Source organism: Enterococcus hailinensis, assembly GCF_045862035.1.
GTDB classification, from domain to species: domain Bacteria; phylum Bacillota; class Bacilli; order Lactobacillales; family Enterococcaceae; genus Enterococcus_A; species Enterococcus_A hailinensis.
The window spans coordinates 346,028-387,574 of sequence record NZ_BAAFRV010000001.1 but is presented as its reverse complement, the minus strand read 5'-3'; the positions used below and the strand labels follow the sequence as shown (position 1 = coordinate 387,574).

Annotated in this window: 35 protein-coding genes (1 of these 35 running past the window's edge); 3 read left to right on the top strand and 32 right to left on the bottom strand. The window is 33.4% G+C overall.

Annotated features, from left to right (window positions below):
• Positions 1 to 118: 118 nt before the first annotated feature.
• The 4 genes from ACKTSC_RS01815 to recX all read right to left on the bottom strand — a co-directional run bounded on the left by ACKTSC_RS01815 (position 119) and on the right by recX (position 4,598).
• Positions 119 to 1,843 (bottom strand): DUF6056 family protein, encoded by a 1,725-nt coding sequence (locus ACKTSC_RS01815; RefSeq protein ID WP_407856679.1) that lies wholly within the window; start codon positions 1,841 to 1,843, stop codon positions 119 to 121.
• Between the two features lie 183 nt (positions 1,844 to 2,026).
• On the bottom strand, positions 2,027 to 2,560 hold the full coding sequence (ntdP, locus tag ACKTSC_RS01810) for a nucleoside tri-diphosphate phosphatase (protein WP_071858244.1): 534 nt from the start codon (positions 2,558 to 2,560) through the stop codon (positions 2,027 to 2,029).
• Between the two features lie 96 nt (positions 2,561 to 2,656).
• A complete protein-coding gene (mutY, locus tag ACKTSC_RS01805) occupies positions 2,657 to 3,808 on the bottom strand; it encodes an A/G-specific adenine glycosylase (protein WP_407856678.1) in 1,152 nt (383 codons plus the stop codon).
• On the bottom strand, positions 3,801 to 4,598 hold the full coding sequence (recX, locus tag ACKTSC_RS01800; RefSeq protein WP_332580395.1) for a recombination regulator RecX: 798 nt from the start codon (positions 4,596 to 4,598) through the stop codon (positions 3,801 to 3,803). The genes mutY and recX overlap by 8 nt, the downstream gene beginning before the upstream one ends.
• 271 nt (positions 4,599 to 4,869) lie before the next feature.
• On the opposite strand from recX, the gene rlmD reads away from it, so the two are divergent.
• On the top strand, positions 4,870 to 6,243 hold the full coding sequence (gene rlmD, locus ACKTSC_RS01795) for a 23S rRNA (uracil(1939)-C(5))-methyltransferase RlmD (RefSeq protein ID WP_407856677.1): 1,374 nt from the start codon (positions 4,870 to 4,872) through the stop codon (positions 6,241 to 6,243).
• Positions 6,244 to 6,288: 45 nt separating this feature from the next.
• On the opposite strand, the gene ACKTSC_RS01790 is transcribed toward rlmD, so the two are convergent.
• From ACKTSC_RS01790 to ACKTSC_RS01780, 3 genes are all read right to left on the bottom strand, one after another.
• A complete protein-coding gene (locus ACKTSC_RS01790; protein ID WP_407856676.1) occupies positions 6,289 to 7,536 on the bottom strand; it encodes an LCP family glycopolymer transferase in 1,248 nt (415 codons plus the stop codon).
• Positions 7,537 to 7,763: 227 nt separating this feature from the next.
• On the bottom strand, positions 7,764 to 8,372 hold the full coding sequence (locus tag ACKTSC_RS01785; RefSeq protein WP_407856675.1) for a superoxide dismutase: 609 nt from the start codon (positions 8,370 to 8,372) through the stop codon (positions 7,764 to 7,766).
• Positions 8,373 to 8,443: 71 nt separating this feature from the next.
• Positions 8,444 to 8,911 carry a GtrA family protein gene (locus ACKTSC_RS01780; protein WP_332654498.1) on the bottom strand — a complete coding sequence of 156 codons (468 nt, stop codon included), beginning with the start codon at positions 8,909 to 8,911 and terminating at the stop codon, positions 8,444 to 8,446.
• A 161-nt stretch (positions 8,912 to 9,072) separates the two neighbouring features.
• On the opposite strand from ACKTSC_RS01780, the gene ACKTSC_RS01775 reads away from it, so the two are divergent.
• On the top strand, positions 9,073 to 9,888 hold the full coding sequence (locus ACKTSC_RS01775) for a DUF1189 domain-containing protein (protein WP_332581701.1): 816 nt from the start codon (positions 9,073 to 9,075) through the stop codon (positions 9,886 to 9,888).
• 83 nt (positions 9,889 to 9,971) lie between these two features.
• The gene (locus tag ACKTSC_RS01770) at positions 9,972 to 10,919 is read left to right on the top strand and encodes a phosphoglycerate dehydrogenase (RefSeq protein WP_407856674.1); all 948 of its coding nucleotides are present in this window, start codon (positions 9,972 to 9,974) and stop codon (positions 10,917 to 10,919) included.
• A gap of 11 nt (positions 10,920 to 10,930) precedes the next feature.
• Here the strand turns inward: ACKTSC_RS01770 and ACKTSC_RS01765 are convergent, their stop codons facing one another.
• The 25 genes from ACKTSC_RS01765 to ACKTSC_RS01645 form a co-directional block, all read right to left on the bottom strand.
• Complete coding sequence (locus tag ACKTSC_RS01765) at positions 10,931 to 11,863, bottom strand: glycosyltransferase family 2 protein (protein WP_407856673.1); 933 nt, start codon at positions 11,861 to 11,863, stop codon at positions 10,931 to 10,933.
• 13 nt (positions 11,864 to 11,876) lie between these two features.
• On the bottom strand, positions 11,877 to 12,164 hold the full coding sequence (locus ACKTSC_RS01760; RefSeq protein ID WP_407856672.1) for a HesB/YadR/YfhF family protein: 288 nt from the start codon (positions 12,162 to 12,164) through the stop codon (positions 11,877 to 11,879).
• 10 nt (positions 12,165 to 12,174) lie between these two features.
• Positions 12,175 to 12,840 carry a potassium channel family protein gene (locus tag ACKTSC_RS01755; RefSeq protein ID WP_407856671.1) on the bottom strand — a complete coding sequence of 222 codons (666 nt, stop codon included), beginning with the start codon at positions 12,838 to 12,840 and terminating at the stop codon, positions 12,175 to 12,177.
• 109 nt (positions 12,841 to 12,949) lie between these two features.
• A complete protein-coding gene (locus tag ACKTSC_RS01750) occupies positions 12,950 to 13,582 on the bottom strand; it encodes a response regulator transcription factor (protein WP_407856670.1) in 633 nt (210 codons plus the stop codon).
• 75 nt (positions 13,583 to 13,657) lie between these two features.
• Positions 13,658 to 14,719 (bottom strand): sensor histidine kinase, encoded by a 1,062-nt coding sequence (locus ACKTSC_RS01745; RefSeq protein ID WP_407856669.1) that lies wholly within the window; start codon positions 14,717 to 14,719, stop codon positions 13,658 to 13,660.
• Complete coding sequence (gene liaF, locus ACKTSC_RS01740) at positions 14,716 to 15,438, bottom strand: cell wall-active antibiotics response protein LiaF (RefSeq protein ID WP_407856668.1); 723 nt, start codon at positions 15,436 to 15,438, stop codon at positions 14,716 to 14,718. The genes ACKTSC_RS01745 and liaF overlap by 4 nt, the downstream gene beginning before the upstream one ends.
• Positions 15,439 to 15,568: 130 nt before the next feature.
• Positions 15,569 to 16,048 carry a transcription elongation factor GreA gene (gene greA / locus ACKTSC_RS01735; protein WP_407856667.1) on the bottom strand — a complete coding sequence of 160 codons (480 nt, stop codon included), beginning with the start codon at positions 16,046 to 16,048 and terminating at the stop codon, positions 15,569 to 15,571.
• A 96-nt stretch (positions 16,049 to 16,144) separates the two neighbouring features.
• Positions 16,145 to 17,491, bottom strand: a complete 1,347-nt coding sequence (gene mltG / locus ACKTSC_RS01730) for an endolytic transglycosylase MltG (protein ID WP_407856685.1) — start codon at positions 17,489 to 17,491, stop codon at positions 16,145 to 16,147.
• Positions 17,492 to 17,967: 476 nt separating this feature from the next.
• Positions 17,968 to 18,918, bottom strand: coding sequence for a glycosyltransferase family 2 protein (locus tag ACKTSC_RS01725; protein WP_407855928.1), 951 nt, complete (start codon positions 18,916 to 18,918; stop codon positions 17,968 to 17,970).
• A gap of 68 nt (positions 18,919 to 18,986) precedes the next feature.
• Positions 18,987 to 19,937 carry an NAD-dependent epimerase/dehydratase family protein gene (locus tag ACKTSC_RS01720; RefSeq protein ID WP_407856666.1) on the bottom strand — a complete coding sequence of 317 codons (951 nt, stop codon included), beginning with the start codon at positions 19,935 to 19,937 and terminating at the stop codon, positions 18,987 to 18,989.
• Between the two features lie 26 nt (positions 19,938 to 19,963).
• Entirely contained in the window at positions 19,964 to 21,385 is a 1,422-nt protein-coding gene (locus ACKTSC_RS01715) for an O-antigen ligase family protein (protein WP_407856665.1), read from the bottom strand.
• A 1-nt stretch (position 21,386) separates the two neighbouring features.
• Positions 21,387 to 22,526 carry a glycosyltransferase gene (locus ACKTSC_RS01710; protein WP_407856664.1) on the bottom strand — a complete coding sequence of 380 codons (1,140 nt, stop codon included), beginning with the start codon at positions 22,524 to 22,526 and terminating at the stop codon, positions 21,387 to 21,389.
• A gap of 5 nt (positions 22,527 to 22,531) precedes the next feature.
• Positions 22,532 to 24,070 carry a lipopolysaccharide biosynthesis protein gene (locus ACKTSC_RS01705; RefSeq protein WP_407856663.1) on the bottom strand — a complete coding sequence of 513 codons (1,539 nt, stop codon included), beginning with the start codon at positions 24,068 to 24,070 and terminating at the stop codon, positions 22,532 to 22,534.
• Between the two features lie 23 nt (positions 24,071 to 24,093).
• Positions 24,094 to 25,068, bottom strand: a complete 975-nt coding sequence (locus ACKTSC_RS01700) for a glycosyltransferase family 2 protein (RefSeq protein ID WP_407856662.1) — start codon at positions 25,066 to 25,068, stop codon at positions 24,094 to 24,096.
• Between the two features lie 18 nt (positions 25,069 to 25,086).
• On the bottom strand, positions 25,087 to 26,067 hold the full coding sequence (locus ACKTSC_RS01695; protein ID WP_407856661.1) for a glycosyltransferase family 2 protein: 981 nt from the start codon (positions 26,065 to 26,067) through the stop codon (positions 25,087 to 25,089).
• Positions 26,067 to 27,128: an NAD-dependent epimerase/dehydratase family protein gene (locus ACKTSC_RS01690; RefSeq protein ID WP_407856660.1), complete on the bottom strand. Its 1,062-nt coding sequence runs from the start codon at positions 27,126 to 27,128 to the stop codon at positions 26,067 to 26,069. The genes ACKTSC_RS01695 and ACKTSC_RS01690 overlap by 1 nt, the downstream gene beginning before the upstream one ends.
• Before the next feature lie 10 nt (positions 27,129 to 27,138).
• A complete protein-coding gene (locus ACKTSC_RS01685) occupies positions 27,139 to 27,840 on the bottom strand; it encodes an IspD/TarI family cytidylyltransferase (protein WP_407856659.1) in 702 nt (233 codons plus the stop codon).
• Complete coding sequence (locus ACKTSC_RS01680) at positions 27,841 to 28,713, bottom strand: LicD family protein (protein WP_407855919.1); 873 nt, start codon at positions 28,711 to 28,713, stop codon at positions 27,841 to 27,843. It lies immediately after the preceding gene.
• 15 nt (positions 28,714 to 28,728) lie between these two features.
• Entirely contained in the window at positions 28,729 to 29,769 is a 1,041-nt protein-coding gene (locus tag ACKTSC_RS01675) for a glycosyltransferase family 2 protein (RefSeq protein WP_407856658.1), read from the bottom strand.
• A gap of 14 nt (positions 29,770 to 29,783) precedes the next feature.
• Entirely contained in the window at positions 29,784 to 31,175 is a 1,392-nt protein-coding gene (locus ACKTSC_RS01670) for a sugar transferase (protein WP_407856657.1), read from the bottom strand.
• A gap of 201 nt (positions 31,176 to 31,376) precedes the next feature.
• The gene (locus ACKTSC_RS01665) at positions 31,377 to 34,085 is read right to left on the bottom strand and encodes a hypothetical protein (protein ID WP_407856656.1); all 2,709 of its coding nucleotides are present in this window, start codon (positions 34,083 to 34,085) and stop codon (positions 31,377 to 31,379) included.
• A gap of 190 nt (positions 34,086 to 34,275) precedes the next feature.
• A complete protein-coding gene (locus tag ACKTSC_RS01660; RefSeq protein ID WP_407856655.1) occupies positions 34,276 to 36,423 on the bottom strand; it encodes a glycosyltransferase family 2 protein in 2,148 nt (715 codons plus the stop codon).
• A 4-nt stretch (positions 36,424 to 36,427) separates the two neighbouring features.
• The gene (locus ACKTSC_RS01655; RefSeq protein ID WP_407856654.1) at positions 36,428 to 39,589 is read right to left on the bottom strand and encodes a glycosyltransferase; all 3,162 of its coding nucleotides are present in this window, start codon (positions 39,587 to 39,589) and stop codon (positions 36,428 to 36,430) included.
• 2 nt (positions 39,590 to 39,591) lie between these two features.
• On the bottom strand, positions 39,592 to 40,797 hold the full coding sequence (locus ACKTSC_RS01650; RefSeq protein WP_332580545.1) for an ABC transporter ATP-binding protein: 1,206 nt from the start codon (positions 40,795 to 40,797) through the stop codon (positions 39,592 to 39,594).
• A gap of 14 nt (positions 40,798 to 40,811) precedes the next feature.
• Positions 40,812 to 41,547: the 3' portion of an ABC transporter permease gene (locus tag ACKTSC_RS01645; RefSeq protein ID WP_332580546.1), read on the bottom strand. 77 nt of this gene lie beyond the right edge of the window; the window shows 736 of its 813 coding nt (coding positions 78–813); its start codon lies beyond the right edge, outside the window; its stop codon occupies positions 40,812 to 40,814.

Here is a 41,547-nt window from a genome sequence, read left to right as displayed (position 1 = left end):
TTATAATCGTAATCGAATCCATAGTTCGATTCATTACTTAACTCCACAGGAGTTTGAAGATTTAGAAACAGAGAAAATGTCTTAGCAGTCTCTACTAAAATATGTCCAAGATATTGACTCAAATCCAATAATTTGTTTTTTCTGCAGTATTATATAGACCTACACTAATATTTTTAATATCTTTAGGACGAATATTCCCTATTGGGGATGAATATATATATTTACCATCTACATTTAATTGATTATTTAATGATGTATCAGCATTGAACATCACAGTGGAAGATTGTGCTTCTCTCTTCCAATTTATATGAATAAACAATACAAAGTCATTCGGAGAATATTGATTTAAAAGACTATTATCAAACGTCAAGTTAATACTATAATTATTTAAATTACGTCCATCAGGAAATATATTTAAAGCTTTTAAATTTACTCTATCTCCAAAAGACCTATTTAATGGAACTTGCTTAGAATCAATAAGCCTTTTATCACTATAATCAAAACTAAAATCTTTAGTATATTGAACTATGCTTACAGAATCCTCAACTTTATAATACGATTTAAGATCCCCTTGGTACATATCAATGCTATCTGAAGGATTATAAAGTTTACCAACATAATAATTAGGTATATATATTTTTTCAAGATTATTTTTTTTTCCTTCACTAATTATAGCTTCTCTTACTTGAAATTGCTTGCTTAAAGACATAACACTTTTTGTAGCATAATAATAACTGATAGTAAAAGGTATACATAGAATAATAATGATATAAATAATACCCTTTTCAAATAATTTTTCTTCAAAATAAGAGATGTCAGCAGATAAAAAGGAAAGTGACACTAAAAATAATATTAACGCTCCATTTAATGATCTTAATGCTACTGGAAAAGCATATGATCCTCCGAAAGCGGCATTTGCTATAATCGCTGAAAAAAAGAATATTATACAATAAATCATATTGTTTCTCTTGGGAATTTGATGCTTCATAAAATAAACGAAGCCGATTAGAATGAACCCCACAAAAACCCATGAAAAACTTTGAAATGTCTCAATAAACCAAGGCGATGAAAAATAATGCCATAACCTCTGAATTACAGATTGTTCTCTTGAAATCTGAAATGCAGCATTCTGAAGCCTTTCGTGCTGACCTGGTGATAAAAGTAATAATGATGTACCGATAATATTGAACGGTAACCCGACCAAAAAAATTTTCTTATTTTTCTCAATTATAGAAAAAGTAATTGTTAATAACACGACAACTATAGAAGTGTTTTCATTCGAATTACCTGCTAATAAACCTAAGATAGCAATAATGAAATAATATCTAAAGCTAATTTTTTTATCTTTTATAAAAAATATTATTGAAAAATAAGCAACAATAAAAAAATTTGTTAATAGATAGTTTGTATACCCTACTGTCCAAAAGGAGGTTTGACCTAGATTAGGATTAGCAATCCAGTAAAGTAAAAATATAATTATAAAGCTGTAGGCACTAAATTTATATTTTTCCTTTGATAGATGAGGTAATTGAGAAATTAATAAGATTAACATGATCCAAACAACTGACTTAATAATCTTGTAAATTGTTGTTGGCATTTGTAATAATATTAATGAAGCCGAATCCGCAACAATCCGTCCAGACCAATGCATATAACGCCATATCAAATTGGACCAATTTGAAGTTTTAGCTACGTAAATAAAATCATCACTTGATACTGGTGTAAAAAATATTGGAATTGCCACTAATATTAATGAAATAGTTACAACTAAAAGTAATATAATATGGTTCTTTCTTATTTCTCTTTTTATTTTTTTTACATTACCCTTTTTTAAATGATCCACTTTTAATTCTCCTTATTTAAAATCCATAATGTATTAATTTTAACAAAAAAATTTTTTTTATCAATGAGATAGTTCGGCTAAGCAATTGTATCGCCAAACAATTACATGCATCATTCAATTGTTTGGTAAAATAACCACTAAAAAGACTATGTCAATTCACTTTGACATAGTCTTTTCTTTTGTTCACTTACGCGACAATTGCTTGTAACGATCATACCAAATATCGACATAGCCTTGAGAAAAAGGCCCCTTTTCATTGTTGATCCAGTCCACTAAGATCTTGACGTTTTCTTTAAGGATATAATCAATCTCTTTTGAGTAATGCATTTGCTGACTATGGGCTTCATATTCATCTACGTCCAATAACCGTTTTTCGCCATCTGGGAAAACTTTGACATCCAAATCATAATCAATATACTTTAACGCTTCGTCATCTAATACATAAGGTGATGCTAGATTACAATAATAAGAAACTCCCTTCTCTCGAATCATTGCTATTATGTTGAACCAGTATTTTTGATGAAAATAAACGATTGCTGGTTCACGAGTGACCCATCTTCGACCATCGGATTCAGTGACTAATGTATGGTCATTCAATCCGATCAATGAACACTCGCTTGTTTTCAATACCATGGTATCACGCCACGTTCGATGCAAACTGCCGTCGTGTTTGTAACTTTTAATCGTCACAAACTCTCCTTCTTTTGGAACCTTCATAGCTACCCTTCCCTCAGCGAAATTCATTCCGCATTTGTTTGGGTGTTATCACACCGACATCAGAATTATTATAGCAATAAAATGAAAGATTGCCTACTAATCTTTGTCGTCAGCTTGATTATTTTCGAAAACTTCGACTATTTTTTGTTGTGGTTTAGGAAAAACGTAAGTCGAAAAATCCCGCTGTTTGACCCAATCGCCTACGAGCGAGACTTGGTCGGTACTGCGGCCATAAAAAACTAAAATATGCCATCGTAAATGACTGAAAACATGTTTTACTTCTCCTAAAACTTTCTTCTGCCAAATGATTTCTTGGTCGATAAAAAAATCAGGATTTTCTTCTGCGACCTGGCTACTAGAAAAAAGATCCCAGCTGCTTGGATCATATTGTTCTTTCAATGAATTGAAGTGTGCTTCAGTGATTTCTTCCATCGGAAATAACCACATATTCGCTAACAAGCCTTTTTCTGCTCTTTTTTGTAATAAGAAAGCCTGGTCTTGATTCTCAATAACTCCGGCCACATAGTAAACATCTTTGGGTTTTTGCTTTTTTGATTTAACTGGAAAGTCAGTTTGACGATCTTCTTGATACGCCTGACAATATTTTTGCAGCGGACAGCTTTCACATTCAGGGCTGGTCGGTGTACAAATACTTGATCCAAGATCCATCATCGCTTGATTAAAATCTCCTGGATGTTCTTGACTGATTATTTTACGCATCGCTTCATCAAAAACTTTTCGACTACTCGCTTTTGCAATATCATCTTCAATACAAAATAAGCGACTAACGACTCGCATGACATTTCCATCGATAGCTGGCTCAGGGAGCTCAAAAGCAATACTGCTGATAGCGCCTGCTGTATAGGGGCCGATTCCTTTTAATGAACGGATGTCTTCGACTGTTGTCGGAAATTCTCCGCCGTATTCTTCCATGATTTGTTTTGCAGCTGTTTGCAGATTACGCGCACGTGAATAATAGCCTAAGCCTTCCCATACTTTCAATAATTTATCTTCATCAGCTTCAGCTAAATCTTTGATGGTGGGAAAGATTTCCATAAAACGATAAAAGTAATCGATCACCGTATCAACCCGTGTTTGCTGCAACATAATTTCGGAGATCCAAATACGATACGGGTCTTGGTTATAACGCCAAGGCAGATTTCTTTTTTCGTGTTGATACCAAGTTAAAAAGTCTGTTTGAAAGGCGGTGACCATGTCTTCTGACCAGTCTTGCCATGGCTTATTCATTTTGTTCCTCTTTTCCTCGGATAAATATATCAATTTGATCTAGTTGAAAGCCTTTTTGGTAAAGGCTTTGTTTTACTTTTTGACGTCTTTTAGCTGGTTCAAACCGCTGATTTTTACGCCATAATTTCTCTCCTTGGATCTCTAAAGCATCGGTTTCCTGTTCTTCAATTTCAGAAAAATCGATTTCAGCCAAGACATTTTTACTGATATCATTGCTAAATCCTTTAGTCATCAACAGCTGTTGGATTTTTTGTTTTGCTTCACGAGGACTTTTGCGATGAAATTTCTTTAATGCCTTTTGACCAGTGTGTAACGCTACTTCAAACTGGCTTTCAGTTTCGTAAAGGTACAGCGCTTGCTGGATCACGTCATCTTTTAGCCCTTTTTGTTTTAATTTTTGTTGTAAAACACGTGGCCCTTTGTCACCTAGACGAATCTGAGTGCGTACATAGCTCTCGCCATAAACCAAATCATTGATCAAATCGAGTTCTTTCAATCGGATAATAATTTTTTGGCGGTCAGCTTGTTCAATCTCATGATCTTTTAAATAGATCCGAATTTCTTGTTCTGTTCGTAGTTGGTAACTTAAATAATTCAATGCTAACTGAAAGCCTAAATCTTCTTTTCCTTCTTGTTTGATCTCAGTCAATAAGTCTTCTTCTAGTTCCTGTCCTTTCAATAAACGATGGCGAACGACTGTGTCTTCTGAAAGTCTTAGTTGTTCACCATTAGAAAATTCAACTTTATAAAAAGGTCCTCGACCTTGACTAATTTTTGTCACTGTTACCATGTCATTTACTCCTTATATAAGACGATAAAATCGTCTGTTGCTACTATGTATAATAGTTTCAGCACCACTTGATTCATAGATACTCTAATAAAGATTAATTCTATCATAGAAAGCTAAATGTCCGCTAAAAATATGCTAAAATAGTCCCAGTTTAGCTTTTCATTGATCATTCAACGAAGTACTGAGTTTTTAGCGATAAGGATTTTACGGACTTCGTTTATAATAAAAGTAAAGAAACTAAAAAGGTTTCACACTAAGAAAGGAGCGGCTTATGGCTGTTCAATTACAAACCAATCAAACATTAACGTTAAAAATCAAACGTCTCGGAATCAACGGTGAAGGTATCGCCTATTATAAGCGTTTGATCATTTTCGTCACTGGTGCACTGCCAAATGAGACCGTTGTGGCTAAAATCACGAAAGCAACCCCGCGTTTCGCTGAAGCATCACTAGTCAAAATCATGAAAAAAAGTCCTGACCGGATCACGCCTCCATGTCCTGTCTACGAAGAATGCGGCGGATGCCAACTGCAGCATCTAATTTACAGCAAACAATTGGACTTTAAAAAAGATCTTTTAAAACAGGCGTTGGAAAAATATAAACCCGAAGGTTATCAAAGCTTTGACTTACGTGATACTTTAGGCATGGATGAACCTTGGCATTATCGGAATAAAGCACAGTTCCAATTACGTAAAAACAAACAAACACAGCAAGTCGAAGCAGGCCTTTATCAAGCTGACTCACATCAATTAGTACCGATCAAAGACTGCCTTGTCCAAGAACCGACAACTCAAAAAGTCATTAATACTGTTACTAATTTATTAACTAAATACGATGTTCCAATTTATGATGAGCGTAACAACTCTGGGATCCTGCGTACATTGATGGTTCGGATCGGTATCCATACTGGCGAAGTTCAATTAGTCCTGATCACTAAAACAAAAAAATTGCCTAAAAGTAATGCTTTGATTCGTGAGATCACTACTCGCTTACCGGAAATAGTATCCATTATGCAAAATATCCAAGACAAGAAGACGTCGGTCATCATGGGTGATGAAACCATTCATTTGTGGGGCAAAGAAGTCATCAATGAGCAAATCAACGAGGTCAGTTTTGAACTTTCGCCCCGAGCATTTTTCCAGTTAAATCCTCAACAGACCAATGTCTTGTATCAAGAAGCGATCCAAGCTTTAGATTTAGAAACGCCCAAGACAGTCGTCGATGCCTATTGCGGTGTTGGGACGATCGGTTTATCATTAGCCAAACAAGCAAAAGAAGTTCGCGGCATGGATATCATTCCTCAAGCCATTGAAGATGCGAAAAAGAATGCGGCGGCCATGGACCTGACCAACATCCATTATGAAGTCGGAACAGCCGAAAGTTTATTGCCCAAATGGTTAAAAGCAGGTTTTGCTCCAGATGCGATCGTAGTCGATCCGCCAAGAACCGGCTTAGACAATCAATTATTGACAGCTATTCAAGCAGCTCCAAGTCCACAGATGGTATATATCTCTTGCAATGTCTCTACATTAGCCCGTGATCTTGTTAGCCTAACTAAAATTTACCATGTAGACTATTTACAATCAGTCGATATGTTTCCACAAACCGCTCGCTGTGAAGTCGTGGTCAAACTAACTAGAAAATAAAATACAAAAAAAGACGTGTCCAAATCAGACACGTCTTTTTTTGTATTAGTAACCTGCAGCTGGTTGTCCATAAGCGTCATACGTATTATTTTGCTGATTAGTAGTATCAGCATTTTGGTCTGTCGCGCCGCCATAGCCTTGATCATTCGTATAGCCCTGGTCATTTTGCGTCGTCGGATCATTGTAATCTTGATAGCCATTATCCGTTGTCCCTGAGTTATCATACGTATTACCGCTAGTACTATAATTATTTGCATTATCGTAACCTGGTGCATATTGACTGGTATCGTCGCTAGCTTTCCCATCTGAATCATCATAGAATAGGGTATCAGCATCAGTTTCTGATAAATTCGGTAAAGTCGTAGCTGTTGCTAATCCTAGTTGTTTTTTCAAGGTATTTTGAATATCTAACAATTCATTGGTTCCTAAAATTTGATAATAGATATCGTCAATCATTTCATTTTTACCAACTAATTGTTTTTGCTTGATCGTATCAAAAGCTGGTAGATAATTTGTACCGATATCTAACATGTCATCCCAAGATAAATCGGTCGTCATATTTTTTTCGACAGCTTTTAAAATTTTTCTGTAATTCCCAACACCGTTGATCGACATCGCCTTTTTCAATATTTTCGTCACGACTTCACGTTGACGTTTTTGCCGCCCAACATCGCCTTCAGGGTCTTCATGACGCATCCGAGCATAGGCCAGTCCCGTCTCACCATCTAAAGTTTGTTTGCCCTTTTTAACATGCACACCATCTAATGTAAAATCGATTTTATTATTGACTTCGATCCCGCCAACAGCATCGATCAGGTCCTTTAAACCTTTCATGTTGATCGACACATAATGATCCAACGGAATATCTAAAAGATTTTCGATCGTATCCATCGACATATCAACACCACCAAAAGCATAGGCATGATTTAATTTATCATTCGTTCCATAACCAACAATCTTAGTTAAAATATCACGATCGAGACTGACGATCGTTGATGTTTTTTTCTTAGGATTGATCGTTACCACCATCATACTGTCAGAACGACCTTGTTCTGTTCGTCCTAAGTCACCAGTATCGACACCCGCTAATAAAATTGAAAACGGCTCTGTATTGTCTATATTGGGTTTTGTTGTATTGCTTCGCTTAGTACTTTTTCGTTTTGTATTACTGCTTATACTGTTGATCATTTTACTCGCGTCATTCGTCACTTGGACCGCGTAGTAGGTGATCCCGCCGATAAATAAATTTAATACAATCAAGATTCCGACAACTATTTTTTTTCCGCGACTCATGCTACACCTCTATCAGCAATTTTTACATTCTATTTTCTCATAATTCAATTTCCCATACAACTAGTGCTAATAAACATTAAGTTAATATTTTATATTTAAAAGTATTAATTTAAAATTACCCTATAAGTTTGATTTATACCATACAAATATGAATATTTTAGGAAGCTTTTAAAAATTAGACAAAAAAAAGCAAGACTGAAAAACAGTCTTGCTTCAAAAAAAACTAATTATTTAGCGTCCGCTAAATTTTTGTTTGCTTGATCCCAATTGATTACATCCCAGAAAGCCGCGATATAATCTGGACGAACATTTTTATATTTTAAATAGTAAGCATGTTCCCAAACATCTAATCCAATGATTGGTATTTTGCCCTCAGTCAATGGGCTGTCTTGATTAGCAGTCGATGTGATTTCAAGCTTTCCATCGTTCAGTACTAACCATGCCCAACCAGAACCAAAACGGCCAGTTGCAGCTGTCTTAAATTCTTCTTTCATTTTTTCAAAACTACCAAAGGCTTCATCAATCGCTGTTTTGATTTCTCCTGTTGGCTCGCCACCAGCATTAGGAGCTAAAATTTTCCAGAAGAAACTATGATTTGCATGACCGCCACCATTGTTGCGGACAGCAGTTTTGATATCTTCAGGAACGTCATTCAAATTACTGACTAATTCTTCAATTGATTGTTCCCCTAATTCTGGATGTTTTTCGATTGCTGCATTTAAATTTGTTACATACGTATTATGATGTTTATCATGATGCAAGTGCATCGTTTCAGTATCGATAGAAGGTTCTAATGCATCGTAACCATAAGGTAAATCGGGTAAAGTATAAGCCATTGTTTAATTCCTCCTTAAGTATCTTACATAAAGACTGTATCAAACAATGCATACTTCTTCAAAAAATATGCTTAGCGCGGAGAAGAATTCGTTTTCTCTTCTTCAACCAGTTCAACCTTTTTAAAAATAAAAACTTTACTAAAGAAATAATTGGCAATTACGACCACTACTTGCGTAATAATCTTAGCAATCAAATTTCCGGTATGCAGCATATCGATCAATAAATACATACACGCCATATCCATTCCATAGGAAATGATGCGGGCAACTAAAAATTTACTAAATTCCCAGATCAGTGCGCCAACACCTTCTGTTTTTGATTGGAACACCCAAATTTTATTAGTTACAAAAGCAAATAAAACCGAACAGATCCATGAAATCGTATTGGAAATCGGCCAGCTGAGATGAAATCCTTGGTACGCTAACAAAAAAGTGACGATATTGACAACTGTGGCCAAACCGCCAAAAAATAAATAAATAAAAACTTCCCAGAGTTTTTTTTCAATTAAATAGTGTTTGAATCCTTGATAAATTTTCATATGCCCACTCTTTCTATTTAAGCTCTCACTTAGTAAGATAACGAAGCTTTGAATCGTAGTCAATTCTTTCTTGATTTCTTTTTAGTTTTTTATCCTTCATCTTGTTATTTCAATCTTACTTCGCTACAATGACATTTGTATATATAGATTGGAGCGATCACATGACTTTTCGTCAATTATTTAAAGGATCTTTGTTTCGTTTTGAAGATCTTAGCCAAGCTAGAAGTACCCCCTTCTGGAAATCAATCGTCTACTTAATAGGTTTGAGTGTTTTGTTAGCTATCCCCACCGTTTATCAGGCCTTTCAAGTAATGACTCAAATAAAAACTGATAGTTTAAAAATTGTTCAAAAAGTACCTGATTTTACGATTGAAGATGGCCAGATTAAAACTGAATCAAATGATCAAGGATTTATTTATCAAACCGACTCGATTATCTTCACTTTTGATCCCGCTGGCAAACGTAGTCAAAAAGATGTAGAAAAAGATTTGGTCGGCAATTACTTTAGTGTAGGACTGCTTAAAGGTAAAGCTGTCGTCGTTTTACCCGACTACGGTGGTATCAGTTCCACAATGTTCGGGGACAATGTCCTAACCTTTTCTTATAAGCAAGAACCTCTGAAAAGCTTGACTAGTGAGAAACTAAAATCCGGATTGAAAGACTTAGAAATTCCAGCTTGGACACCGCTAGTAATGTTGATTGCTGGATTATATCCATCCTTCATTAATTTATTTGTTACTTTGCTGGTTGCTGGGATTGCCGGAACCATCGTAGCTAAACTCAGATTGCGTCGGATCACCTTTTTTGAATCTTTCAAAACGATCGTTTACTGTGCAACGATACCGACGATTATTGCAACGCTGATTTCACTATTTCAACCAACGTTTGATGTCAGTCTCTTGATTACATTTATTAGTTTATTTATCTTTTTTAGAGTCACGACCTTTTTCCCACGAATTGAATTACCGACAAAATAACTGCTTACGATTTCGTAAGCAGTTTTTTTTAACTTAGTTTGTTAAAATAGAACCAAGATTCAAATTGAAATGAGGGGAATTTTATGGCAAAACCAATTATTTTTTTACAGCGAGAATTCCGAACAGAATTCTTAAAAAAAATCCAAGCACTTGCTCCTGATTATCTCGTTCAGACAACTCTTTCTAAGGATGAAGTAGCGCAGGTTGAAATCTCGGTCGGTTGGCCAAAAGAGTTTAATGATTCTTTGTTGGCTAGTAAACAATTAAAATGGGTCCAATCAATTTCAGCGGGTGTCGATTCTTTGCCTTTAAAACAATTCTCAGAGAATGATATCTTACTTTCAAATGGGAGCGGAATCCATGCACTATCCATTAGTGAACATATCATTGGTACTTTATTGAGTTATTATCGTGGTCTAAATCAAGCGATCAAATATCAGAATAAAAAAGAATGGGTTACTGATTTTGTTCATTACGATCAATTGGCTGGAAAAAATTTATTAGTTGTCGGAACCGGACATATCGGTCAGCAGTTATCAAAATCCATTCGTAGTTTGGGTGTAAATGTTTATGGCATCAATACTACTGGTCATTCTGCTGAAGGTTTTATTGAAACCTATTCAATCAAAAATCTCACTAAAATTGTGACTGAGATGGATATCGTAGTCGGTATTTTACCTGGTACGGCAGATACCTATCATATTTTTAATAGTGATTTATTTGATCAAATGAAATCCTCTGCGATGTTCGTGAATGTCGGTCGCGGTAATACTGTCCACACTAAAGAACTAGCAACAGCATTATCGAACAAGCAAATTGCTTTTGCTGCTTTAGATGTGTTTGAAGAAGAACCACTACCAAAAGATAGTCCATTATGGGAAATTGAAAACCTATTGATCACCCCACATATTTCAGGACTCACTGTAGATTTTCAAAATAAATTTATGAAGATTTTTTTAGCGAATCTAAAAAGTTATCTTGAAAAAGATGAGCTAACTATCAATCAAGTAAATTTAAAAAATGGGTATTAAAAAAGTTGAAGCTATCGCTTCAACTTTTTTTCTGTCTCTTTTACAATGTATACGGGCCTATTTTTAGTCTCCATAAAAATCTTCCCAATATATTTTCCAATGATCCCGATCCCTAATAATTGAACGCCACCGATAAATAAAATAATTGTTACTAATGATGGCCATCCCGCTGTTGGATCACTGAATATCAGTGCCCGTATGATGATGAAAATCATCGCAATGCCAGAGGCGATACAAGAAAAGCCACCAACAAATGAGGCGATACTCAACGGAACATCTGAAAAATTGACAATGCCATCGATCGAATAATTAAAAAGTTTCCAAAATGACCATGATGTCTCCCCTGCAGCGCGCTCCCTGTTTTCAAATGAAATATATTCTGTTTTAAATCCTACCCAACTAAATAGTCCTTTAGAAAAGCGATTGTGTTCCGTTAATTCTAAAACGGCATCGACTACTTGACGAGTCATTAGACGATAGTCTCGTGCACCATCAACCATTTCAGTATCGCTGATGTGATTGATCAATTGATAAAACTTCTTAGCAAAGAAACTACGAATCGGAGGTTCCCCTGCTCGATCAGAACGGCGGGTTCCAACGCAGTCGATATCGGAGGTTTCGATCAAATCAATCATTTGCGGTAAAAGCTCAGGCGGATCTTGAAGATCCACATCCATTACCGTGACTAACTCACCTTTAGACGCTTGTAGCCCGGCATACAAAGCCGCCTCTTTTCCAAAGTTACGTGAAAAAGAAATATAGCGAACATAATTATATTGAGCTGCTAACTTACGTAAGACTTCTAGAGTTTGATCGCTGGAACCATCATTAATAAAAATATATTCAAACTCATGGAAGACCGTTCTTTTTACTTTTTCCATTTCTGTAAAAAACAATGGGATTGCTTCTTCTTCATTAAAACAGGGAACAATTACTGACAACATCCAAATTCACTTCCTAATTAAACTTATACTTTGGTTCATCTAACTCTTCATCATAGTCTACTTCTAAATCATAACCCTTGAAAAACCACTCATCTGATTCTTCAATAAAGAATAATTGGCCACCGATTGTTTCTTCAACGAGTGTTTTTTCTGGTGTATCAACTGCTAATCCTACCGAAAAACCATCATGAACTTGTGTTTTACCATAAACTTTCCCATAAAACTTAATGCCTTGACCAGCTGTTGGTTCCATTTCTTTTTTGAACCAGTCTTGCGCTTTTGGAGTGATCGTCAATTTCATCTATCTTCACCTATCCATTCATTTTTTCGTCTAAGTAGTCTACATCTTCATCACGACCGATCACCACTAGATGATCGTCTTTTTGTACCACTTCTTCTGCTCCAGGTGTAACGATTGGATCCTGTTTATCCCGCCGAATCGCTACGACATTCAAACCAAATCGTCGGCGGAAATCTAATTCATTCAATGTTTTACCATAGAATTTACGATTCGTTACATTGATCTCAGCTAACGAAAACTCGTCTGATAATTCTAGATAATCCAAAATATTTTTTGAAACTAAATTATGCGCCAAGCGTTGACCCATGTCACGTTCAGGATGAACGACACGGTCTGCCCCGATCTTTTCTAAAACACGAGCATGGTATTCATTCTGAGCTTTGGCTACGATATCAGGCACGCCCATTTCTTTGACCATCAATGTGACCAAAATGCTTGCTTGAATGTCTTCTCCGATTGCTACGATCACATGATCAAAATTTCTAATCCCTAACGAGCGCAACGTCATTTCATCTTGCGCATTCGCAACTACAGCATGCGTGGCAATATTCATATATTCATTTACTCGATCTTCATTACTATCAACCGCTAAAACTTCCTGACCAGACTTGATCAATGTCCGGCAAATACTTCCACCGAACCTTCCTAATCCAATAATTGCAAAATTTTGTTTCATGATAGCTCCTTATTTTTAAACTAGTGAAATCAACTGATTACTTTAAATGAATAACAACTATAAATCTCAGTATAACAAAGAGCGGGTTAATAAAACAGAGATGACCTCTCTATTTTATTAACCCGTGTTTAAAGGCATAGATAGCTGCTTGTGTACGATCCTCAACTTCTAGTTTCGCTAAAATATTTGATACATGTGTTTTGACAGTTTTTAAGGTGATAAATAATTCATCCGCAATTTCTTGATTACTCATTCCTTGAGCAATCAGCAATAGAATCTCTTGTTCACGATTAGTCAGTTCCTCATGCAATACGTGACGATGACGATTCGCTAGTTGATCCATCATCTTAGTCGTTACTTCAGGTTCCAATACCCGCTCACCTTGATAGGTTGCACGAATCGCATCAGCGATCTCATGAGCCGTTGAAGTTTTTAATAGATAACCGGATGCGCCGGCTTCAATTGCCGGATAAACTTTCTCGTCATCGATAAAGCTGGTCACGATCAATATTTTAGCATCTGGCCAATCTTTCAAGATTTTTTTGGTAGATTCTATCCCATCCATTACTTCCATCACTAAATCCATTAGGATCACATCAGGACGTAATGCTAATGCTTTTTCATATCCTTTGGCTCCATTTTCTGCTTCACCTATTACTTCGATATCTTTTTGAATCGACAAATAAGAAGACACGCCTAAACGAACCATTTCATGATCATCTACTAACAACACTCGAATCATTGCTTACCTCCTAGCAACATGAATAGATTTTCTTTGATTTTATTCTTGATGAGTCTATTTATAAATTTAACGTAATTACTTTACCGTATTTACAACGGGGACTTTGATTTCTACGCTGGTTCCTTGTCCTTTAAAACTAATGATTTTAGTAGTACCGCCAACGCTGGCGATCCGTTCACGAATATTTCTCAATCCATAACTTCCTGCATGTTCATCCTTAGCTTCAAAACCAACACCGTCATCAATGATCCGTAATAAAACATTTTGCCCGACAATTTTTAGATAAACTTCTAGCTCGTTGGCTTTCGCGTGCCGCAATGTATTAGACAACAACTCTTGAACGACCCTGAACAACTGATCTTCAACACTAGAAGCTACAGAAATGTCTTGGATATCCCATTTTAGCTGTATTTGGATTTTTGTCTGTAATTCCTTTAATAATTGCTCGATTCCTTGACGCAGACTTTTTCCTTCTAAACTGATTGGGCGTAAATGCAAGAGTAAGGCACGCATCTCAGATTGAGCAGCATTGATGATATCTGCGACCATCGCTAACTGCTTCTTATACGGCTCTAGTTCCTCTGAATATTGCGACTGTTCATTTAATGCCGACATCATCATCATCGCCGCAAACAGCTGTTGAGAGACTGAATCATGCAATTCTCTTGCTAAACGGTGTCGCTCTTCTTCTAGAATTTTTTCCTTCGTTGTTCCATCGATCATTTGCGGTTGACTGCTCAATTGTTGCAGATCACGAGACGTCGTAATTAATTTCTCTTTGATACGCTTAATATCATGATCCACCAACAACATTTCTTTATTTTGCGAAATGGGTGTATCTAAAAAGGCTTGCTCATAATTTCCAGCTGCCAAACTTTGCAGTTTTTTTTCGATTTTCCCTAACTGCCGCTTTTCTAAAAATGCCACTAAAAAATAAACGACGGCACAGACAGTTAGCGATAAAATCAAGATATGAATAAACAATGGAATATAAAATATTCGTGCCCCGAACAGCTGACCGAATAATCCCCTTTTTCCAATAGCGTACATATAAAGAAATAACGTACTTAAAATCAGTAAAAAAGAAATCAAGCCCGAATATAATGCAATCTGTATGCGCGAATATTTTCCAGTCATACACGAATCACCTCAATATCTCCGACTAAGGTATTGGTGATGATCTTCAATCGTCGTTGACTTCCATCGTAATCTTCGCTGTATATTTTTAGCGATTCATTGCGTAAGGCATATTGTTCATCATCAAAATCTACTTTACCATATAAGGTCGCATGTTCTAAAACTAAGCCTACACCATAAGGAACCAAGATACGTGTCCGCCCAAATCCCTTACGGACGATTACGATATTGTCTTCTTTTGGCAATAGCGTATTTCCTAAATCAACCAAGGTATCTCCAGCTAGAATCGAGAGATTGATATCATCCCATTCAAACACTTGCGTACCGATACGCTCATTTCCAATCCAACTCTGTCGTTTCCGCTCTCCATTGTGTTCGCTAGGTTCAGTGCTCTCGACCATCACAATGCTTTTTTTATTTTTCAAAGAATGATTTGGCATAGAGATTCCTGCCAGTTCAAATCCCTTTAATCCTAAAAATAAAACTGCAAAAACCAGCATCAGCCAAGTAGCTGGACTATTGACTAGACAAATGATCACGATAACTAAGCCTAAAATCAACTGAAATTTACGTTGACCCTGTTTTCGTAGTGCAAAATAAATATTCAAACCACCGAAGAGAAGCATGATTAACATTGCCGGATTAGAAGATAATTGCCATAATAAAAAAATTGCCAGCAAAGCCTCTACCACGAAAAAAAAGCGCCATGGACTTTTCAAGTCATCTTCCCCCTACCTACTTTTATGTAATTCCTATTTTACTGTTTTTTGATTCGCAATGCTATCGGTCTTAAGTCGCAACCGTAAAAAAGGCTAAAAGAAAAGAGGCGACCAGCGCCTCTTAGAATTTTTAGCTTTGTGAAACTTTTGTGATTTTAACTTCCATGCTTCCGCCTGGAGTAGCGATCGATACGACATCGCCTACGCTCTTTCCGATCAACGCTTGGGCAATCGGCGAGTCATTGGAAATCTTGCCTGAGAAAGGATCAGCTTCTGCTTTCCCTACGATTGTATACTCTTCTTCTTCATCACCTGGCAATTCAACAAAAGTAACCGTTTTACCAATTGAGATTTCGTCAGAGTCAACATTATCTGTATCAATGATTTGTGCGAAACGAATCATGCTTTCTAATGTGTTGATACGACCTTCGACAAAAGCTTGTTCATCTTTTGCTGATTCGTACTCAGAGTTTTCTGATAAGTCCCCAAAACTACGAGCGATTTTGATACGTTCAATAATTTCGCCACGTTTTACTGTTTTTAATTCTTCTAATTCTTGTTCTAATTTAGCTTTTCCTTCTAATGTCATTGGATACGTTTTTTCTACCATTTTTTCTTCTCCTTCAGTCAACAAAATTACGAAAGGTAATCTTTTATAGATTTAATCCACAAAAGATTACCACGTAATGATTGTATTGTAAATTATTTATTGCCCTTTATTGACATATTTTTCAACCAATTCCATATGTTCTTCATATGTCTTAGCATAATAGACTTTTCCAGTTGAGATATCTGCTACGAAATACACGTAGTCATTATCGGTTGGATTCAAGACTGCCGAGATTGCTTCCTGACTCGGATTATCAAATGGACCCGGCCCATAACCAGTATTCACATACAAGTTGTACGGCGAATCTACTTGCGTGTCTTTGATTGTTACAACTTCTTTATGTTCGCCTAGCGCATAAAGAATCGAAATATCTGATTGCAATGCCATACCTGAATCAATTCGATTAAAGAAGACTTGTGCGATATTTTTACGATCAGATTCAGTGACCCCTTCTTTTTCAACTAAGGAAGCCAGTGTCATCACTTCTTGCACATCCATGCCTTTTTCTTTTATTTGACTGTAGTATTGAGACATTACTTGATTGGTTGTATCAACCATTTGAGTCACTAGATCTTCTAAACTACGGCTCTTATGAACATTATACGTTGCTGGGAATAGATACCCTTCTAAACGATAACGAACATCTTTTGCGTTACCTGCATCCGTCAATAAATCTGGATAAGTCGTTTTCAATTCTTCAAAGAATTTATCATCTTTCATCAATTTAATGAAATCAGCTTTTTTGAAATCTGTTTTCTTAGCGACTAAAGTAGCGATTTGATCAATATCATAACCTTCAGGAATTGTTACCTTAGAAGCATCGTCCAATGGTTCGGCACTTCCGCCTTCTTGAAGCTCTTTGCTGATTTGATCAAGCGTCATATTAGGTGAAAACTGATAATAACCCGCTTGAAAGTTGGTTAGATTGTTAAATTTCGTATAGAAGTTAAAAATCATTCCATCTCGAATGACATCGCCATCTTCCAAGATATCTCCAATTTGACGATTTGATGAACCGCTTGGCACCTCGACCTGAACTAATTTTTTGTCGTTTTTATCCAACGGTTTCAACCCGGCATTCACATAATTATAACCAGAAATTGCCAAAATCCCTGCTACAATCAAAATACCGATAGTCAAAACATAAACAATCTTATGGACGACCCGATCTTCTTTGCGACGTTCTGCTCGTTTCAAGTTACTCTCCTCACTTAAATCCCCTTCAAATTCCGTATCCACTCGATGAAGCTCATCGAATTTCTCACCAATACGCGTAAAAATAGAAGGTTCTTCTCTCTGTTCATGTTCCTTTATAATAGGCTGCTTCGTTTCAGTTTCAGTAATTTTCTTTGAACTATCTTTATTAGACTTTTTGGCATTTGAAGAACGAGAAGTTATTTTTTTCTCTTTCTTTACCTTTGATAGTCTCGGTTTTGCTTCAATTACCGGCTCTTTTTCAACACTTTTTGAAGGATCGATTTTTTCTCCCACAGATTCTTTATTAGCTTCAGTCTTCGCTACTTGCTTAATTACCGGTGGAATAGCCATTTTCTCTTCAATAGGTGTTGAATGACCTATGCTTTCCTTTTTTACTGTTTCAATTTTTGGTTTTTCATTTTTAGTTTGTCTCTTACCAAATAAACGCTCGTATGAGGATGCTAATTCTTCATCATTCTCGCTTTTATTTTCTTTATCCAAACGTCCACTACTAGCAGTCGTTTTCTTTGTCGGCTCAACTTCACGATTTTTCCGGCCTTCTTCTAAAGCACGCATAATCTGCTCTTTAAAAGACCCGTCTTCCGAGTGTTGGTTTTGATCCTCAGACAAAAAACAACTCCTCCTTACCTCATGTCATAACTTTAACCATTATACATGAAATAAAAGAGGAGTGAAATGTAAAATTTATTTAGTTAAGGAAATTATAGTTTTTCTTTGTAATTTTTTTCTATATAAAGTCGATGTAAATTTAATTCATATTCTTTTTTTGTATTAGTTACTACTGTATCCAAAATTAACCCTGTTACCAATAATAATAACCCAAAAATCATTAATCCTGAAGCTAGAATCGATGAAGGTACTTTCGTAATAAATCCTGTGTGGAAAAATTCATTGATCACGGGGATCCCACAAATTAAGCCCAATAAAAAGAAAATTATACTTAATGATGTAAAGAATAACATTGGTTTATAATCTTTGCACATTTTCATGATAGTCAATAATACTTTTGTTCCATCAGAAAAAGTATCCAGCTTAGATTCACTTCCCTCAGGTCGATCACGATAATCAATTGGAATTTCTACTAATTTAAATCTTTTATCCAATGCATGAATAGTAAATTCAGTTTCAATTTGAAAGCCAGAACTCATTACGGGGAAACTTTTGACAAAAATACGATTGAAACCACGGTACCCAGTCATAACATCTTTTATATCCGCTTTATATAAGCGGTTGATTGAATTCTTGACTAAATTATTTCCGAAATCGTGAAATGCTCGCTTATTTTCATCAAAATAAGTCCCATTTGATAAACGGTCACCAATCACCATGTCCGCTTTACCTTCTCGTAATGAGTTGATCATTTCATGAGCATGTTCAGCCGGGTAAGTATCATCACCATCTACCATTAAATAATAATCCGCTTCGATGTCAAAAAACATTTGACGAATCACATTTCCTTTACCTTGGCGCGGTTCTTTTCTAACGATTACTCCTTCTTTTAAAGCAATATCATAAGTATCATCTGTTGAGTTATTATCGTAAACATAAATATCTGCCTCTGGTAATTCCTTTTGAAAATCATTGATTACTTTTTTTATTGTCAATGCTTCATTATAACAAGGAATCAAGATTGCTATAGTCTCATTGTTCATTTTTTATTCTCCTAACTACAACGCTAGCTATAATGATACCAAAAAAAAGTCGGAAATGCTCCGACTTTTTAAACCAAATTTTCTGAAATTAAATATTCTCTAATTCCTTCATGAACACTGAAGTTTGGTTGATAACCCAATGATTTTAATCTTGAAATATCTGAAACAGATTTTTTTATATCTCCTTCACGTTCAGATTCGTACTTAACTGGCAAAACAACATTGACTACTTCATTGATCACATCAATCAATTCATTCAACGACAATGCGCTTCCTGTACCAACATTAAATTGTTTACCTAGCGCATCTTCTTTACTAGCTACTAATAACAATGCTTGAATGACATCTTCTACAAAGACAAAATCCCGAGATTGTGAGCCGTCGCCAAACAAAGTGAATTCTACTCTTTCGCCATTTTTCAATTTTTTATAACGATCAACTAAAATAGAGATAACTCCACTATAAGGAGATTCTGGATTTTGATTAGGACCATAGACATTAAAGAATCGGACAGCACTTGTATTTATCCCATAAAGATGATTATAATCTAATACATATTGTTCAGCAGCAAATTTGTCTATTGCATATGGAGTAAGCGGTCGAATCACTGATTCTTCTTTCTTCGGTAATGTAGGCTCATCTCCGTAAACTGCTGCGGACGAACTAAACACTAGGCGTTTCAAAGTCTTTTGATACTTTCTAACTAATTCTAACAACATCAAAACACTCTCAAAATTGATTTGGTGTGTCTCTACTGGTCGTTCAACAGAATCAGCAACACTAGCAATTGCTGCTAGATGAAAAATATAATCAAATGTATTTTCCGAAATAATCTTTGTCATCAAATTTCTATCTGTGACTGATCCCTCAATAAAATTTAAATTTTTAGACTTTTTTAAATTAGACTCTTTTCCCATTGATAAATCATCAATTACCATTACAGTATTATCTTTTGATAAATGATTAGCTAAAGTGGAGCCGATGAAGCCAGCACCACCAGTGATTAAATATTTAAACATGTGTATACCTCTTTTCTTTCTCCTTATTATTTAAATAGAATGAATTTCTCAGTACCTCTAGTATTATTAACTCGACCCAAAAATAGCCAGAATATAAATGTACCTATTGTATTTTCATAAACTAACTCATTGTTTAAACAAGCATACAACACATAAGACAATAATATTAAGCAATAAAAAAATCTATAATTAAATAATTTTAGTGGTTTAGTTATTATATATTTAATGCTAAAAAAAACACTTTTTAGCAAAAATAAAGAAAATGGTATGAATCCAAGTATCCCTGTAGACGTTAGGACATTTAAATAAGCATTATGAATCGCAATTTGTATTTTTGCAATATAACCGTTTGGTATAACGTTTTGCGCATAAGGAACTATATTTTTAGGAGAAATACCTATAATCATGCTAGTCTTAAAAAGATCAAATGCGCTTTTCCAAATACTTAGTCTTGCATTTGACACATCTGTATTATCAGCAACATCTTTTCTAACCAAGGTATTACCATCGGCTGTAGTAGGGTTAGCGGTACTAACATGTTTTTCTAAAAATTTATCCTTTTTATTACCAAATCGAATCTCTTTCAAATAAGGCAATATTTCTTGAAATCCCCATTTTACAAAATTATAAAAAAGTATAAAAAGTATTGCAGATATTCCAGAAAAAAGTATTGCTAGTAAAAATTTATAAAAAAATTTTTCTATTTTTGATTCTTTTACTACAATAGTAAATACTCCAATAAAAATTATTAATATTGTAATTAGATACGTAGACCTTGAACCACTTAATACAATGAATACAAGTTGTAAAGGAATACTACATACTAATATAGCTTTTGAAAATCCTTTAACACGTTTTTGGTATAAAAAAAGTAAAGCTAAAATAATCACTGCTAATGCAGCAATCGCCCCATTATTTACATCTGAAAATAATCCGAATAAACGTGATTCTAAAAACCCAATTCTGATCCTGTGCCTTGCATCATAGTATTTTTCATATCCAAATTTACAAAAGAAAAGAATTATTGATCCTAATGATAGAACAAACCAACTATATATAAAACCTAAGCTTATTCCATCAAAAAATTTTTCAAAATTAGGGTTATCATAAGCAAATTGGTAAATCACAAAATACTGTATTAAAGACCACATAATTATTTTTGCATTTTCCCCTACACCATAACGATAATTAATTATAGTCGAAACTAACAAAAAAAACATATATAGAGATAATAGTAAACTATAAGGAAATAGTCCTTTTTTTACATTAATAATAAAATCAAAAAAAAGCAATGTTATGCCTAATACCCCTAATATTTTGAAAAATATGCTATCAAAAGTTTGTGGCAATAAACTATAAATATTTACAGCTCGGATAATCATCCCTAAAAAAAATAAGTAGAGATAGTATTCACGCCAATAATTTATTTTTTTACTTACATATTTCACTTTAATTTTCCTCCGAAACTAAATCATTAAGCAAAGTTTTCCATTCTTGTATAATCTTATTAGCTTTAAAATCTTTAGCTCTTTTTAAAGAACGTGACTGATATTCTTTCATAATTGAATGGTTTGAAGCGATAAATTTTATTTTTTTACTCATTTCAAAAATATTTTCATTAGCAATGACGATTCCAACTTTACCATCTAGCAAAATTTCTTTTGCACCTTTATGATCAAAACTTACAATGGGAAGCCCTACCGAAAGCGCCTCAATCATAACTAAAGGAAGTCCTTCTGTTCTAGATGTTGATACGAATATAGAACTACTTAAGTAATGGTCTATAAGTTTTTCCCCTTTCAAAGGGCCGACAAATTTTATCTTATCCTCAACTTTATTATCTAATATTAGCGATGAAAATTTTTCTTTTTCCTCTCTAGTACCATCACCTGCAACACGAATATACCATTTTTCGGGCAAATAGTTAGCCAATTTACATAGGTAATCGATGCCTTTGATATAAATATCCAATCTAGCAGTAAAGGATATCACATTATTAGTCAATTTACTAATTTCGTTAGTCCTTAAAATTAGAGGGTTATAGATAACCCTAACATTTGCTCCATAACTTTTTAAAATGCTTCCAACATCTTTAGATAGACAAATAACTTTATCAACTTTTTTAAAACTTTCTTTGTAAATTTTTTGATAAAATTTAGCTATATGATTTAAACTATATTCTGGGTCCGAATGCATCCAAGTAACTAATTTAACATTGGGAAATTCTTTTTTTATAAACGAAGAAAAAAGTATTGCTGGAATAAAAGTATTAAAAATGATAACATCCGGATTTTCCTTTTTAAAAACTATTTTTAGATGTTTAATTTCACTCTTTACATAATTTTCAGGAAGAAAATATCCTTTCCTTTTATAAGCTAGATATTTTCTTAATTTATTAAAATATTCTACCAAAAATATTTTTTTTTTATAGATATTATAATGTTTGACTAAGCCTTCCGGTTCAACGCTATTTAAATATGAAACGAAAAATACTTCAGTTTCTTTATCTTGGAGTGAGTTACCAACATAAGTAGCAACTTTACTAGCTCCACCTAATCCAAATGCGGGTGATAAAATTCCTATTTTCAAATAAACTACCTCCGAAAAATTTTTTTTACAATATCTAATATAAACTTAAATTCGTTACTTCTATAATACAAAATTACATACAACAATGATGCTAATAAAAAAGATAATAAGCCTTTCAACAAAAAAGTAAGAATGTTAGAATCAAAATTAATAAAAAGAAATTTAGTACAATTTGACACTATTATTATAGAAAAAGCAAGATGCATAACATACCTTAAATAACTAAATAGTACATTTTTAATACTTGTTTCTAATGCATATATCGATACTATATATAGTTCAAACCAAAAAACAAAACAAATTGAAGAAATAATAGTTCCTATTAGTACACCGTTAATTCCCATTCTAAATACAATTAGCAAGACCATTGATACAACAAGGTTCAAACCTGCTTCAATGACCGGTTTATATCTCTGTTGCCAATATAATCCAAATGACTCAATAAAAACAATGTTGGTATTTCTATACACTTGTATTATAAAATTTAATATTATTAAAGCGACTGTTAATTGCGGTAAAAGATAGTTTTTGCCTACCCAAATACTAACAAAAGAGTTTATTAACGAAAATGTTAGTATAGAAAAAAAATAAACAAGAGTATGATTGATAAATAAATGGTTTTTATATAAAATATTCCCTCTATTTTTATTGCCTGAAACAGCAAAATTCCCCAAACTTGCAGTAATTGAATTTGTTATTTGTTTACATAAATTTTGAATACTGACAATTATTAACGAATAATTTGAATATATTCCCACGGCTGTCAAGCCAACAAATCCTGAGATTAGTATATTATCCGTCCCCATGACAATTACTCCACCAAGTTTTGAAGACATATTTCCTATTACATTTTTTTTTATCTCTTGTTTTAGTTCAGGTTCAATGATATCTGGATTAATACTTTTTAAAAATGGATACTTTTTATCTGTAATAATTGAAATGCTTATATTACCTATCAAAGTAAATAATATTTGCACAATCAAAAAGAATGCAAAATTTTTAAAAAGATATAATCCTAAGATTTGAACAATATTCATAAACAACAAAAAAACAAAATCGTTTAAAACTACTAAATAATTTTTTTGGTCTGCAATTATTAGAGATCTTTTATATGTAAAAAAGTAACTCGCAACAGAATTTATCAGGAAAAGGATATAATACATATACACTTTATGCATTTCTATATTACTGTCTTTTATAATGAAAGGTAATGTTGGAATAATTAACATGCCTAGTATTCCAATCACAACCCCAATCATTTCATAAGCCTTTTTATACAACCTCATAAGTGAAACAATATGTTTTTTATCATTTTCAGCTAATGGTCTATAGAGTGAAAATACTATAGATGTTCCAATTCCTAATTCTGCTAAAGATAAAAAACTTAATATATTATTAAATAATCCATTTAATCCTAAATACTGCGCCCCTAAATAGTTTATAAAAAAACTTCTTGCAATAAATTGAATTATTAGTCTTATAACATATATAAATAACGAGATAGAAGAATTTATTAACGAATACTCAAGTCGACTTTTTTTCATAACGTACTCCTCTCAAATAAGAGTTAATTAACTGCTTTTATTTTTTTATATTGTAGAATAACAGGCAATTTGTAAAAAGATAGACCACACATTAAAAGAATCATAGATAATTTTCTCTGCTTAGTTAATCTTTTATTTTTCATTATAAATAAAAAATTATTTGTTAAAAAGCTTCGAATATTACGCTTTTCTTTCTGAAATTCTTTATTTTTAGAAAACACTAATTTATCTAACACAACAAAATTAGCCCAACACAATCTAGTATGAGCCTTATTGTATAAATCAGGATATTTATTGTTGATCCACGATTCATTTATTTCCCATATTTCAATGAAATCAATATCACTTTTAGTAAATTTCTTACTTGTAATACTCCCTTCTCTATGGTAATAATAATATTTTTGTGTTGTATCAATATGAACTTGATTACAGCTATCTAGAATATCAAAAATTACTGCTGCATCTTCTCCAACTTTTCCTTTTGGGTATCTTATTTCCTTGAACAGATCTTTTTTATATAATTTATTTACTGCATTTGCTACTAATATGTTTCCGTCAAGAACTAAGTCTATTGCTTCTTTACTATTTACTACCCTCGAATAGTGTTCTAACTTTTGAATGTCTTTTCCCTTATGTACATTGTAAATGCCGCAAGTTGACATATCAGATCCTGAATTTTTTATATTAGAATATAAAAATTCATACATATCCCTATCTACATAATCGTCACTATCTATAAACCCTAAGTATTTTCCTTTTGCATAGTCAATACCAAAATTTCTAGCATCACTAAGACCACCATTTTTTTTATGCAGAACTTTAATCCTAGAATCTATTTTCGCAAACTTATCGCAGATTTCACCAGATTTATCAGTTGAACCATCATCAACCAAAATTATTTCAATATCTTTAATCGTTTGAGAAATTAGAGAGTTAATACATTTTTCTAAATAATTTTCTACATTATAAACTGGAACAATAATACTTATTTCACACACAGTATTTCACCTCAGTAATTAACTTTTGTAAAGTTTATTATTTTTCTTTATCACTACGTATTTATACAAGTTTCTATTAATGCTTAATAGAACTATAGAAAACTTCCTGTTTAAAGTAAAACTAGGATATTTCATTATAAAATTTTTTTCATTTAATATTTTTTTAGAAAGAGTAACTATTGTTCTCTCAACATAATTATTATATTCTCTAGATAACAATGCCTTATCTAACACAAAAAAATAAGACCAACAAGTCCTTTTCCTATAAGAATCAGCTAGCTCAGGATATAGTCGTAATACGTCATTCTTATTCTCTTTCCAAGCATCAATAACGTCAAAAGTTTTTTTAGAGAAATTAGATCCCATTATGCTATTTTTGTGCCTAACATAATAGTACTTTTCCAAGTTAGAAACTACAAATTTTTTTGAAATAGATAATAATTTCATAATAATAAATGCATCTTCAAAAGTGCGCCCTTGAGGAAACCTAATAGTTTCAAATAATTCTCTACGATAAAGTTTATTCCAAGCATATGCATAAAAACAGGTTCCTTCTAAAACACTTCGCATTACCTGTTCTTGATTTAACACTTTCACTGTAGAAGAATGTCTCTTCAAACTAAATTGATCGTTATAAACAGAAATCAATTCAATTGAACTTATATCTGCATTATATTTGACTATATTTTTATATAAAATTTCATACATATCATCCGCAATGTAATCATCACTATCAATAAAACCTAAATATTTACCTTTAGCAATATTTATTCCTGCATTTCTGGCGCTACTTAATCCACCATTTTCTTTATGGATTACCTTTACTCTAGGATCTTTTTTAGCATACTCATCACAAATAGTTCCTGAATTATCCGGAGAGCCATCATCTACTAAAATCAACTCAAAATCAGTAAACGTTTGAGCTAAGATTGAATCAACACATTTTTCTAAATATTTTTCCACCTTATAAACAGGAACTATAATACTTATCTCACACATTAAACTCGCTCATTTCTTATCAATTCGACTGTATTTTTTAATGCTTCTTTCAATTTGAAAATGGGTTTCCAGCCAAGTTCTTCAATTTTTTCAGAAGCCAAAATTGCTTGATTTGCAGTTGAGAATCCCTTACGTTCTTCTTCATCTGGAAGGTCAAAAATTACTTTTTTTTGATTTAATGAAGCTAATTCATTCGCTAAATCTCGCAAATGTAAATTAAATTCTTCTACAGCAATATTATAAGCTTCTCCCTTTTCACCAGTAGCTAATAGAAAAAGTAATGCATAAACAACATCGCCCACATAAGCATATGAGAAATATTGATTCCCTTCGCTTTTTAAAACGATGTCTTCATTATTGACTGCATTAATAATAAATTGCGAAGAAGCCTTGGAATCATTTAATAGCATTGTGGGACCAAAAGTACGACAAATTCTCGGAATCACAATATCTAAATTGTATTTTGCAATGTATGCTTGGCAAAGGCTCTCGCTCGCACGTTTCCCCTCAGGATATCCGGCTCTCAACGTATTGCAGTCAATATAGCCACAGTAATCCTCAGAAAACTGCTTCACATCTCCTCTATTCTCTCCATATATTTCGACCGTTGAAAGAAAGACAACTCGTTTAGATCCTTGACTAACCGCAAAGTCTAAAACTTGTTGCGTCCCCATTAAATTAGTCATAATTGTTCCAATTGGATCGGTTGTATAAGCTCGAGGATGAGTATTACTAGCTCCATGAAAAATATAATCTATCCCTTCGGTAATATTTGAAGGAATTTCATTAGTAACATCGGCTTCTACTGCATGAAAAAATTGTGATTCTAAATATATTGAGAATCGTGATTCTAATCGTCCTCTACTTCTACCCATTGCAAAAATATGAATATTAGCATTAAACTGCTCATTTCTTCTCATTAAAAGATCAACCATATAAGAACCGATCATACCTGTTGCACCGATAATTAAAAATGAATGATTATCAATTTTATTCCAATTATTTTTTGCTTGGTTGATTTTGTCTAACTCAGAAAGGTATGTCTTATTTTCTAATAACACACTTCCACCTCTACTTCTTCATTTTCAAGTATGCTTTAAATAACTCTAAATCATCTTGTGTAGTTAATTTAATATTTTTATCCGAACCCGCAGCGAAATATAAAGTTTCACCTAATTCAACCATCATTGTATTCGTATAAGAAGAATCAGACATTCCAATATTTTCCTTAACAGCTTTATCATAAGCCCAAGATAATTTACCAAATTGGTACGCCTGAGGTGTCGAAACTCTACGTAATGTATTCCGGTCAATATACTGCTTAGTTGTCTCTTCAGTATATTTGACAAAAATTTGCTCGTTGTATGGTAGCGATGTTACACTATTTCCAAATTCTTGAGATTTTACAATTACATCTGATAAAACAATCTCATCAACTAATGGACGAATACCATCATGAATAATGATCGTATCGTCATCCGTAGAGTGCTCTTTTAAAAATTGGACACCATTATTGATTGATTCCTGTCCTTTTGAACCTCCTGGAATGATCCACTGAACTTTCTTAAGGCCATATTCTTTAATGTAGCCCCATAGAGTTTCTTCCCAGCCATGTTTGCATACTACTAAAACTCGATCAACCATTGGGTGTTGCTCAAATGTTTCTAGCGTATAAATGATGATTGGCTTACCTTCAATTGTTATAAATTGTTTTGGAATATCTTGACCCATTCTTTTTCCGACTCCACCGGCAATTATCAAAGCTGTAATCATTTATTTACTCTCCTTATTTATTAAATAATAAATTCCTTTATACTTTTTATATGAATTATTTGGATCTATATAAACAGTCTCATGGTGAGCCACGCGTTGTTCAACAGGGGGAAGTTTCATATAATTGCCAAATACTTTTTTTAAATAATTATCATAGCCTATAGGGATAGGTAACTCAGTATCTTCAAAAGGTACTAATTTGGCACCTACGAAATCTGCTTCTGAATAAACATTTCCCATATATCTAGGACCAACACATAGTTCTGTTACAATACCTGTATTTTTTTTATTGAATTTAGTCATTTTTCTCTCTGCAAATTTCCATAAATAATATTTGTTCGTTTGGCCTGGAACTAATCCCAGTAATACTTTTCCTAGTATGGCAAATAGCTTCCCGTGGTTTTGAGGTATTTGCTGGCTACAATAAACCGCATAGACAGTTGCCCAAAATTTTTGGATTTTTTTTTGATATTCTTTTTCCGGGGCTACATCTAAAGGGAAAATATCGATCTGTATCCCGTGACAAATATCTAAATCAGATTGATAAGTTTTTATAAAAGTCGTATCTTTATCTCTCAGTGTAGTGAATGAATTTCTATCATTATACTCTTTAGAAGCTCTTAACAAGATATACCTTGAGTTGTCTTCTTGAGCAGTCCATAAATCCATTAATCTAATGTAGTCTTTTCTTGGCATAAAGAAATCTAAGTCATCATCCCATGGGACAAATCCCTTGTTTCTAATTGAACCTATAGCTCCACCACCACATAAGTAACACAACAAATTATTTTTTTTACAAAAATCATAAAAATATTGTGCGAGTTGCAAACTTGTAGTTTGTACTTGATACAATTCTTTATCTTTACTATACATACTGTCCCTCTATTTTTAATACTTTCTCTTTAAAATTGCCATAACTCCTGGCATTTTGTTTTCAACAAACGATCCTGTAGTTAGTACCGTTCGTACTACTGAATTAGGCATATTAAATAGCAACTTAGTAATTTTTTTTGCTGTTGTATCAGTTTTGGCAATTTTTTTAGCTTCAATAATTGAATCATCATTTAATACCGAATCAACCGCTATTCTTTTTTGTTTTTTATTCAATTTATTTGTGGCTAAAATCGAAAAAATGACTGACGTAGTACCTTTCAGTAATAGTGCAGCCATTCCTTCCTTATGTTGATCATCTGTAATTGAATTACTGCGCTCATAGAACTCTTTAAATGTCTGAAATTTATTGTCATTGTATTGGTTAGTTATGCCTTGTCCGCCTTCAAATTCATAGATATATTCAATCCTAGGATTCATGACGACCTTAGCACAATATTTATAGTAATCTAAATTGAATATTCGGTCTTCACAACTGTGATAATTCTTAAACCGAATAGCATATTTTTGAATAATATCTCTACGATAACACTTATTCCATACAACATACATCAATTGCTGGTTCATTAGTTCATACATATCTGCTAGAAATTCTTTATTGGTTTCATAAACGTATTCATTTACTAAATATTTTTTTTCATCTGCTATTTGCTTTTTGTCTAACGTTCTAAAAGTAAACGAACTAATGATTAAATCAAGTTCAGCATGTACAGAAATAATCTTTGCATAATCATTTAGAATCATTTTTTCAGGATAGTCATCTGCATCAAAAAAAAGCAAGTATTCTCCTTGAGCATGTTCTATTCCATAATTACGAGCCATGCCTGGACCTTGATTATTTTTATCTAACACTTTAAAACGACTGTCTGAGGAAATGGCTTGATTTAGTACATTTTTTGTATCATCAGTCGATCCATCATTAACCAGTATTACTTCAAAATTATTATTATCTAACTCTTTTAAAACATTGACAGTTCTGGTAATTGTTGAAGCTGCATTGTATACAGGAATGATAATACTGAATTTTGGTACTGACATTTTCTCACCTCAGACTATTGTAAAATCTTTTCTTTTGGAAAGTCCATTTTTTCTAATGATGTACAGATTTCATCTTCTTCTAATCCTTGGGAAGAGACTTTATCAAACAAAATCTTGATTGTTTGTAATAAGATTTTCAAATCCAACATAAAAGAATATTTTTTTATATATAATAAATCAAATTTCAATTTACTATTATAATCAGAAGCATATTTACCATACACTTGAGCGTAGCCCGTTATCCCCGCACGCACATTATGACGTAAATAATAGTACGGATTTTCAGCGTTAAATTGCTCTACAAAAAATGGACGCTCCGGACGAGGCCCGACAATCGACATATCACCTTTTAAAACGTTGATCAATTGAGGTAACTCATCGAAACGTACTGCTCGAATAAATTTCCCTACAGGCGTCACGCGAGCATCATTACTTTTTGCTAATACTGGTCCTGATTTTGATTCCGCAGTTGCACTCATTGACCGGAATTTATAAATAGGAAATTCTTTTTGATCCTGTGTGATTCGAATTTGTTTATAAATAATAGGACCCGGTGAAGTAACTTTTACCAAAATCGCTGTTATCAACATAAATGGTGAAGCAATTACTAATAGAATCAATGAGACAATAATATCAAACAAACGCTTTAGCGTAGCATCTTCAGAAGGAATTTTAAAGCCTGTAGATTCAATGATGCTCTCGTCTTCAAAATTCATTATATTAGGATTTATCGTTACCAAATTTTCAAACGTTGTATTCAAAAATAATTTTTTTTCTTTTTTGATAGCCAGCTGATAGATTTTCATTTTTTCGACTTCATTAATTTCTGATGCCAAATAAACAATATCAACATCATCAATGATTTTTTCTAAATTTTCATAAAAGTGATCTAACACTACAGATTGCACTTTATGTTTATTATTTTTTTGTGAACTGAAATTTTGAATAGCTGGTGCTACTTCTTTTTCAAATCCAATAATCGTTACATTCTTGTCTACGCCAAATTTCATATAAGCTTTATAAATAATCGCCCGATAAATTATCAGTAAAATTGTACCTAACAAGAATGATATCAAAATAACCATTCTTGGAAATGCAAACCAACGGCCAGCAAATGTGATGATCATAATTCCCAAAGACATTAAAAATTGTCCAATCACTGTGACAAAAACGATATCGCTGACAATTCGATTATAAAAAACGTACGTCCCCAATAGTACATTTAATATGATGAAGAAAATTGAAATAAATAATGCTGAACTTTCAAATGTTTGAAAGTTTCTTTCCGGAATGGTCCCTCCAAATTTTAACCAAAAACTAAAATAAATAGAGAAATTGTAAACAATCACGTCCATCAGGATAATAAAGATTCGACGTGCCGCACTCCACTCACCATTTTTATTCATATAAACACTCCTAATCCACAAAATAATCCATTACACATCTTACCATATAGCAAAAAAAAAAAGTAGCGTTGCCTTATAAAAGTAATGAAAAAGAAAAGAACAGAAAGTGGTCAAAAATATTCATTTGACTACTCTCTATTCTTTTTAAAGCTTAGCTTGATTAGTTATTTAACTATACTTATTTAGTTTGTCTGTCCATTATTAATCTTGAGGGAATAAATAAATTTTAGAGAATCTTGTACCCGAAAAAATATTCGAAGTCATATTTCCTGCCAACACTTGGTGCCAAATTTTATTTTCAGTTGAACTATTTCCCCAAAAAATCCCAATATGACAATCATAATTTATATCCGTCCATACAGGATCAAAATAGATAATATCTCCTTTTTGAGCTTTTCCACTCTTCAATAATGCATCCACTGAGTTAAAGGTATAATATTCCGTATTTCTCATCAAGGCATCGCGCCAATTATAAGCATTGGCATAGCTGCCCCAACCTTGAGTGATCCCCGAAATTCTATTTAGATTCCCACCACTTCGACGCATCACACAAGCTACGAAACCAGTACAATTCATCCCTGGACCATAAGCATTGGGGGCTCCATAAGGACTTAAGAAAGGTTCAGGATTACTAGATGATAATCCGCGATATGGAGTCCCAAAGTAAAAGCGATCATTTTGATGAGCGCTCAATTCATTTACTACACGTTGACGAGTTGTACCTAGATAACTCGCCGCTCCCTTGCGTTCTCTCACTGCACCACTATTTACATAACCAAACCATTTTCCATTAGCTTCATATAAAGAATAATAGGTTGATCCATTCATATGTTTGTAATACCATTTTACTTGATAAGTTTTATTAATCAGTGAATTTGTTCGTGTTTTTTCATTCCAGTTAAAGTTATTCCAAATTGAATATCCATTTTTTATAACGAGTACTGATTTGTTTGTTGAAAAACCAGTACCTTGAGCACCAGATACAGTTGTAGCACCATCTGCATTCAAATATCCTTGCCATTTTCCATTATTGTCATAAATAGATAAATATTTTGATCCATTATAATGACGATACCAACCTGTAACTTTGTAAGTTTTTGTATTCAAATTTTTAGTGGATGTTCCATTTTTAAAATTAAAGTCTTTCCAAATTGTCCAATTACTTTTATTTACAGTAGCATATTGACTTGTACTATTCCATTTTCCTCCAGGATTATTAGTAACTTGTGCTCCTTCTGCATTTAAATATCCCAACCATTTTCCACTATTGTCATAAATAGATAAATATTTTGATCCATTATAATGGCGATACCAACCAGTCGCTCGATAGGTCCGCTGATAAAGATTTTTAGTTGAACTACCACTTTTAAAATTGAAATCTTTCCAAATCGTCCAATTATTTTTAGTTATAGTAACGTATTGATTTGTACTATTCCATTTTCCACCTGGATTATTTACAACTTGGACTCCTTCTGCATTTAAATATCCTAGCCAGTTACCATTATTGTCATAAATAGATAAATATTTTGATCCATTATAATGGCGATACCAACCAGTCGCTCGATAGGTCCGCTGATAAAGATTTTTAGTTGAACTACCACTTTTAAAATTGAAATCTTTCCAAATCGTCCAATTATTTTTAGTTATAGTAACGTATTGATTTGTACTATTCCATTTTCCACCTGGATCATTTACAACTTGAGCTCCTTCTGCATTTAAATATCCCAGCCAATCCCCATTATTATCAAAGATAGACAGATATTCTGCACCATTAAAATGTTTATGATATCCAGTTACTTTATAAGTTCCTTGGTACAAATCTTTTGTAGAATTTCCATTTTTAAAGTTGAAATCTTTCCAAATTGTCCAATTATTTTTAGTAATACTCACATAGTAATCTGCCGAATGCCAAATCCCACCTGGATTCACTGCTTTTTTGATTGTATTTTCTTCTACAAATCCTTTGAAATTAGCACTGTTATCATAAAGAGCATAATATTTTTTACCATCTAAATGGTAGTACCATTCTTTGACGTTAAAGGTTTGATTCATTATTTTTTCGGTGGTACCTACTTCAGTAAATTCTAAATTGGTCCATATCTTTTGATCATCTTTGATCACTGTATAGTAATCGTTTACAATATTTGCTTTACCAAAAGGATTCTCCGAAATTTTTAATGCTATAGATGTTACAAGGCCAATTTTTTGATTATTCATATCGCTCAATAAATAATAAGTCGTTCCATCAAAATGATTATAATATCCATCAATTTTAAAAGTTTGGTTCATTATTTTTTCTGTCGTACCTTGTTTCTGAAACTGCTCATTTAGCAAATCTACATTAGGTGAATCAATGCTAGCGTATACATTATTTTCAGAGTAAAACTTACCTTGATTCCCTTCCACTACTTCTGCACTTATAGGACGAATATAGCCAACTACATGATCAGCTAAATTAGAAAGTTCATAGTATTCTGTGCCACTTTCACCAATAACTGTTTGAGCAGAAAATGTTTTTTGATACTGCTGCTTTTTATCCTCAATGATAGTTCCATCTGGTTTATCTAATAATTCATAATTTTTATCAGTAATTGAAATATAAAACTTTTCATCTGTTGGTACTAATCTTACGGTATTTTGATCCTCATTTGATTCTGTAGTTATAGTATTTCCTTGATCACTAGTGCTTGTTGTGGAAGATCCTGAAGTTTCATTACCTACTACCGTACTACTTGATGATATTTCCGTGGACTCAAAAGCGTCTAAAGAACTACTTGTTTGAAATTCGCTAGAATTTAATAAAGAATTAGCCTCTGTAGATGTTTCTGTTGCAACATATTTAAATCCTAGCAAAGGAACACATAGGCTGATTGCTAAAAAAGATATCCCCAACACTTTTACTTTTTTCATAACTATCGTCAAATAATTCAGAAAAATTATTCAACTTCCCTCCCTATTATTTAATAACTTTATAAATATTTTATCATATAAAAAAATATTTTTTACCTTTTTTGATTGGCTATTTATATAAATTAGAATTAATAAAAAGCAGTAATCAAATTTTTAAAATTTAATTGCTGCTTTTTATTTATAATAAATCTTATTTCACTTTGAGTCTAACTGAAAAATCGCCACCGGATCTAGTCAAGTTTCGATTATAGTATGGATCGTTTTCTATATACTTTGCCCATTTTTCTTCCATATATTTTGTCTCAGCTTCAAAACGAGCTTGTTTTTCCGGCGTGTTTTCATATCCACGTGATTGAGATTCAAAATGGTATAACTCAACTCCGTGAAGCCAGACATTATCATGACCTTGCTCGTATTCTTTTAAACATAGATCAACATCATTGAATGCCACCGTCAATTCTTCATTAAATCCGCCGATTTCATTAAAATCATTTGCTCTTATCATTAAGCAAGCCGCAGTTACTGCTAAATAATCAACATTTATCTCTAATTTTCCAAAATAACCAAAGTCACCTCTTGGATACGTATGATGTCCATGCCCAGCAGCGCCACCCATACCTAATATAACACCGGCATGTTGAATTGTATTATTAGGATAATATAATTTAGCCCCTACACAGCCAATCCGTTCAAATTGAGCCAATGAAACCATCTTCGTCATCCACTCGGGTGTAATGACTTCCGTATCATTATTTAAAAACAACAAATACTTTCCTTTAGCTACTTTTGCAGCTAAATTATTAATGCGTGAATAATTAAATGGGATATCAATGGATTCTACAACAAATTTTTCACCTAATTGTTTTTGATATTTTGCATACAATTGTTTCATTTCAGGCTGATCACTACCATTATCCGCCATTATAATTTCGTAATTAGGATAGGTTGTTAATTGTATAATCGAATCTATACAACGTTTCACATCATCATAACCGTTACGAGTCGGAATGATCACACTAACCAAATCTTCCGATAAAACTTTATAATCGACATCGTATAATCCATTACCTGCAGCATGATTTACTGTAGCTTCAATTTTCCGTCGATCAATTGCGTCTTTGACTGCTTTTAAACCGGCATCAAATGCATAGCTTTTCGTTGATTGATCTGCGGCAGTGGAACTTGGCAAAATGCGCCAATAATATAAAATTTGTGGAATGTGCGCAATCCGCTTTGCTTCTGTCTGCTCAGTAAAACGTAAAACTAAATCAAAATCTTGCGAGCCTTCATATCCAACACGAAATCCACCAATTGTATTCATGATTGAACGTCGATAAACACCTAAATGAGAGATATAATTTGTACCTAATAATAAATCAGGTGACCAATCGGGTTTAAATGCAGGGTCAAAGCGATTACCCTCCATATCAATTTTATCTTCGTCAGAATAAATCAAATCCAATTCTGGATTTTCATTTAGTTTTTTGACAATTTCATACAAAGCAATTGGCGCTAACTCGTCATCATTATCTAATAAAGCAACGAACTCTCCAGTTGCTATTTCTAGCGCTGAATTTGTTGCTTTAGAAATATGTCCGTTTTCTGATCTAAAAACAATTTTGATTCGTGAGTCTAGTGCAGCATATTTTTCTAACATTGGTCGGACAGCTGCATCAGTCGAATGATCATCTGCCATACATAATTCCCAATTGGGATAAAATTGATCCTGAACAGATTCAATACACTTTGCTAACCATTTTTCCTCCACATTGTAAACGGGCATTAAAATAGAGATGGTTGGTTGATAGTCAAATGCTGCTATTTCTGCTTTGATTGCATCCAGATCCCAATTCTCATTTTCAGCAATCCATTGTTGATAGCTTGTATCTGACTGTTTGTTCTTTTCTAATTTAACTCGACGCAATGTATTTTTTACTCCGTTACGCTTTAAGTAGCCTAATCCTTTGCGAGCTTTCCCATAAAAATTATGGAATTGGGAAGGCTTTTTAGGTGTTTTGACAATGTTCTCATTGGGAATAAACTGTTTAGCCTGTTTTACATCTCCAAAAATAAACTCCACTAGAATCGCTCTAGCAGGATCTATGATTTCAATCATCAATTGGAAGCCCATCGATAAACTAGCACTTGTTTTATGCGCTGCCGCGACATCTGATCGAGGATAGATCTCAATCTTCTCACTTGTCACATTATCAGTACCTATTTTGATCTCAGGTACTAATTTTGTTGTTAAATCTAATGCCCATCCTTTAACTTCTAACTTCTTAGTTGCTGGTTGATAACTGCATTGATCAATGCAAATTTGTTCATTTTTTGCCATCGGATTAACCTCCTATGCTGAATTGATTTGGATTGATCAATGGATCATTCAATTCTTGTGAATATTTTTTGGCTAAGCTTTCATATGCTTCCTTTTTGATACTAAAATGATTGTCACCTGGATAACGTACTTCAAAGTAAGGATCAAAAATCAATTTTTTATTTTTTTCTGCTAAACGAATCGAAAAATCAATTCCTTTGATTTGAGTAGGCATCGTTAAATCAAATCCGCCGATTGCTAAGAAATCCGTGCGTTCAATAATCAAACAATCTTCCGTTGCAGTATAAATTTCTCGTGGCAATGTTGGTCTAAAATAAGTTCCTATCGTTTTATTCGATAAACCTTGTTGCTCATAAATAATCCGTTCATTTTCTGAATCGATAATCACTCCACAATTAAAAATTGCTTCATCTTTACTAATAATTTTTCCAGTTACAGCTCCAACTTCTGGTAAGCGAACAAAATTCATGGCTTCTTTTAACCAAGTATCTTTAGTAGGAAGCATGTCTGCTGATAAGAAAACTAAATAGTCCCCAGTGGCTAATTCTGCTAATTCATTGTCATTCTTACTAGAATAAGTTTTTATTTTTTCGTCTGCTAAGCTATTTGAATTTGTCAAAATTTCAAAATGAGGCCAATCAGTCTTTAGAAGCTCCGCCAAATAGCTTTGACCTGGGTTTCCAGACAAAATAATCGAAACCTTAGGATTCTTTTTATAGCTAAAATCAATTTTATAAGCACCGTAATTCTTAGTCATTGTCACAACACCGGATAAACCGCGCCGTTCCAAAGCTGATTGTAATGCCTCTTTTCCAGCAACATACGCATATTCTTTACTTTGCGGATCCATTGCTACTGAAGTCTCGATTGTTCGCCAATGATACAAAATATTAGTGATATGATGAATTTTTTTAGCTACTTCTGTTGCACGTAAAACAAAATCATAATCTTGACTACCATTAAACTCGGTTCTTAATCCACCAACCTCATCGATAATCGAACGTTTAACTACTACAAAATGAGTAATATAATTATGACCTAGCAATAGAGTTTCGTTCCAATTTGGCTTGAAGAAAGGATCAAAGCGTTTTTCACTCATTGATAATTTGTCTTCATCTGTATAAATGAATTCTCGTTCTTGATCTTCATTCAACGCATTAACTACTGCTAAAAGTGCAGTATCTGCTAAGATATCATCATTATCTAGAAAACCAATATAGTCTCCAGTAGCAATTTCAATTGCTGAATTTGTTGCTTCAGAGATATGCCCATTTTTTTCTCGTAAAACAACACGTATTCTATCATCCTCAGCAGCCAATTCTTGCAGTAAAGGTTTGATGTGCGCTTTAGGTGAAGCGTCGTCTGCTAAACACAATTCCCAGTTCGAATAAACTTGATCGGTCAACGACTTAACACAAGCACGTAGCCATTTTTCATCCACATTATAAACGGGGACAACCAAAGATATTTTTGGTTGAAAAGCTAATTGCTCCATCATATCTATTAATTGCGCTTTAGTCGGTTCCTCGACTTTAGTAATCCACTCTTCGTAATTAGCACTTTGTTTTTTGGAATGTTGATAATTTTTCAAAGCCCCAGAAAAACCATTACGTTTGATTGAACTTAATAAGTGACGAATTTTTCTTGTAGTTGGCGTACTTGAATTTTTTTGTTTTTTTGCCACGATCGGGTATAAGTGACTTTCATCATCTAAAACAAATAATTTAATTTCTTCTAAAACTTGCATATCTTTTACAGTTAGAATAAACCCAAATTTTTCATCTGAGTCAATATTGAATACTTCATTTACATCAGGTCGATAGATATGATTGACTTGCAAACTATTCGTGGATTCAGCTAACAAATAATCTAGCGGTAGCTGTTTTCCCTCTGAAAAGCCCCAGCCTTTAATGATTGCTTCATTTTCAATTTCATTATTTTCAATTGATTCGATCGTTAATTTGATTCCTTCCATCTCACTACTTGCATCTACATAAGGAATCGTTTTGACCTGATAATCATATTGATCTAAATAATTCAATTTAGTCGATAATAAGCGGTTTTTTTCTTTTTCATTTGCGACATCATGCATCACTTTAACCTCAGAAGGAATAAAGTCTTCTTCATTCAATACATCGATAGTGACTGTGAATTGTTTTCCCGCGACTAAAGTCCCCGCAACGATAATATATGGTTCCTCTGTGATTTCAGGAAATAAAAATAAGTCTTCTTGATGCCATGAAGCATTTGTTTCTTCAATAGGCATCAATTTGTTATCGGCTACGACAGATATTTTTATTGTAGCAGGAACACTTCCTACAACAATTCTCAATTTTTCTGCATTTACTGGTGCTTGATGATTCGTTGTTTTATTTTCACCTGTATGGTTGTTGACAATATACGGTTCTACTTCAAATTTACCATTGATCAGATAGGCTAATTGTATTTGTTTATTGTAATTCGAATTAATAGGCTCTACCCGTTCAGGATCTTCCACAGGTTCTTTTCGCAAAGCGTAGAAATATTGATATACTTCTCCAAAAGGTCTATTTTTGAAGTCGTATTTGACCATTTGAGGCAATTCTTCATAGCTTGCAGATAATTCATTTTGACCGACTTGAGAATACGTGTAATCTTCACGACGAATAAATAAACCGATTCTGGTAAATAATTCTTCAAATCCATTTTGGGTATAAAAACTATTATGTGTACGATCTAAAAGGCCATATTGCTTCCAATCCAATTTATTATTAAATAAATCAATTAAAACAGAATTATGAGCCAAGTTAGGAAAAGTCAGTAATATTTCTCCGTTAGGTGCCAAAAATTTACTTGCCTCTTGTAATGCTTTTTCTGAGTCTGTCAAATGTTCTAATACATCAGCAAAAATAATAAAATCAAAAGACTTACCTGCAAAATGATTGTTCCAAGTATAATCTTCAATGTTTCCTAAAAAGCCGTCCTGGGCAAAGCCCATGACGTGCTCAAATAAAACTGGATCAAATTCAACAATCGATACTTTACAATTTTTTTCATTAATCAAATATTGAGTCATTCGGCCATTACCTGGACCAAACTCTAAAACAGAAGATCCTTCAGTGATTTGGCTAATAATTTTACCTACACTTGTATGTTCTTCTAGTGATAAATCAAAATCATACTTCATAGTTAAATCGTATCCTTCCACTTATGATCCAAAACAACAATACCTTCACCTACATATTTACCTGAAATAAACATTGTAAGATATCTTGTTTTATAAACTAATGGCACCGTTGCGTTTTCCTCAAAAAGTGCTACATCGAAATAATATTCTCCACCTAGAAGTGCCATTTTTTCATATTCTAAATAAAAAGTATTTTCTCCTTTTTCCCAAGGAATGGATTCTTCATCCAATAAAGTATTCAAACCACATACATAGTTATTATCCACCGTTCGAATTGCTACACCTAGAACAGGTTTTTTAATTGAATCATCTTTAACATTGTATACGACTTTAATGACAACTTTGCTGTCTTGTTCAACTAACTCTAATGGCTGTAAATTTTCATCTAATAATTCGGCCGATTTTACTTCTACAATATCATAAGCTGAAAATTCTTCTGATGATGAACTTTCACGGTCAACGGTTTTCAATGATTTTTTCTTTAAGAAATTTTCGTATGTTTCCGTAATTTCCATTGTTTCGCCTTCATCTTCTACTACACCATTCTTCAACCAATATACACGGTCACAAAAACGGCGAACAGCATTTACATCATGAGAAACGAAAAGGATTGTTTTACCTGCATTACGTAGCTCCGTGAATTTTTCCATACATTTTAATTGGAATTCTAAATCTCCTACAGCCAACGCTTCATCAACGATTAAGATATCAGGATCTACATTGATTGCAACTGCAAAGGCTAGTCGCACAAACATCCCACTAGAATAAGTTTTAACTGGTTGATATAAATGATCTCCGATATCTGCAAAGTTAATGATGTCGTCGACTTTCTCAGCCATTTCTTCACGAGAAAAACCTAGCACCATTCCATTAAGAAAAATATTTTCATACCCACTATATTCAGGATTAAAACCTGAACCTAGTTCTAGTAATGCGGCAATGTTCCCTTTTATTTTCACTTCACCAGAAGATGGCGTTAAAACACCCGTAATAATTTTTAAAATAGTCGATTTACCCGATCCATTTTCACCGATAAAACCAATCATTTCACCTTTTTGTACGGCAACATTTACATCGTTCAAAGCATAAAACACTTCATGATATGTTTTTCTTGAAGGGCTTAAAGCTTCTTTCAAACGATCTGAAGGCTTTTTGTACATATCATATTTTTTTGTTAAATGGTTAATTTCAATTACTGTTTCAGTCATTTAAATTTATCTCCTTATAGAACATCAGAAAAATGTGGTTTCAAGCGTTTGAAAACAATGCTGCCAACTATTAATAAGATGATTGTCACCACCCAGAAATAGATGGTTAGTAACGGTTTATCCCAAAACCATTGCTCACCGAAAAACGCATCACGATATCCTTGAACAACATAGAACATTGGATTGAATTTCAAAATAAATTGAATCGTTGGATGCGCAGCAAATTGATTGATACTCCATAAAACTGGCGTTCCCCACATCAATGCTTGCATGATCACTACAATGAATTGATTAATATCAGGGAAAAACGGTTGAATTGATGATGTGATCCATGTTAATCCTGTTAAAAACATAATCATACAAAATAGATAATAAACCAGTTGTAACAAGTGTAATCCTGGGATGATATGGTTGAAGAGCGCAACAACAAGCGCGATTACAATAAAGAAAATGTGCATATACATCGCTGAAAACAATTTTACAGAAGGCAGTATACGAATATTAAAAACAACTTTCTTAACTAAATAACTATATTCACGAAAAACATTGGTCGCTGAACCAAGTACTTCTGAAAAATACATCCATGGGACTAAACCAGTCAGTAGAAAAACGATAAATGGATATTTTCCATCCGTCATTGCTGCTTTAAATCCTACGCCAAAGACAAACCAGTAAGTTACTACCATAACCAATGGATTGGCAAAAGCCCAAAATATTCCTAAAGCTGATCCTGCATAGCGTGCCTTGAAA

Coding starts and splice junctions, on each gene's coding strand:
- ACKTSC_RS01775 (WP_332581701.1), top strand. CDS start 9,073: ATGACTTTTCGTCAATTATTTAAAGGATCTTTGTTTCGTTTTGAAGAT.
- rlmD (WP_407856677.1), top strand. CDS start 4,870: ATGGCTGTTCAATTACAAACCAATCAAACATTAACGTTAAAAATCAAA.
- ACKTSC_RS01670 (WP_407856657.1), bottom strand. CDS start 31,175: ATGAATAAAAATGGTGAGTGGAGTGCGGCACGTCGAATCTTTATTATC.
- ACKTSC_RS01720 (WP_407856666.1), bottom strand. CDS start 19,937: ATGTTTAAATATTTAATCACTGGTGGTGCTGGCTTCATCGGCTCCACT.
- ACKTSC_RS01655 (WP_407856654.1), bottom strand. CDS start 39,589: ATGAAGTATGATTTTGATTTATCACTAGAAGAACATACAAGTGTAGGT.
- ACKTSC_RS01725 (WP_407855928.1), bottom strand. CDS start 18,918: ATGAACAATGAGACTATAGCAATCTTGATTCCTTGTTATAATGAAGCA.
- mutY (WP_407856678.1), bottom strand. CDS start 3,808: ATGAATAAGCCATGGCAAGACTGGTCAGAAGACATGGTCACCGCCTTT.
- ACKTSC_RS01770 (WP_407856674.1), top strand. CDS start 9,972: ATGGCAAAACCAATTATTTTTTTACAGCGAGAATTCCGAACAGAATTC.
- ACKTSC_RS01675 (WP_407856658.1), bottom strand. CDS start 29,769: ATGTCAGTACCAAAATTCAGTATTATCATTCCTGTATACAATGCAGCT.
- ACKTSC_RS01705 (WP_407856663.1), bottom strand. CDS start 24,070: ATGAAAAAAAGTCGACTTGAGTATTCGTTAATAAATTCTTCTATCTCG.
- ACKTSC_RS01760 (WP_407856672.1), bottom strand. CDS start 12,164: ATGAAATTGACGATCACTCCAAAAGCGCAAGACTGGTTCAAAAAAGAA.
- ACKTSC_RS01765 (WP_407856673.1), bottom strand. CDS start 11,863: ATGTTGTCAGTAATTGTTCCCTGTTTTAATGAAGAAGAAGCAATCCCA.
- recX (WP_332580395.1), bottom strand. CDS start 4,598: ATGGTAACAGTGACAAAAATTAGTCAAGGTCGAGGACCTTTTTATAAA.
- ACKTSC_RS01650 (WP_332580545.1), bottom strand. CDS start 40,797: ATGACTGAAACAGTAATTGAAATTAACCATTTAACAAAAAAATATGAT.
- ACKTSC_RS01780 (WP_332654498.1), bottom strand. CDS start 8,911: ATGAAAATTTATCAAGGATTCAAACACTATTTAATTGAAAAAAAACTC.
- ACKTSC_RS01745 (WP_407856669.1), bottom strand. CDS start 14,719: ATGACTGGAAAATATTCGCGCATACAGATTGCATTATATTCGGGCTTG.
- ACKTSC_RS01790 (WP_407856676.1), bottom strand. CDS start 7,536: ATGAGTCGCGGAAAAAAAATAGTTGTCGGAATCTTGATTGTATTAAAT.
- ACKTSC_RS01665 (WP_407856656.1), bottom strand. CDS start 34,085: ATGAAAAAAGTAAAAGTGTTGGGGATATCTTTTTTAGCAATCAGCCTA.
- ACKTSC_RS01680 (WP_407855919.1), bottom strand. CDS start 28,713: ATGTATAGTAAAGATAAAGAATTGTATCAAGTACAAACTACAAGTTTG.
- ACKTSC_RS01750 (WP_407856670.1), bottom strand. CDS start 13,582: ATGATTCGAGTGTTGTTAGTAGATGATCATGAAATGGTTCGTTTAGGC.
- ACKTSC_RS01660 (WP_407856655.1), bottom strand. CDS start 36,423: ATGGCAAAAAATGAACAAATTTGCATTGATCAATGCAGTTATCAACCA.
- ACKTSC_RS01695 (WP_407856661.1), bottom strand. CDS start 26,067: ATGTGTGAGATAAGTATTATAGTTCCTGTTTATAAGGTGGAAAAATAT.
- greA (WP_407856667.1), bottom strand. CDS start 16,048: ATGGTAGAAAAAACGTATCCAATGACATTAGAAGGAAAAGCTAAATTA.
- ACKTSC_RS01785 (WP_407856675.1), bottom strand. CDS start 8,372: ATGGCTTATACTTTACCCGATTTACCTTATGGTTACGATGCATTAGAA.
- ntdP (WP_071858244.1), bottom strand. CDS start 2,560: ATGAAGGTTCCAAAAGAAGGAGAGTTTGTGACGATTAAAAGTTACAAA.
- ACKTSC_RS01755 (WP_407856671.1), bottom strand. CDS start 12,840: ATGAAACAAAATTTTGCAATTATTGGATTAGGAAGGTTCGGTGGAAGT.
- ACKTSC_RS01685 (WP_407856659.1), bottom strand. CDS start 27,840: ATGATTACAGCTTTGATAATTGCCGGTGGAGTCGGAAAAAGAATGGGT.